Below are 57,671 nucleotides of genomic sequence, written 5' to 3' on the forward strand. Positions count from 1 at the left end.
TGACCAATGTTGAAGATGGCCAAGAAGTTTCAATCACTATCACCGATGTTGATGGTAAGTCAGAAAGTTATACCGCGATAGTTTCTGGTGGCGAGTGGAGTCTCATTGGTCAAGATTATTCATCCTTCGCTGAAGGCACGCTAACAGTAGAAGCTACGGTTACGGACATTGCGGGTAATACTGCAACTTCTAGCGATACCATCGTCAAAGATACGCTAGCGGATATCAGTGTCGATTTTGATGGTTTTGGTGATGAGTATTACAACTTAGCCGAAATTACTAATGGTGCCTTGGTTGGCACGGTTGAGGATGTTGAAGACGGTCAAACGATCACTATTACCCTTACCGATAGCCTTAATGTCTCCCAAGTTTATACGACCACAGTAGTTGGCGGAAATTGGACGCTGACAGGTCAAGACTATTCGGGGTTTGCAGAAGGAATCTTAACCGTAGAGGCTAGCGTTACGGATGTTGCGGGCAATACTGTTACTTCTAGCGATATAATCGTTAAGGATACTCTGGCAAGTATCACAGCAAAATTCGATGATGCCGACAACATACTCAACACTGAAGAGGTTCAATCTGTTCGTCTACAAGGTGTTGTTCAAAATGTAGAAAATGGACAGCCTATTACCGTCACAGTTTCGGATAGCAATAATCAGTCTATCACGTTACAAACCGTAGTTGTTGCAGGGGCTTGGAGCATCGATGATGTCGATCTGTCTGCATTTGCGGATGGCAACATTACCGTAGAAGCAGTTACCGTTGATATTGCAGGTAATGAAACAACGGGCACAGACTCGACAGGAAAAATTGATACCGTCCCACCTGTTATCGATATTGATACCTTATCTGGTTTCAACATCTTAGATTTTCGTAGTGGTGATTTAACCACCATGCAGGGTACGACCGATGTTTCCGAAGGTTTACCTGTCTACATAGAGATCAATGATGGTACGCAAACGCTGACTTTTGAAGGTGTAGTTGATGCGTCCGGTGGCTGGCTAGTTGAGAATATTGATGTCTCTAGCTTAGACCCATCTACTGAGTGGATTATAGATGCGAGAGTGGCCAATTCGATTGGCAATGAAGTCAGCGATGACATGCCAAGTATTATACTGCCAGGTTCAGTCTCATTTTCTGAAAGCACGGTCGGGATCTTCGGAGATCAAACCCAAGTTGCTGACATCAATATTCAGTTTGCTGACGAGTTTGCTTTTAGTGCAAACCAAGTCTCTGCCGAGGGAGTGACGTCTCAAGGTCAATCTATCGCTATTGCATTAGAGTCTGACGGCCAAGTGCTCAAAGCAACACGAACCGATGGAACACTGGTTTTCGAAGCTAAGATTGTTGGAGATACCGTTGAGATCACCTTTTACCAAGCGGTTGACCAACAAGCTGGTGAAGAGTTACTTCAAACGGCGATCATTATCGAAGGTCTTCAGATTGATGACGATGGAACCACTGAGCTCGTTTTAGGCGAATTACCGATCACGATTCTAGATTCCGAACCTTTGCTGTTCGGCGAGTCTTACTCGATGGTTGAAGGTGAAATATCGTCAGGCAACGTTCTTAGCAATGACATTGACCTTGATACTGCTCTAACCATTAGTAGCGTCGAAGTTGGTGGAGTCAGCAAGGACATTTCAGGTGCAACTCCTGCGGTGTTCAATACCGGGGATGGTGTATTGACCGTATTTGCCAATGGCCAGTGGACCTTTGAAGCAAATCGAAATCTAGATCATAACCAAGACCATACCGTTATCTTCAATTACGTTGCCGCTGACTCTAGTGGTGATTTTGGCTCTGCAACGGCGACCATTGATATCACTGATGGTGCGGCAGGACAGATATTGGATGATTCGAAAACGGTGACGGAAGTCGACGTTACCTCCGGTTCGCAAACCATCAATGCTCAATTTACTATATTAGGTGGTTCGGATAACCCAGACCCAGATTCTATACAATTTAGCCCTGAGACTGTCGCGCAACTAGAAGTATTAGGTATCACTTCGGGAGGCGACGCTACAGCACTTACTTATACTCTCAGCGCAGATGGTCTCATTATTACAGCTAAGCAAGGTGATGATGATGTGTTCTCGTTTTCAATGACGACAACGGTCGACGGGAACAATGTACTTGCCGATATTGTATTAGTGATTGAACGCCCACTCGATCATGTTATCACCAGCGATTTACTCACGATTCCGTTGAATATTATTGGTACAGATACTGATGGCACTGCTTTAGAAAACGGCCAAATATCATGGGTGATAGAAGACGGTAATGATCCGAGTTTAGTTCTTGATTCAAATGCTTCAGTCAACGAGTCTGATTTAAGCAATGCTCCTGTCGGTGAAGTCAGTAGCACCGGAACCTTCAGTATCGGGATTGGCAGTGATTACTTAGACAGTGTGTTCTTTGATCTAGCAGATCAACCTCAGCTCTTCAGCGGCGGTGAACAGATTTATTACACTGTTTCTGAGGATGGAACATTATTGACTGGCTACGCCGGACCAGTAGTGGGTGGCGATGTTGCCTTTACTGTGAGTTTTGCCGCGCCCGCATCCGGTGATGTAGACAGCAGTGTGGATTATGTCTTCACTCTTTATAAAGGCTTAGATCAAACCAATGGTACGGATTCTCTTCCTTTTACCGTTACTGCTCGCGATTCAGATAATGATGAAACCAAACTAGACCTTAACATCTCTATTACTGACGGTGGTGAACCGTTTATTGGAAGTGGAACTGTTGAACTATCTGAAACCCCTATCGCCAATACGACACCAGATAGTGTAAAACAAAGCGCAGTGGTAAATTTGGATATCACGGCATCGCATGATCCTATCGTTTATCTTGGTATTGATGTGACAAACGGTCAGGCGGTTTTAGATGGTGATGGGGAAGCCGTTACTCATAATGGTGAAGCTTTAACTTGGAGAGACAATGGTGACGGCAGTTTCGATGCGATATTAAGTAATGGCGATGTCATTATGCAGATTCGTCTACCTTCGGACTATTTCCTAGAAGCCAATGCCTCCGGTACAGTTGCCGTTGAGATTGATCTATATCGCTCTATTGACCATGGCACTGGGTTAAAAGATACCGAATTGAATATACCGACAACGGTTGTCGTTATTGATTCAGACGGTTCGCGATCCACTCAAGAGTCAGATATTAAAATATACGATGGTAAGGATCCTGCATTCTCGATTGTAGGCAGCATATCTGTCGATGAAGATGGACTCATTGGTGACAAGGAACAAACAGGGACTGAAGAACCAAGTCCATCGATAGCTATTATCCAAGGATCGGACGATATCGCATCCGTTTCAATCAACATCGATGCTTTTGATGCCCTCGGTTACAGCAGTGGCGGACGAGCGATATCTTTGCAAGAAGTGAATGCCGATGGCTGGTATTACGCTCAAGATACGTCGGGTAACGATATCTTCCGAATTCGTTTTAACAACGATGGCACTACAGAGTTCAATCTGTATGCGCCGCTCGATCATGCAACGGGTGATGGTGAAAACAACCTAGCTGTGAATTTTGAATTGGTCGTTACTGATGCCGATGGTGATAGCTCTGATCCTGCTATCTATTCAGTCAACGTTACGGATGCGGTTCCAACTTCACGAAGCGGTTCTATTGAAATGGTTGAGGGTGATGACCTCAATGGACAGTTCCTAACCGAAGAGTTCGCAGGTGCCGATGGAGCAACTATTGTAAGTTTCGATTATCGCGGTACTACCTACACCTTTGTGGATGCTGATACTCCAATAACCATTGATCTAATCAACGATTTTGACAGTGGTAGCGTATACGGCCAATTTACCCTTTCACCTGATGGTAGCTATCAACTAACCACGAATCCCAATGTAACGACTAATCCTGCCGATCCTAAGATCGTCGATGATATTGATTATTTGGTGCGAGATGCCGACGGCGATGAAGTGGTAAGTAACGCGGAGCTCATACTGGATGATAACGAAGGTTTTATTCGTTATGAAGATTCTGAAACCACAGAAGACAATGACGCGATTATCGTTGTAAGTGTGGCAACCGGCGATGTCGACCAAAGCGAAACCGTTACTGCTATCGAGTTCTCAGAAGCATCGCTAAACGGTGGTAGCTTGTACCTTGATGGGGTGTTGCTTCAAGTTGTAGACGGCAAGGTCACCTTGTCTGGAAGTCAATTGGCAGCGATTGATAGTCAGTTCACTGGGCCTAATGGACAGTTGACTTATCGTCCCGCGCTTCATGAATCCAATACCACCTCAACGGTTATCCTAGCGATCAACGCAATCATTAGCACTGATACGGATCCTAAAGAACTGACGGCTGATGTTGCAGTGTCTGTTTTACCGGTGGCTGATGCACCGGATTGGTCGGCTTCCGTATTCTCCTATCATTCAGTAGAAGATGACTCAGACCCAGTCAGTTTGGACATAACAGCTCAGCTGGTGGATCAAGATACGTCAGAAACATTGAGCTACCAGATTAGTGGGATTCCTGACGGCTTGAATTTGACGTTAAATGGCAACGCAGTCAAAGAAGGGAAATCTTACACACAGGCTCAGATTGATAAAATGGAAATCAGGGCTGACGACAACCTAGCGGGTCGCTTTGAGTTTGAGATTACTGCGGTTGCAACAGAGTCTGGCAATTCATTCGCTGACCCAGATGATAAAACGGCAAGTATTGTACATACCGTTACTGTCGATATTTCACCTGATGCTGATACTCCTCATGTGTCTGTTAAAGACTACAAGGGACTAGAGGATGAAGCTATTTACCTCAAAGACGTTATTGAAGGCGCTTTGGCGGACACCGATGGTTCTGAATCGTTAACTTATATTATCCAAGTTCAAGATGGCTGGTCTGTTGAAGGTGATGGTACCGCAAAGATAGGCAATAATTCCTATTCAGTCACTGCCGAAGCTATCGCCAATGGTGTTGCTTATATTCAGCCTAAAGAAGACATCAGTTCCTTTACTGAAGATCTGTCAATAGACGTAACAGCAATAGCGACTGAGTCGACGATCGATTCACTTATTCCTATCAATGGGCAAGCGTCAAGTGATACAAAAACCATCAATATCTTTTTGAAAGGTGTTGTGGATGAACCTATCGCGGTAGACGGTGGTAATGGTCATTGGCAATACGACAGTGACAGTAAAGTCATCAGCAACCAATCGGTCTTGAATGAAGATGGGTTAATACAGCTCGACTTCCTCATACAAACGACGGATGACGATGCTTCAGAAGAGATCAACATACTGCTTACTAACATTCCTGAAGGCACTTTGCTGGTGGATGCGTTGGGTGAACCAGTATCGCTGACGATTGCGTATGTTGATGATGTGACAGGGCCCGTATTCCAAGTCTCTAACGCTCAACTGGATGATCTGTATCTCAAGCCAGTTCTTGATTTTAGTGGTGAATTAGAACTCACCGTTATTGCTATCTCAACTGAGCCCGATGGTGATTCGGGCGAGTTTCCTATGACACTTAAAGTAGAGCTAGCGCCGGTCGTTGATCAAGAAGACGGTCAAGTGGTCAGTACTCAAGGCATCGAAGACAGTCAAATCGGCCTGAACCTTGAACCTTCAGTGAATCAGGATATTGATGGCAGCGAATCCTTGACGGGATATGTCATTGATAGCCTACCTGCAGATCTCACTCTTTATTTTGATGGGAGTGTTATTCAGGTCCCAGCTTCAGGCTTAGATTTGGATACTCTACTGGACTCAACAACGCCAACGCTTTCGGATCTTCTAAGCAGCGGCAGGCTTTCTGTTACAGCGACAGAAGATTTAAGCGGAACATTCTCAATTCCTATCACCTATGAAGTCACGGATACCTCTCCAACTGGTGCAACGGATATTAAAGATATTACCGGATCCATAAGCGTGACTGTTGATGCTCGTGTCGAGCTAGATACTCGATTAGAAGGCTCTACAGAGCTGTTACAGAGTACAGATGGCTCGCCTGTTGATATCTCTAACGCCGTGACGTTCGTCGACGCGGATATCGATGGGTCAGAGTACCTAGATTATATTTTGATCGAGATTCCCGACGGCTATTCGTTGATTGTTGAGCACCCTAATGGTGCTGCGCAAGATAGCTCTGGGAATTGGATCATATCGGCGGATGGGCTAACGAGTGACTCTTTCCAAGAGCTCGCAGCGTACATTTTAGATAATGCGACGATTTCCAGCCCAAGTGATACTCCGGTACTGGATATTGTGGTTCGTGCTCGTGTGATTGATGGCGAAGATTCGAAGTATATTGATACTTCATTCCAAATTCAGATCACTGGCCATGACGGCGGTGGCGGTACTTGTGACCCTGTTGGCCCACCAAGTCCCATTCAACCGGGTGGTGATATTAAGACTAATGAAGGTGAAGATATCGATTTAACGGGCTTGCTCAATACTAATGTAGCGAGTGACCCAGACAATACGATCTCTTTCTATATTCCTGCCGATTCTCTTCCTGAAGGCGTCGAGATTTCGGGTGATGGTGTTATTGCGGAATATGACGCGGCTGGCGAAGTAGTCGGTTACTCGATCACTGCCGATGGCCTCTCGAAATTGACGTTAACTGGATTGGACGAAGACTTCGCTGGGTGTATTGATTTCACGATAGAGACGATTGAAACCTCGCCGTGTAATGGTGAGACTGTAACGACAGCTCAAACTATTAGTATTCAAGTCTTGCCTGTTGTGGATGACATCACCGTTGCCACGGATTCGACAACGATTCAAGAAGACATCGCCACGGATCTTAATCTTGAGCTTGTTCTTGGAGATAGCGTTGAAGACGGTCAGTTAATCACGGGTGAAGGCAATAGTGCTACTGGCAAGGAGACAGTTAACTCTCTGACCATCACAGTATCAAATGGTGTAACACTATCGGAGAGTCCTGCTGATACTGGCTTGTTAGTTGATAATGGCAATGGTACTTGGACGGTAACGGATCCTAGCCGCTTGAGTGATGTGTTAGTTACGCCACCTGAGCATTACAGTGGTGAAATTACCCTCACTGTGACAGCAAATATTACCGATGAAGCGGATTGCGTGACAGAAACGGATACGCAAGATAAAACGACGGTCGTGACTATTACTGTTGAGCCAGTCGCTGATGCGGCGAACTTGATAACAGAGGATATTATCGGAGATGAAGATAATTACATTTCGTTGTCATCACTTAGCGCAGAGCTGATTGACCAAGATGGTTCTGAAAACATGTCGCTTTCGTTGAAGGGAGTTCCTGAAGGCGCAGTTGTCGCGATTAAAATCGGAGACAACTATGAGTTGGTTCCAAACAATGGTGCTGATGGCGGTACCTTCGATGGAAACCCTACCTATGAGTGGCAGTTAGATCCAAGTCAGTTATCTAATCTAGTCATTCTGCCACCAAGAGACTTTAGTGGTGACATTAATCTGTCTCTAGAGGCGATTACTCAAGAAATTGGTACGACGGATATCCGTTATACACAATCTGAATTTACTGTAGGTGTTAACCCTATAGGTGACAAAGTTGAGTTCTTCGATTTACCTGAACAGCTCACTGGAAGTGAAGATGATGGCATCGTGATTCCTCTTGATGCCAATAGCTTTGAAACTAACAGTGATGAGTTTTTAGCAATTACGGTAACAGTGAATGGAACTTCGGACCCATCAGGGTTAGTTGGGTTAGACCGAATTCGAATTGGATCAGAAACCAGTTCTTTCACCAGTGTTGGTGGCATCATACAGGCGACGCTCCTCGTTAAAGCAAGTTCTGTTGATGAGCTCGAATTCTTTGCAGGCGATGCGTTTGGTAACCTCGATATTACGATTACCGGCCGAACGGTTGATCAAAATACGGTACTCGGTGAGTTAGTGGTCGACACGGGTGACCCGAGCTCGCAAGACATGACGCTTATTATCACACCAGAGCCTGATGCACCGTTATTGAGCGTTGAATATTCTTCGATCGTGGCAGAAGCAAGTGGCACGATTCCTCTTGGTTTAGACCTTTCTCTTGTAAACCCTGCTGATTCAGAAGTGGGCTTCATTACAATTCATGATATTCCCGCAGGTTTGACGTTCTCACACGGCTCTATGGTCGATGGTCAATATGTGGTGGACTTGGCAGATGTGCCTAACCTAGCGATTACCGGGGGCTACAACAGTGGTGATCAATTTGACCTAACGATAGAGCCGTCTGCAGAGATAGGCAATAACCAAGCGGTCGGGTTACCCCAAACCGTATCGATTGAGTTTGTCGCTGAAGGGGATTCTACGATTACCGCGACAGATGATAACGATCTGTTGATTGGCGGTACAGGCTCTGACAATTTTGTGTTCGCATCTTCAGGCTTAGGGAGTGCAGAAGCACCAAGCTACGATGTGATTCAAGATTTTGATGCGTCTCCAGACACTGATGCAATTGACCTCTCGGGTATTTTGGGAAGCCTAGGGCTTAATACAGGGCTAGGGGCAACACAATATCTAGATTTAGAAGAATCTGGTGAAGGTGTGACCATTTCTATTAAACCTAATGGTGACGAAGACGTTCAACAAAACATCTTGCTAGCTGATGTCACGTACGACGATCTGTATCAAGGTGACAGTAGTAGTGCATTAGAAGCACAAATTTTACAAAAAATGATAGAAGACAATAATTTAACGCTGTAAGTTAGATGTACAGTCTATAAAAGGAAGTTTAGATTGGTAGAACAAAAAGACAGCTGGCTAGCTTGTGTTGAGTGGTTGTGTGAGCATTTTAATGTTCGCAGTCACCCTTCCAAAATAGTGTCTGGCCTACCTTTAAATGAAGGCAGGCTCAATGAATCCCTTTTTCCAAGAGCGATTGAGAAATCGGGGTTAACGCTGAGCCACGTTAAAAAAGAATTATTGAATCAATGTCAGTTCCCTGTTGTTGCTGTTGAGTCCGCGACAGGGAGCCCCCTTGTCGTCACTCAAGGTTCCGGTGACGACTTTCAAGTATTGGATTGCGAAACCAACTCAAACCAACAAACTTCATTAAAAGAATTGGTTGCTCAAGTCGAATCGTATGTTTGGCAAGTGGGTGCTCAAGCTCTCGATGATGCTCGCGTTCAATCCCATGAACGCAGCGAGAATAAGTCCAACACCCGTTGGTTGTGGCGTGTCGTCAAAGAAGTAAAACCTTGGTACAGAGACCTGTTTATCGCTTCATTCTTGATCAACTTGCTCGCGCTAGTCGTGCCTCTTTTTACTATGAACGTGTATGACCGCGTGGTTCCGAACCAAGCGTTTAACACGCTTTGGGTTCTGGCGGCAGGTGTTGGTATTGTTGTTATTTTTGATTGGGTATTGAGAAGCTCACGAAGCTCTGTGACTGACATGGCTGGGCGCTATATTGATAACAAGTTGTCTTCTCAACTGTTCTCTAAAGTGCTCGGTATGAAGTTAGAAAATCGACCTCAATCGGTAGGTGCATTTGCCAGACAGCTTCAAGATTTCGATAGCGTGAAAGATTTCTTCACTTCTATTTCTTTGGTCACGTTAGTCGACTTACCATTCACTTTGCTGTTCCTGTTCCTTATTGGTTGGCTCGGTGGCGCGATGATGTTTATCCCTGTTGCGATCATGTTGGTCTTGATTGTGCTGAGCATTGCGATGAAAGGTAAAGTAGAGAAAACATTCGATGAAACCGCACGTCTCTCGACACAAAGACAAGCCCAGCTGTTTGATTGCTTAACAACCCTTCCGGATATCAAGCAAAACAATGCTGAGGGTATTACCCAGAAGCGTTGGGAACAGACGATTTCGTCGCTCTCTCAATGGCAGACTCAATCTCGTCATTACTCCAATATCGTGACGCACTCTATTCAGTCCAGTCAGCAGATCGTTACCATCACTCTGATCATCTTCGGCGTGTATCAGATCTCTGAAGGCTTGCTGAGTATGGGTGGTTTGATAGCCGTTGTGATGTTGAGTGGGCGCGCTGCAAGTTCGGTGAACCAGCTTTCTCTTCTATTGCTGAGGTTCCAGCAAACACGTTCGGCCGTTGAAGGGCTGAATCAGATTATGGAGCTACCTCAGGAAGAGTCCAAACACCAAGTTATCGACAAAGGAGACTTTGATGGTGGGGTTAGGTTAGATGAAGTGACGTTTACTTATCCAGAGACTCAAAGCCCTGCATTAAAGGAGATTTCCCTAGAGATCAAACCGGGTGAGCGAGTTGGTCTTGTCGGCGCGGCAGGCGCGGGTAAAACAACTCTACTATCGATTGTTGCGCGCCAGTATTTGCCAACAACAGGACAAGCTTTCTACCAAGATATTGATGGACAATTATGGCCAACCAGTGTCTTGCGCAGTGGCATGGGTTGGGTTGGGCAAACCACAAACTTAATTTTTGGTAGTGTTTACGACAACGTCACCTTGGGCGCAACCAATGTTGACGAAGAAAAACTAAGACAAGCGCTACAACAGTCCGGCCTCAACGGTTATATGGGGCGCTTAAGCAATGGCCTTGAAACACCTGTCGGTGAGGGTGGTCGGTTACTTTCTGGTGGTCAGCGCCAAGCCGTTGCCATCGCGAGAGCTCTGTATCGTTGTCCAAAGTTATTGATCATGGATGAGCCAACCAGCGCGCTAGATAATCAGGCCGAGATTCAGTTCTTCAATGCACTTCAAAGTATGCCGAGAGAAACCTCAATGCTGATCAGCTCCCATAAATCTTCATTCTTGATGATGTGTGATCGTGTTGTTGTATTGGATAAAGGTCAAATCGTGGCAGAAGGTGAGCCTAAAGAAATTCTCTCTTTACAGAAGAAAAGTGTACCTAAAGGTACGAGCCGGTTTAAGACGGTATCTGTGGTGAAGGGAGGTCGTCATGAGTAATGATATTCAATGGACCAACAACCACTTAGCATTCCGCTCTCGAAAGCTGATTTGGTTGAGTGCTCTACTCATTGTATCAATTATCGGTTGGGCTACGTGGGCAACATTAGAAGAAGTCGTGATCGGTGAAGGTAAAGTCGTTCCAAGTCTTTCGGTGCAAACCATTCAGAGCTTAGAAGGTGGACTGGTTCAAGAGATCATGGTGCGACAAGGCCAATCTGTAGTGAAGGGGCAACCTCTAGCTAAGTTAGAAGACACACGTTTTAAGGCGGCGTTTTTAGAGTCGGCTCAACAAGCGGATACCTTGCTTGCTCAGCAATTAAGATTAAAGGCTGAGCTGTCGACGGTCGTTTTAAATAACGATGCGAAAGAGTGGTATGAGCGAGTGGTCTTGGTGCCTCAAGATATTGCGGTTGATGTATCAAGCCACCCTGCGTTAATGAATGCCAAGGCGAACTACCGAGAACGTTTAGGACAGTTGAAGTCTGAACTGGAAGAGGCGGCACTTCGTATCGAGCAACAAGACCAAGCTCGTGTCGATACGTTTAACAATATCCAGACTCTTGAAAGCAGCCTCGAGATTGTGATTCGTGAGCGCAACATGCTGAAAGACGTGGTAGCGAGCGGTGCTGTTGCGGAAGTTGAGCTACTTAAACTCAACCGTGATGTAGTCAAACTCAAAGGTGATATTGCTAGCTCAAAAGTAGCAGCGCAGAAGCAGATAGCTGCCTACTCAGAGTCGATAGCGGATCATCGAAGTATCGCTTTAGATTTTCGTACCAAAGTGCAAGGCCAGTTGAATGAAGTGGCGAGCAAGATAGCGCAGCTGAACGAAAGCCAGCAGGCGATTGCCGACCAACTCAAGCGTACTGAAATTGTCGCGCCCGTTGATGGCACAGTCAAAGAGATCTTTGTGCGTACCATTGGTGGTGTAGTTCGTCCCGGCGAGCCGATCATTGAGATCATTCCATCAAACAGTGACCTGATTGTTGAAGCGAGAATCTCTCCGCAAGATATTGCGTTTGTTCATAACGGGTTAGGTGCAACAGTCAAATTCACGGCCTACGATTTCGTCATTTATGGCGGACTTAAAGGCGAGGTGATTTACGTGAGTGCCGACGCCTTACAAACGGAAGACGGAAACGCCTATTATCGTGCCCATATTCAGTTAAACGAAGACCAGCAACAAAACTCTGCCTTTAGCATTATCCCAGGGATGCAAGTCGCGGTCGATATATTAACCGGAGAGAAAACAGTATTGAGTTATTGGTTAAAACCTATTTTACGAGCTAAGGAAAACTCACTTCGTGAACGATGAAGTGGGTTAAAGCATAAATATAAAAGGAAGTGTAATGCATTCAAAATTCTTACTCTCTTCTTGCTTGCTAATGAGTGGGCTGTCTCAAGCAGCTTCATTAGAAGAGTCCGTGGCCTTTGCCATCGACTATAGCCCAGAGATATTGGCGCAATACTCCCGATACCAATCGGTGGTCAGAGACGGAGACGCGGCGAGTGGTTTGTATATGCCGCAAGTGAACTTGTACGCGGCAGCAGGTTATGAAGAAACGCGCTACAACAGTGGTAGCAAACTTGATACCGATGATCGAGGCCTAACGAGAACGGAAATTGGCGTTAAAGTATCCCAGTTACTATTTGATGGTTTTAAAACCACATCGAATGTCGATCGACTGACGTTCGAAGCAGAAGCTGAGCGTCTAACTCTGATTTCGCGAGCTGAAAACGTATCGTTAGATGTGGTGAGAAATTACCTCGATATCCTAAAAGCAGAGACGCTACTTGAATTGTCTAAGCGTAATGTAAAAGAGCACCAAGAGATCTATCAAGATATCCAAGATAAAAAGAGCAAAGGCTTGAGTAGCAACTCGGATCTGGCTCAAATCTCCGCCCGTGTTGCGACGGCGCAATCTTCACTAATCGCTGCTCAAAACAACCTGTTTGATTTACAAACTCAGTACCTACGTTTAGTCGGCAAGCCTGCTGTGAACTTGGTTTATCCACGTTTTGATTATGCTTTGTTACCAAGTTCAGCACAGGTCGCGCTTGAACAGGCTGTCGAGAATCACCCTGAAATCCAAGCTTCTTTGCTTGATATTGATGCCGCTCGTAAAGAAATGCGCCGTGAGAAGGGGGATTACTACCCAGAGCTAAAACTTGAGCTTCATGCCAATAAGAATGACAACGTATCTAACCCGCCAGGCGGTGTCGATGAAGATGCACGTATCATGTTGACGATGGATTATGACCTGTTTAATGGCTTCTCTACCGACTCCAGGGTTGAATCGTCAGCTTGGCGAGTGGAAGAGGCAAGGGCGATCCGATTACGAACAGAGCGTGAGGTTCGAGAAGGTACACAACTGGCTTGGAACGCTTACAAAATGCTTGAGCAGCAAAAATCCTTACTTCAACAGAATGTTGATGCAGCGAAAATTGCAGAGCTTGGCTATATCCAGCAATTCAATGTTGGCAGACGAAGCCTTCTTGATGTACTGGATGCAAAAGTAGAAGTGTTTTTGGCTCGAAGAAACTTCATCAGCACTGAATATGATCAAACGTTAGCGGCTTATCGAGTGTTAAATGCGATGGGTATGTTGACGTATGCGTTGAGGATTGAACATCCAGAAGAGTGGCAAGGGGAGAATAAGTAATGAGATATTTTAAACTAGCGCTACTTAGCTCTATCTTGCTAATGGGATGTGCAGAAACGCCTGATACGACAATGACACGCCACCAAATTGATGACTTAGCGGATAATGACCGAGATGGTGTGATTAACCAGCGAGATCTATGTGCCGATACGCCAGAAGGTGTAACGGTAGACATTAAAGGGTGTGCTAATTGGAAAATTGTCGAAGATGTTGAAGTATTAAGTGTGGCATTTGATTTTGATAAGTATGACCTTAAACCTGATCATACCGCTGTATTAAATGAGTTGGTGCGTTTACTAGGAGAGCAGCCTGATGCTTCGGTTACCTTGGTCGGAGATACCAGTGCTGAAGGTACAAACGTTTATAACAAAGCATTGGCCAAGAAAAGAACTGGCGTGATTCGAGACGCATTGATTGATAGAGGCATCAATGGTGAGCGTATCTTCGAACAAGAGTTTACTCAGATAACCAGCTTAACTCAGCACCTTCACAAGCGTAAGCGCAGAACGATTGCGGTGATTAAGACAGAAAGCATGGAAGTGAATCCATCTTGGAACATCTTCACTTCAGAAATGCAGCTCGATAGTAATAGCGATGTTGAGTCTAAAACGTCGATTGATCCAGTAGGAGGCCAGTAATGAAACGTCTATCGAATAAATCGGGCTTACTGCTTGCTGCTGTACCTATGTTGTTCTCTGCATCGACGTTCGCGAATGATGCCAGTGACATTGGTTTGGTCGCGATTGAGCCGAATATGCAGGGGCTTGTAGAAGATCTGCTTAAGAGCCAAGAGATCGACTTAGAAATCTTGTTGAGTGACAGCGTCCCAGAACAGATGATCATGCAGCGCTCGCGTGTTGGTATCACTTCCAAAAAGTGGACTGACAAAGAGATGGCTAGGTTTGATATGCGTTACGGTTATAGGCCAACAGAGCTGATGTTTACCGCTGACGTGATTGCGATTCTAGCCAATGAAAATAACCCTGCGACATCAATCACCGTCGCTGAATTAATTGATGTGTTTGGTTGTTCTAACGATCCTAAACATCCAAAATGGTCAGCAAGTAGTGATATTCGTAACGGTGAAAGCCTAGATACTCATATGTTGCCCTTTGCCATTGATCACAACCTGAAAGGCCATACTACCTTTTCAAGTTGGGTCGAATGTGGAACAGAAGGAGAATATGCCCATACTCAGTTCTTAGCGGATTTACCTGATCTGATTAATAAGATTGAAGACGAAGATGCCGCCATTGGTTACACCGTTTACTCAGATCAGATCTCTGATGTGAAATGGTTGAGCGTGGTTGATAACCTAGGTGTGAACTACGACCTAAACAAAGAAACGATCCTCTCTGGTCGTTACCCGTTAGCAACGGTTTATTACATGTACTTGAATATTCCAGCGCATCGCAAAGGCTTTACGGAACAAGAGGAGTTCTTTGTTGGGCTTACCTTGTCACAAGATCATCAAGTCGTTTTGAACCAATACGGCTTCATCAGCTTGCCGCCAGAAGCTATTCAACGTAACAAAGTCAGATTGTCGCTTGAAGAGCCCGCTATTGAAGGTGGCTACAAGTAATGGGTATGCCATGTTGTAACTGTTGTGGGAGAGTGATATTCTCTCTTTCGTAATGGTTCTCAACGTGACGGATTACGTTATTCGGTGATGAAATTATCTAGCGGGCATGTATGCCCGTTTTTTTTCGCCTAAAATTTGCGACTCGAGCAGTTGTTTGTCGTTTGGTCACGTATAATGGACACTTCATATAGCGCTAAATAAGCCCAGTCGATGAAAATCTTTCAAGTTCTAATCTTGCCTCTAATGCTGTCCCTCAATGCTATTTCATTTTCAGCGCAAGCAACCGAAAGCTGGTGGTTAAGAACAGTATTTAACAGCAGCCCAAGTCTGCCGAATTCTCAAAACTATATTAATGATATCGAGTTGATGGATTGTGGTGAGATCGAAGGTACTTTGTTGTGCAGTGACTTAACCCAATATTACGACCTGGATGTGTATGTTGAACTGGAGTTGGGGGACTCAAGTGTCGAAACGGTTCGCTTAAACCTGCCATATTCGGACCTAAGTTACACAAAGCTTCAGGCATACCTTCGCCAAGATGGCTTTGCTCTCAGTTCAATTCGTATTGGTGAAGATGAATTCGATGTTACAGCTCAACTCGAACAAGCTCGAAATGAAGGTGTTGGTTTCGATAAGGTGGATAAACAGCTGGTCGAATTTATCAACGCGCCTCACGGTTCAGCAGAGCAACTGAGTGTGTGGAATGTGCCTAGCTTATCTTCTTCTAGCTCTACTTCTCCTTGGATTCAGTTACAGAGTGATGGTGACAACTTAACGGTTGAACTTAATCGTTTTTAATTGCTCAAATTTATAGATAGTTTCGTTATTTATTAGGCTAAACAAGCCTTTCAGGAGAACGGCTCGCGGGCAGACAGCAAGTTATAATTCATTTAAGTGTTCGTTTTTCTGCGGCTCTCACATTTTTAATAAGCGTTTAGCTTTGCCATTTGTTATACGTTGAGCCTTCGGTAAAACGAGCTTAGGATACGTTCAGTATTGATAAAGGAGACAACCCATGGTTGCAAGAGTAACGATAGCGCCACAAGGCCCAGAACTTTCTGAGCTGGTGCAAGGATACTGGCGTACAGCAGAGTGGGGCATGACCCCGCAACAACGCCTGACTTTCCTGAAGCAACATATTGATTTTGGCATCACAACTGTTGATCACGCGGATATTTACGGTAACTACCAATGTGAAAAGTTGTTTGGTGAGGCGTTAGCGCTTGAACCAAGCCTTCGTGATGATATTCAAATCGTCACCAAGTGCGATATCAACCTATGTGGTGACCACACTCCAGATCGTAAGATCAATCACTATGACACCAGCGCGCAGCATATTTACCAATCAGTAAATAACTCATTAGAGCGCTTAGGTGTTAACGATATCGATGTATTGTTGATTCACCGCCCAGACGTGTTAATGGATGCGGATGAAGTAGCAGAAGCGTTCGCAGAGCTACACAAAGTAGGTAAAGTTAAGCACTTCGGTGTTTCTAACTTTTCACCGCGTCAGTTCGAACTGCTTCAATCTCGACTCGGTAAGCCGTTAGTGACCAACCAAGTTGAAATCAACCCATTGAACTTCGAAGTGGCTCATGATGGCACGCTAGATCAACTGCAGATGAACCGCATTCGCCCGATGGCGTGGTCTTGTCTCGGTGGTGGTAGCATCTTCAGTGGTGATTCAGCGCAAGCGGTTCGCGTTCGTGATGAGCTAGAGGCGATTCGTCAAGAAGTGGGTGCAGACAGCATTGATCAAGTGATTTACGCTTGGGTTCGTCGTTTACCATCTAGTCCAATTGCAATTATTGGTTCTGGTAAGATTGAGCGTGTGAAGACGGCCGTTGATGCACTGAAAATCGAGCTGACGCGCGAACAGTGGTATCGCGTATGGGTGGCATCTAAAGGTCACGGTGTGCCATAGAAAGCAATTCGTATAGAAGTCAAAGCCAGCTAAGTAAGCTGGCTTTTTTGTGTTCGCCTAACATGTTTCTCCAAAACTGTGATTAAGGTGGAATAATTTTCAAAAACACTCATAATGCACTCTGTTTTTCACCAGTTGGATATTTCCATTGAGCACTTCAAAATTCTCTTCAATCGCCCTTAAACCAGAGCTTCTAAATACGTTAGATTCTCTTGGTTATACTGAAATGACGCCGATCCAAGCGTTAAGTCTTCCTACTATCCTAAATGGCAAGGACGTTATCGGTCAGGGTAAAACGGGTTCAGGTAAAACAGCTGCTTTCGGTTTAGGCGTGCTGCAGAACCTACGCGTTAAGCGTTTCCGTGTTCAGTCTTTAGTGTTATGTCCGACTCGTGAGCTTGCAGACCAAGTAGCAAAAGAGATTCGTACTCTTGCTCGTGGTATTCACAACATTAAAGTGCTGACACTATGTGGCGGTATGCCAATGGGCCCACAGATTGGTTCACTAGAGCATGGCGCACACATTCTTGTAGGCACACCTGGTCGTATTCTTGATCACCTAGAGAAAGGCCGCATTGACCTGTCTGAGCTGAACACACTTGTGTTAGATGAAGCGGATCGCATGCTAGAGATGGGTTTCCAAGACGCTTTGGATGCTGTGATTGAAGCGGCGCCAAAAGAACGCCAAACTCTGCTATTCAGTGCGACTTTCCCTAAACAGATCAAATCTGTTGCAGACCGCATTATGCGCAATCCAGAAATGGTGAAGGTTGAATCAACACACGATCACTCAAGCATCCAACAACACTTCTACAAGTTAGAAGGTTCTGAAGCTCGTGATGACGCTCTAGAGCTGCTGTTGTTGCATCACCAACCAGAGTCTGCGGTTGTGTTCTGTAACACTAAGAAAGAAGTGCAGAACGTAAACGATGAGCTAAGCCACCGCGGTTTCAGTGTTATCGAACTTCATGGTGACATGGAACAGCGTGAACGTGACCAAGCTTTGGTTCAGTTCTCAAACAAAACCATCTCGATTCTAGTGGCGACAGACGTTGCGGCTCGCGGTCTTGATGTTGATAACCTAGATGCTGTGTTCAACTTTGAATTGTCTCGCGACCCTGAAGTTCACGTACACCGTATTGGTCGTACTGGCCGTGCAGGAAGCAAAGGCGTAGCGATCAGCTTTTTTAGTGAAAAAGAGATGTACCGTGTTGCTCAAATTGATGAGTACATGGACATGCCAATCGAGCCATCTGAACTGCCAGCAAAACCAATTGCTAAGCCGTACTACTCAAACATGGTTACCATCCAAATTGATGGCGGTAAGAAAGCTAAGCTTCGTGCTGGTGATATTCTTGGCGCACTGACGGGCCAAGGCGGCATTGATGGTAAATCAGTAGGTAAGATCAATCTGTTTGCAATGCGTGCTTACGTAGCGGTAGAAAGATCTGTGGCTAAAAAAGCACTGAACAAAATCGAATCAGGTAAAATGAAGGGTCGTCAATTCCGCGCCCGAATCCTGAAGTAATTCGAGACTGAATCCCTTTGCTGCGATATGTCTAATTAACGACATTGCTAATTAATGGCATTGCAGTAAAGGGTGTTCCACAAAATGCCACTTAAGTTTCTTATCTTAGGTTTATCGACCTAGTCCTCTATACCAAAGCATTATTCATCGGGTCTTATCGAATAAAGATCGTTGATATGTTTTCCTTCGCTAAGATACCAAGTCATCGCTTCCTGTCGATTGTGAACCAATATCGTGATTGTGGTTATTGAACCATCATCAAAATAACAAAGCTCATATTCTAAATCGCTTGGATGATCAGGAATAGCGGCCATAGCTTCCCTCCCAAATATCAATCATTTTAAATACGTCAACCCAACTCATTTATAGGGCTCGTATCACGTCAAATGAGTAATAAAATCAAGTTACATCACTGCCATTAATTATTTTTAGTTTAATCATTTGCCTAAATAGCTAGATTAGCAAGTTTGGGTCTCAATTTATCTCAAAGTTTTTACGACCACTGTTTATTAAGACTACTTTTATAAGAGCTAGAATTAGCGTTATAAAAACTGGGCTAACCTTAAAGGGATGAGTTAATCGGTTTGTGGCTTTGTTGAATTTCGTGAGAGGGTAGAATGAGAAAGTGCCGGTGGTTAGTTTTAGTGATCTGTTTTCTATTTACTGGGTGCGGGACCAAGTTCGCCTATAACAATATAGGTTGGTTTGTCGTTAGCTATATAGAAGATTTTGTTTCCCTCTCAAATAGCCAAGAATCAGAGCTTGAAGAGCGATTAGATATATTACAAAAATGGCATAAAGAAACTCAGCTACCTCTGTACATCTCGCAATTAGAAGCGATTCAAAACGTAGATCGGTCGGATATGAATCCCGCTTTTATTGTGGGCCAAAGTGAACAAACGAAAGAGCATATTCGCACAATCGTCAATAAGTTCGCTCCAGATATTTACGCCTTGAGTATGCAGCTTAGCCCTAAGCAAGACAGGGAGTTTTTAAAGAACTTTCGTGAAAAGCAGCAAGACTATTATGAAGAAAGGTTGTCGTTGAACGATGCCGATTCGAGAGAGCGATACCGAAGCAGAATAGAAGAGCGTGCAGAACGGTGGTTAGGTTCAGTATCGAAAGAACAAAAACAGATTATTTTGGCTTGGTCTAAAGAGTGGGTAAATACCAATAGCAGTTGGCGACAATATCAAAACAACACCTATCAAGAGCTAACGACGCTGATGGCAAAGAAGAGCGATCTGCATATTGCTCAGCCGATTATCATGAAGTTGCTTTTAAACAATGAAGCTTATTATCCTGATGAACTTGAGTCACAACTCAACCAAAATATGGAAACATCAGCCAAGTTTTTAGTAGATATCGCCGCGACCAGCAGTAACAAGCAGTGGGCGTATTTTATGAATGAATTAGAAAGCCTCAAAGGAACGTTGAAGTCATTGCAAGAGTAGAGCGTCCCTTTTAAAGGCTAGCGGTTATTGTCGAGCTAGCCTTTCATCCCACTTTAAGGTGAATTTCGGAACCTAACCCCTGTTGCTCATCAGTAGTTTTGGAATCGAACCTTTGGCTGTCTTCGATATTTTCTGCATCAATTGGAAGCTCGGCTGTTGAATACCGTGGTCACTCTGCAGCTCATCGATCATTAATAACCACAACCTTGCTGTCATTTCTGAATCGGCTAACGCTCTGTGGAAAGTACCGTCGTTGTCGATATTTTTGAAACGCACAAGGTCGCCTAGCTTATGAGTTGGTGCGTCTTGGATTAGACGACGAGCTATCAACATTGAGCAAGCGAACTGTCCATTGTAATCGCGACCAATATTATCTAATTCCGCATCAAGAAAGCGCTTATCAAATGAGGCATTGTGAGCGACAAGTTGGCTGTCTTGAATGAAGTCTGCAAACTCATCCATCACTTCACTACAACTGGCCGCTGTGCTTAACATACGGTTACTGATTCCGGTATAACCTTCAATGAATCCACTCACACGAAATCCCGGGTTCATGAGCTGCTGGAAGGTGTCGACGACTTCGCCGTTAACGAGTTTAACCGCACCGATCTCAATCGCTCGGTCGCCCATATTTGGTGATAAGCCTGTGGTCTCGAAATCGAGAACGATAACGGAATCTGCGGAGTTTGGAGCCATCGTGTTTCCTAATTGCTGTTTGGTAGTATCGCTTTGTATGGGGCGTTTGGTGTTGCTATGGGTAAATCAGTTATTTGCTATTGCTGATAGTAAGTTCAGTGTAACCCGTCGAATCGTCATGCTCTCTGTTGAAGGTCAAGGTATCGTAGCGGTGAACAATCAATTCAGCCGTGGTCGCGATAATCGTCCCTTCAAGCAAATGCCCACCAATTACATTGCCATTCTCATCAGCAACGGAGATATGAATATGCTGGTGGTTTGGGGTTAGCGTTGCCATCACCGAGACTATTTCGAACGGAGCTTGAACTAGCTTGGTGTTGTTGGCATTAGCTAAGCGAATATTGAGTTGAGAAACACATCCGACACAAGACGCAATAGAGCCCGCGGAGATATTGTGCGCTGTCACTAGCCTCTGGATCTCTAGCTTTAGGTCTTGGCCGCGGGTTAATCTCGTTGCGATAGGAGTGATCATCTTATTGCCTCAACGTTATATGTATTTCAAAGAACAAAACGAAGCCACATAGGGCTTCGTTTTATTTTCATTTTGGCTAACGCGACTTTTCTTTTGGTTAATGCAACTTTGCATTTTCTGTCGCTGAAATTACTTAGTCTTGTTGCTGTTCTCTTTTCTTCTTAGGAACGAAGTTCAATACTGAAATGGGTACTTCTTTGCGTGGTTCGAAACCTTCAACAACGCGACGTTCAATCAAGTGACCAAGACGCTTTTCAATAATGCACAGGTTTTTGAAGTTATCTTTTGATAGGAAAGAGATCGCTTCGCCAGATGCATCAGCACGGCCTGTACGACCAATACGGTGAACATAATCATCTGCTGGGAATGGCATGTCGTAGTTCACTACGCGGCTTAGGTTGTCGATATCGATACCACGAGCAGCAACACCCGTCGCGACTAAGTATTTTAGGCGACCTTTCTTAAAGTCAGCCAAGATTTTTTCACGAATCGCTTGGCTACGTCCACTGTGGAAAGCTTCCGCTTGAATACCACGTTTCTCAAGTTGAGCAACCAACTTAGCCGCGCCGTGCTTGGTTTCGATAAAGATAAGCGCTTGGTCCCAGTTACCTTCGGTAATCATGTGGCTCAATAGTGCTGACTTACGGTCTTTATCTACCGTTACCAACCATTGCTCAATGTTCGCTTTAGACGCATCTGTCTTGGCAATCGAAATCTCTTCCGCTTCGCTGATAGCACTTTTCGCTAGCGCGCGCACTGGCGTTGAAAGCGTTGCTGAGAACAGTAGATTTTGGATGTCTTGTGGTAGACGCGCGATGATCTTGTTGATGTCTTCAATGAAACCCATGTCTAGCATGCGGTCAGCTTCATCTAGAACCAGAACTTCAACTTCATCAAAGTGAATGGCACGTTGTCCGTACATGTCGATCAAACGACCTGGTGTTGCCACAAGAATGTCGACACCTTCAATCAGGCGATCTTTCTGGTGTTGGTAAGATACGCCACCGTACATCGCTAATGATGTTAGGTTTAGGAACTTCGCGTACTTAGTAATGTTCTGTTCAACCTGAACTGCCAGCTCACGCGTTGGTGTCAGGATAACTGCGCGGATACGTTTTTTACGCTGCGTTTCACCTTTGCTTAGCATTTCTAAGATAGGGAGAACAAAGCTCGCAGTTTTACCTGTACCTGTTTGTGCTGCAGCAATAAGGTTCTTACCAGAAAGAACAATCGGAATTGCTTTTTCTTGAATAGAGGTTGGCTTTTCATAGCCTTGTTTTGCAACGGCTTTAACAATAGGTGAGCTTAATCCAAGCTTGGAAAATGGCATAAGTTTCTCGGTATGATTTGGCTAAATTGCGATGGAAAGGTTTAACAATCTTATACAAGGATAAGATTAATGGCGGCATTCTACCATGTTGCTTGCTCACCGCTAGTCACATGCACATAAAAAAATCCAGTGTCGACAAGACACTGGATTTTCAGTTTTGGGTGTTCGCTATTTAGCTTGGGTTTATCGAAAGCGTTTAAGCGATCTCAATCTTCTCTGCTTGGTTCTGTTCTACCATTGACAGTGCAAGTGCTTCCGCAACCTTAATACCATCGATACCAGCAGACAGGATGCCGCCTGCGTAGCCTGCGCCTTCACCTGCAGGGAAGAAGCCCTTAAGGTTGATGCTTTGGTAGTCTTTACCACGCTTGATACATACAGGAGAAGACGTACGAGTCTCAACACCTGTTAGTAGGCCGTCTGGTGTAGAGAAACCTTTGATTTTCTTCTCGAACGCTGGGATTGCTTCACGAATCGCTTCGATAGCAAAATCAGGCAGCGCTTTTGAAATGTCTGTTAGATGGATACCCGGTGTGAAAGACGGTTGTACTTCACCGATTGCACTTGGATCGCGACCTTTCAGGAAGTCACCGATTTTCTGTGCAGGTGCATCGTAGTTTTCGCCGCCAAGAACATAAGCACCGCTTTCTAGTTCACGTTGTAAACGGATACCAGCCAGTGCGTCACCTGGGTAATCGCGTTCTGGGTCGATACCAACTACGATCGCGCTGTTTGCGTTACGCTCTGCACGAGAGTATTGGCTCATGCCGTTTGTTACTACACGGCCTTCTTCAGACGTTGCAGCAACCACAGTACCACCTGGGCACATACAGAAGCTGTATACAGTGCGGCCATTCTTACAGTGGTGAACGAGTTTGTAGTCCGCAGCACCTAGGATTGGGTTGCCTGCGTTCTTACCGAAACGAGCTTCATCGATCATCGATTGCTTGTGTTCGATACGGAAACCAACAGAGAAAGGCTTCGCTTCCATGTAAACGCCACGATCGTACAGCATTTCAAACGTGTCACGAGCACTGTGGCCAACAGCCAATACCACGTGACGAGATTTGATCTCTTCACCGTTAGAAAGCGTTAGGCCAGTGATTTGACCATCTTCCATATGAACGTCGTCAACACGAGTGCTGAAACGGATTTCGCCACCAAGTTCAATGATAGAAGCGCGCATCTTTTCGATCATGGTAACCAGTTTAAAGGTACCGATGTGCGGCTTACTTACGTATAGAATTTCTTCTGGTGCACCCGCAGCAACGAACTCTTCAATTACTTTACGGCCGTAGTGCTTTGGATCTTTAACTTGGCTGTACAGCTTACCGTCAGAGAAAGTACCTGCGCCGCCTTCACCAAACTGTACGTTTGATTCTGTGTTCAGCGTACGCTTACGCCAGAAACCAAAGGTATCTTTCGTACGCTCACGAACTTCTTTACCACGCTCAACGATGATTGGGTTGAAACCCATTTGAGCAAGCACTAGGCCAGCGAACAAACCACAAGGGCCAAAGCCGATAACCACAGGGCGTTCAGTTTGGTTTTCAACGGCTTTAGCAACAAACTTGTACTCCATATCAGGAGTTACTTTTACGTGCGGGTCGCTAATGAATTGTTCCAACAACTCAACTTCGTTTTCAACGAGAACGTCAAGCGTGTAGATAAGTAAGATCTTTGATTTCTTACGAGCATCGTAGCCACGTTTAAAGATATTAAAAGAGAGTACCTGATCAGAGTTAATACCAAGTTTCGCTTCAATAGCGTCTTGAATAGCAGACTCTTCATGGTCTAGTGGGAGTTTAATTTCGGTTAAACGTATCATTTCGATGTCTCGTTTTTATAGGTGTCTTAGCTAGATCGTTTCTTAATACAGAGTTTGATGGAAACGCTGATGTTCAAAGAAGCGATAAGCTCACAATGGCGCGCATTTTACGAGAAATTGATTTATCTGTCATACTAATTTGGAAACATGGAGCAAATAGACACGATATTAGAGCCGTATGATGTTGAATTTTGCTTTGGGATGAGTATTATCCCCATTCTTCAATTTTGACTAACTTATAGAGCAGAGCATCATGGCATTTGTCGTAGGCGATAATTGTATTCAATGTAAATACACAGACTGTGTGGCAGTGTGCCCCGCAGATGCGTTCCATGAAGGCCCAAATTTCATGGTAATCAACCCAATCGAATGTATTGATTGTGGTTTATGTGTACCTGAATGTGATGCTCAAGCGATCTTCCAAGAAGATGAACTGCCAGAAGATCAAAAGATCTTTATTGAAGTGAATGCCGAGCTTGCCGAGATCTGGCCTGTGCAAACTGAAGTAAAAGCACCGATGGATGAAGCTGAAAAGTGGAATGGTGTGTCTGATAAGTTGGCAATGTTAGAAAAGTAGTTGTTGAAAAGAACTCAAATAAAAAGGCGTACTGATTTAATCAATACGCCTTTTTTAATACCTGAACACTGTCGATTGGCTAGTTAGCTTAGAGGTCTAGCAGTGCTGACGACGCATGTTGTCGAGAATAATGCCAGTCGCCATTGCAACGTTCAAAGACTCTGCGCCACCGAATGCTGGAATCGTAATCTTATCTGTCACGTATTTAGCGGCGTGTTCACGAATACCGTGAGACTCGCTGCCCATCAGCAAAATGCCATTTGCAGTGAAGTCAGTCTTATGAACACTTTCGCCTTCCAAAAATGCACCGTAAACCGGTAGATTCGCTTGCTCTAAGTAAGCTGGTAAGTCAGTTTGACTTACGTGTACTCGGCCAAAGCTGCCCATAGTCGCGCTGATAGTTTTAGGGTTGTATGGGTCTGCGCAATCACTGCTCGCAACGATATGCTTGATGCCATACCAGTCTGCTACGCGAATAATCGTACCTAGGTTGCCAGGGTCTGAAACGCCATCAAGTGCAATCATCAGTCCTGTCGCTTCTGGTAGTTCAAACGTTGGGATCTCAACAACCGCAATCGCTGCATTGTTACTTACCAAAGTGCTCGCTTTGGTTAGGTCATCCAGTGAGGCTTCAACACAATCAAACTCAATCAGTGATGCGTGATTTTCAGATAAGAAATCAGCGGTAGCAAAGACGTTCTTCACGACTAAGTCACTATTGAACAGCTCAAGAACGTTCTTTTCACCTTGAACTAGAAACAGGCCGTGGGCTTTACGTTGTTTCTTTTGGCCCAAAGCACGAAGGAGTTTTAATTGGTTTTTTGAAATCATGTTTTTATCCTAGATATAAGCCCGCGCATTATAGAGCAAAGGTTAGCGAACCAAAAGCGTGATGACTCAATGCGATCTACATAAAAAGCAAAAGCAACTCACTTAAAAAAGAAAAGCGCACTAAATAGCGCGCTCTTATGGGATTTACTCACCTAAGTTAAGCTGAACTGACAGCCTAATACGGAGCAGGATAGCGTTTAAATACTGTGTTGATATCAGTCAGGATCTCTTCTGATAACGGTTTACTGAAAGCGGCTACGTTCTCTTTTAGCTGCTCCATGGTCGTTGCACCAATGATAGTGGACGTCACCCCATCAACTTGATTACACCAAGCCAATGCCAGTTGGCTTGGAGTGAACCCGTGAGCATTCGCCACTTCAACATAGCCTTTAACCGCTTCATTGGCAGATTCAGTATCACGAAAAATGCCTTTACGTTGCATGTAAGTCCAACGGCTGCCTTCCGGTCTTGCGCCATCAATGTACTTTCCACTCAACATGCCTGCAGCTAAAGGTGACCATGGCAGATAAGCGACATCTTCATGCACACAGTTCTCAATCAGATATGGCCAGTCTTTTGCGTGCAGCAAGCTAAATTCATTCTGAATCGAAACCATACGTGGCAAATCGTGTTTCTCGCTCAGCTTGAGGTAAGTGTTAATGCCCCAAGTAGAATCATCTGAAAGCCCGACATGGCGAATTTTACCCGCCTTAATACAGCTTGCCAGTGCTTGTAGGATTTCCAACATCTCAGCTTCATGCTGCTTTCGGTCAATATCACTAAATCGAATGTGATTCGGGAAATGCTTACCAAAGTGAGGTGTAGTGCGATTTGGCCAGTGAAGTTGGTAAAGGTCGATATAGTCTGTTTGTAGGCGTTTTAATGATGCATCAACGGCTGCGATCACGGCTTCACCTGTTATCGGCCCACCATCTCGAACCCAAGGAAGCCCTGGCCCGGCAATTTTGCTCGCAATGATCAACTCTTGTCGACGCTGTGGGTTACGCGATAACCAGTTACCAATGATCGCTTCTGTTTTTCCGTAGGTATCTGGAGAAGGTGGAACCGCGTACATCTCTGCAGTATCGATAAAGTTAATACCTTGGCTTAATGCGTATTCGATCTGTTGGTCGGCTTGCTGCTGCGTATTTTGTAGCCCCCAAGTCATGCTGCCAAGACAGATACGGGAAACGGGAATTTGACTACTTCCTAGCTTTGAATATTCCATTGAATTCGGGGTTCCTGTGGTTAGGTTCTCTGGTACTCGCATTATAGTTTTGAAAAGAGGGCGAGTGAGGAATGAAAACGAATATGAATTATTAGCACAAAATGACACGACAAGGTATGGCATCGGGGAGTTTAGTGAGTCATTTCTCAGCGCTGCAAGCTAGTGTGTGCAATGCGTGAAAATACATTCGCGAGAAACTATGAGCCAATTGGTGATCGAGAAGTGAAGAACAACAAGCAATGAGCGAAGGTTTAATGTTCAGCTTGTTTGGGAGTGGGGGAGAGGAGAACAGATCAAAAATAAAAAAAGCTCTACCGGATAGAGCGTAGAGCTTTTTTATAGGGGTCTTAATAGTGCTAGGTATTCATTGAGTTACGAGGTCGCGTTTGTGTCTAATCCACCCTGGATCTGCGCCTGTCTTAGAGCTTCCTGCCTTTGAACTTCTTTCTCAGTTAATACTGGTCGAAGCGTTTCCTCAGAGGCTTGAGGAGAGAAAATGAAATATTTATTAATCGTCATAACTGTGTCTCCGTGTAACGTATGACAGATTCTGCATCAAGGATAAATTGTGATCATCATCCACTTTGTACTTTTGTTAGGCTGAGAGCGGAGGGCGTAGAATGCGTACAAAGCGATCTCTTATCATCCGTATGCAATGTTGAACTGACGAAACCCTCTGTTTTCAAGTATAGGAAGCGCATCTAATTTCGCACAATAATGATTTAGAGCAATTACATACATGGTCAGGGGCGTAAGATGAAAACCCTCGCTACTGACTCTGTGCTCGTATTTATTTAACGATGTATCACTTATCGACATAATAATTAAGTCAGTAAATCAATTACTTAATCCATGGTGAGATGAATTATGGAAAAGCTTGTAGAACGTTTTCTGAATTACGTTACTTTTGATACCAAATCCGATCCTTCTAATCAGCAATGCCCAAGTTCACCGGGTCAAATTACCTTTGCTGAAGCCTTAAAGTTAGAATTGGTGGCATTAGACTTAGTTGATGTGTCTTTAGATGACAATGGATACTTGATGGCGAAACTGCCGTCGAATGTCGATTACGATGTGCCTGCGATTGGCTTTGTGGCGCACATGGATACCGCTCCTGACGCATCAGGCGCCAATGTGAAACCACAAGTGATTAAAGATTACCGAGGTGGAACGATTGAATTAGGTGACAGTGGCGAGAGCTTAAACCCAAGCCAGTACCCAGATCTTGATTCTTTACATGGTCACGACCTGATTACGACTGACGGCACAACTCTGCTTGGTGCCGACAACAAAGCGGGTATCGCTGAAATCATCAGCGCGATTGCTTACCTGAAAGCGAATCCAGACATCAAACACGGCGACATCTGCATTGGTTTCACGCCGGATGAAGAGATTGGTCGCGGTGCGAACCTGTTTGACGTTGAAAAATTTGGCGCCGAGTGGGCGTACACCATCGATGGTGGCCCAGTAGGGGAGTTGGAATTTGAGAACTTCAATGCCACGAGCGCCGATGTTATCTGTCATGGCGTGAACGTTCACCCGGGCACCGCAAAAGATAAAATGGTGAACTCGATGAACATTGCAGCGCAATTCCAATTGATGATGCCTGCGCAAGAAACACCAGAGTGCACAGAAGGTTATGAAGGCTTCTACCACCTGAAATCGGCGGAAATGGGTGTGGCTCGCTCTGAACTGGGATACATCATCCGTGATTTTGAACGTGAGGGTGTAGAAGCACGTAAGGCATTCATGCAACAGAAAGTCGATGAGCTGAATGAGCGCCTTGAGAAAGGCCGTGTTGAGCTGGTGCTAACCGATAGCTACTTCAACATGAAAGAGATGGTTGAACCGCATCAACATATTATTGAATTGGCCAAGCAGGCGATGATTGAGTGCAATGTCGAGCCAATGGTTAAACCAATCCGAGGTGGTACAGACGGTGCTCGTTTATCTTTCATGGGGCTACCATGTCCGAATATCTTTACTGGTGGCTACAACTTCCACGGTATTCATGAGTTCATTACCATTCAAGGCATGGAACAGGCGGTTAAAGTGATTGTTGAACTGTCACAACGCACAGCCGTTCACTACCAAAAATAGCGGCCTTTAGCACGATATCTCTTTGTTTTTTTGAGAGTATTCAATAATACTCTCTTTAAGCATAAGGGAGTACGCGATGAAAAAGTTAGTTTTACTTTGCACCCACTTAGCCGTGGGTGCTGTTGGTTTTGGGCTTGGTGTTTACGCCTTACCTATCTTAATTGAGCCTGATTCTCCTTCCTCAAGTTCTGTTGAAGCGATCAGTGAGCAGGCTATCTACACGGGCGAGTTCACTAAAGATCGACAAGACAGTGACTTCTTGCACTGGGGAGAAGGCATCGTCTCAGTATCCGAAAGTGCGATCGCTTTTGAAGGTGAATTGGCGCCGGGACCTGATTACAAGGTTTATCTCTCGCCTAAGTTCATTGAAACCGAGCACGCTTTCAATGACAGCAAGAACGAGTTATTGAGAGTCGGAGATGTGAAAACATTCGACCGCTTTATGGTTGAGCTTCCCGAAGGTACTGATCTTAATCGATTTAATACGGTTGTGATTTGGTGTGAAACTTTTGGCCAATTTATTACTTCTGCCAAGATAAAATGATAGCCTTACCAATAGCTGATTTAGGCACGTAAAAAAGCGCTCTATTTTTGAGCGCTTTTTCATAGCGAAGTCTCCGCTAATCGTTGTAAAGCTCGTCGTTGTAATGCTAAGGAATAAGTAATGGAAAAAGTGTGGCAAGTAATTGATTTTCTACTCGCTCATAAGTTTATTTTTAGTGCGTTGATTATCACTATTATTTTAATCATTCGCCGAATCACCTTATCTCAAATAAGAGGTGATGTTGCTTTCCTTAGTGAAGACCAACGTAACTGGATGTCACGAACCAAAAACGGCACATTCGCGATTATTGTTGTGACGTTATTTGTGCTGTGGAAATCCGAAATCAGCGAGTTTGCGCTATCTGTCACGGCCATTGCTGTTGCGATAGTAGTGGCTTCAAAAGAGATCATTTTGTGTTTCACCGGTTCTATTCAGCGTGCGAGTTCTCGTTCATTTAGAATCGGCGACTGGATCGAAGTGGGTAAAATCAGCGGTGAAGTGATTGAGCACAATCTGATGGCGACCGTGATTCAAGAAATCGATTTGTATCATGGGCAATATCACTTCACTGGCAAGACAGCCACGCTGCCTAATAGCATGTTCTTCACTTATCCGGTTAAGAACCTCAACTTCATGAAGCGTTATGTTTATCATAACTTTTTTGTGACGGTGAAAGACTTTGTAAACCTATACCCTATGCTGTCGGGTCTTATTGTGAAAATTGAAGAGCATTGCGAAGAGTTTATCGATGTTGCTCGCCGTTACAACGGTGTGATCGAAAAGCACGCTGGTGTTGACCTTCCGGGTTCTGAGCCTCACATCCATATCACAAGCAGTTCGACAGGTGAGCAAGAAGTCCATTTTATGATTTTCTGTCCAACCGAGAAGGCGGTTCATCTAGAGCAAGAGATTCGTAAAGATTTCATGGAAGCATACGCTGAAGCATTTCCTGTCAGTGCTTAATCCTGCAGTCCGCTGAGCCCCAAACAAAAGAAAGCCGAGAGCGATAATATCGACTCTCGGCTTTTTTGTTCTAACTATCTGTTCGTTTAATCTAGGTCAGCCAGTGGCAACCAATCGACTTGTACACCAGCTTGTTCAAACATATCTTGGCTCACTTTGATTTTGTCTCCCCAGCGAGAAAGAAAGTCTTCACTTTGCTCTGGGCAGTGAACCGCAGAAATACCGGTTTGGATGATTTTCGCTGCGCAGTTTGGGCAAGGGAAGTGAGTCACCCAGATTTCACAGCTGTCCAAATCACGCTTGGCGAATAAGATCGCATTTTCTTCAGCGTGAAGTGTCTTGAGGTACTTCATCTCTCTGTCATCAGTATCCGCACTATCAGACACGCCATGTGGGTAGCCATTAAAACCAACAGAAACAATGCGGTTGTGCTTAGTGATTACGGCGCCGACTTGAGTTGAAGGATCTTTACTCCAAGAACCGACCAATTCCGCCATTTGATAGAAACGTTTAGCCCATTTTGAAATCATGAGAATTCCTTAACAATTAAATGTGAATGCTTATCTGTCTGACAATACATTATGTTAGACAATATCCATAGAGAACAAAAGCTGAGAGATTGATTTACTTAGGAATTGTAGCGTGTTTGTAATCACTTTATAAGCACTTGGTTTCAATTAACATATTGATACACTTTGGCCAGTTATAATTGATATTCCTCGGACATTTGAAGCAATTGTGTTACGTAACTTTTATGCTGTTCAATTTCTCATAAGTGACGGTATAACCATGCGTAAAAAGTTGATCCTTACTGCTCTTGCAAGCTCTCTTATTCTTGCTGGGTGTGGGCAAGATGCTCAAAATGCCAAGCAAGCACCTTTACCTCTCGTAGCTGTACAGGATGTTAGCGTTGTTTCTCACCAGCAAAGTAAGTCGTATATCGGTCGTATAGAAGCCGTTGAAGACACGGCTATTACAGCGCAGGTTTCTGGCTACCTACAAAGCCGTCATTTTAATGAAGGCCAAATGGTTGAAAAGGGTCAATTGCTTTATTCGATTGAACCTTCTTCGTTTGAAGCCGAAGTAGCAAGCGCAAAAGCGTCTGTTGCTCAAGCGAACGCGAACCTTAAAAAAGCTGAGCTTGATTTTAATCGTGGTAAAAACCTACTTCCGAAAGGCAGTATCTCTCAATCTGAATTCGATGCATTAACCGCAAACTTGTTAGGTTCTCAAGCACAGCTTGAAGCAAGCCAAGCACAGCTTAATGCTGCGAATGTTCAGCTTTCTCATACCAAAATCATCGCGCCTTTCTCTGGCCGTATTAGCGATACCAAAGTGAGCACGGGTGATCTGGTTTCGCCGTCTTCAGGTGTACTGACGACTTTGGTTAGCCTAGACCCAATCCACGCATCGTTCAGCATCAGTGAGCGAGAGCGTATTGAGCTGGGTATGGACCGCATCGAAGGCGATGGCAGTAGCGACTCTGCAGGTGTTGAAGTTCAGATCATGCTTGAGAACGGTGAAGCGTTCGAACATCTAGGTCAGCTTGACTTCTTGGGCAACCGTATCAACCTTAATACTGGTACGATCGCGATGCGTGCGATTGCTGATAACCCGAATCAGCAACTACTTCCAGGCCAACACGTTCGCGTTGATCTACGTGAAAAACAACCTATTGATGTTGTGACTATTCCTCGTCGTGCAGTGCAAACCGACCTCGAAGGCGACTTCGTGATGGTATTAGTTGAAGGAGAAGCCGAACCCGTTGCTGAGCGCAGAAACATCGAGATGGGTCGTCAGGTTGAAGGTGGTGTGATTGTTCATTCCGGTCTGGAGAAGAATGACACAGTGATCACTCAAGGCTTACAGCGTGTGCGTAATGGTATGTCCGTTCGCATTCAACCTGCTGCTGAAAAAGCTGAGTAAGGGGCTTATTTATGTTGAGTCGTTTCTTTATTCAAAGGCCCAAGTTTGCCCTTGTCATATCCATAATCTTAACGCTGGCGGGTGCGATTTCTCTCGCTATCTTGCCAGTGGCGGAATATCCAAAAATCAGCCCGCCTTCTGTAAGTGTTACCGCATTCTACACAGGTGCAAGTGCTGAAGTAGTAGAACAGGCGATAGCCGACCCCATAGAAACGTCGGTTAACGGCGTTGAAGATATGATCTACATGTCTTCTAAAAGCGCTAACGATGGTTCATACAACCTTAATGTGACCTTTGATGTTGGTACTGACCCAGATATGGCTCAGGTCAACGTTCAGAACCGAGTTGCTCAAATCGAATCGAAGCTTCCGCAAGAAGTTCGAATGGTGGGTGTCACCGTTAAAAAGCGTTCACCAGACCTTTTGATGGTATTGAACTTCTATTCGCCAAACGGTGAGTACGACGATCAATTCTTGATCAACTACGTTAACCTAAACATTAAAGACCAACTGGCTCGTGTGAAGGGCATCAGTGAAGTTAACGTGTTGGGTGGTGGTGAATACGCGATGCGTGTTTGGTTAGATCCTGAGAAAATGGCTAACCTCAATATCACCACTTCAGACGTGAATCGCGCGTTGGCAGAGCAGAACGTTCAAGTTGCTGCAGGCCGTATTGGTGCTGCACCTTATAACAACGCACAAGAAGTACAATTCAACTTGGTAACAAAAGGCCGATTAGAAACAGCTGATGAGTTTGAAAATGTTGTTCTTCGTGCAACTCAAGACGGTTCAACGGTTTACTTAAAAGACATTGCACGTGTTGAGCTTGGTAAAAAGTTCTACGACGGTAATGGTAAATACCGTGGTCAAGATGCGTCGATCGTAACGCTGTCACTTCAATCAGACGCTAACGCGCTGGAAAGTGGCAAAGCTGTGATGGCGATGCTGGAAAACTTAAGCAAGAACTTCCCAGAAGGCGTGGCGTATGAAGCAAGTTACGACACTACACTGTTTGTTGCTGAGTCGATCAAAGGGGTAGTAAAGACCTTAATCGAAGCCATCTTGTTGGTTATTGCGGTAACGTACCTGTTCTTGGGTAGTGCGCGTGCAACCTTGATTCCTGTAGTTGCGATTCCGGTATCTTTGATTGGTACGTTTGCCATCATGCAGATGACGGGTTTCACCATCAACACGGTAACCCTGTTTGGTTTGATACTAGCGATTGGTATCGTAGTAGATGATGCGATCTTGGTTATCGAGAACGTTGATACCACAATGGCTAAAGACCCAACCATTTCACCGCGTAAAGCCACGCTTATTGCGATGAAAGAAGTAACGGGGCCGATCATTACGTCGACCTTGGTTCTACTTGCGGTATTCATCCCTGTTGCAATGCTTCCTGGTATTACTGGCATCATGTACCGTCAGTTCGCTCTGACTATCTGTATCGCGGTTGTTATCTCTTCAATTAACGCATTAACGCTATCACCTGCATTGTGTTCACTGGTTCTTAAGCAGGGTGGTGGTAACACGGCGCGTTGGTACCAAGCATTTAACCGTGGTCTAGAGTCTGTTACTAACAAATACGGTCAAGTGGCTGGCTTCTTAGTTAAGAAAGGCGTTCTGCTGTTCACTTTCTTCTTTGTGGCTTTGGCGGCTGTGACTTATTTTGCGAAGACAACGTCTACGGCGTTTGTACCTCAAGAAGATAAAGGCATTTTGCTGGTTAACGTTCAGCTTCCTGACGCGGCATCCTTGTCTCGAACCGAAGAAGTGACTAAGCAGCTGCTTGAAATGGTTGAACAAGAGCCGGGTGTTGATGGCGTAACACTGGTTAACGGCTACGCATTTATGACGGGCGCTTCTGCGTCGAATGGTGCGTCAATGTTCATCAAGCTTCACGATTGGGACATGCGTAATGCACTGGATGGTCAACACTCTGCTCAGGCTATCTCACAGCGTATTAATGGTCGTGCTGCGACTGAACTTCCTCAAGCTGTCGTGTTTGCGATGGGGCCTCCTGCAGTTCCGGGCATGGGGGCCGCGTCTGGTTTCGAGTTTGTACTTGAAGATACGCTAGGCCGAAGCCGTACTGATCTTGCTATGGTGATGAATGACGTGATAGCTGAGGCGAGCAAACAGCCTGAGATTTCACACACATTCAGTACTTTCCGTGCGAACGTACCTCACTACTATGTCGATATTGACCGTGAGAAAGCGCAGCAATTAGGTATTCCGTTGTCGGAAATTTTCCAAACACTACAAGGTAACCTTGGTTCGTTGTACGTGAACGACTTCACCATGTTTGGTAAGAACTTCCGCGTAACCATGCAAGCTGACAGTGAACACCGTAGCAGCATGGACGACCTACAACGATTCCACGTTCGTTCGTCTAATGGCGAGATGATCCCGTTAAGCACATTGGTGACTTACGACCAGATCTTTGAACCAGATGTAGCATGGCGTTACAACATGTACCGCAGTGCCGTGATTCAAGGTCAACCTGCAGAAGGTTACTCAAGTGGTGATGCGATTGCGGCAATGGAACGCGTAGCTGCAGAAGTATTGCCTCAGGGGTATCAGTACGAATGGACAGGCATGGCTTACCAAGAAGTACTAGCAGGTAACCAAGCGATCTTTGCTTTCGCACTGGCTCTGATCTTCATCTACCTGTTTATGGTGGCTCAATACGAGAGTTGGACAATTCCGATTGCGATTATCCTCGTGGTACCTGTCGCAACCTTAGGCTCTTTCTTGGCATTGAATCTAACGGGCACTCCGCTGAACCTGTATGCACAAATAGGTTTGGTTCTCTTGATAGCCTTGGCCGCGAAGAACGCAATCTTGATTGTGGAATTCGCAAAGGTAGAGCGTGAAGAGAAAGACGCACCGATTGAAGATGCAGCGGTGAAGGGCGGTACACTGCGTTTCCGTGCTGTGAACATGACGTCTTGGTCGTTCATCTTAGGTATCTTCCCGCTTATCTTCGCTGCGGGCGCAGGTCACGTGAGTCAGAACTCTCTGGGTATTTCACTGATCGGCGGCCTGTTATGTGTATTACTGGCGGGTACGTTCCTAATCCCTGGCTTCTACGCATTCGTGCAACGTAAGCGTGAGAAAGCACACGGTGGTAATACCAAGCTGGTTCCGCTTGATGACGAATAGGGGATTGAGTGTCTTGTAAGATTCGTCTCTTACAAGACCAACCCTCGGAAAACTAATTCCTTGTAAAAACTAAGGTTTAGCATTGCGCTAAGCCTTTTTTTATTCCACTTATGAATAAAAACGCCTTTTATATAAACAAATGTTTGTCATGTGATAGAGCCAACACTCTAATTTGGGTTTTGTAATAAAATGATGTTTTATTGGTAAGTATATGTTTAATATGATTTTAACAAGGTTCAGCTAACGGTTGTATGCTCGAAAACATTTGCACAATAGTGTGAAGTGTTTCAAAATTACGAAGTTATATTGAAATTTTTTGTGCATTGAGGTTCTTATGAAAGTCATTGATTTATTTAAACACCGAGGCGATAGCATGTCTTCGCAACACTCAGAGTTTATGCAATGGATGTCTCCAGCTCTTAGAGATTACTGGGGCGACTTTCTTAATCGTACGCAAAATAGCCATTTCTTTGCGTGGGTTCGTGATCACCACAAACCTGCTGTCAATGAAGATGCACCAGAGATGCCGGTGGAACAGCCGATCGTACTTAAGCCAGAAGCACAACTTGTGTTTGATGAGCTTAATCAACAGATCGGTGAAGTCATCCATACTGGCGACTGGATCAATGTAAGTCAAGACCGTATTAACCAGTTCGGCCTTGTTACTGAAGATATGCAGTGGATTCACACTGAGCCTGAAAAAGCGGAAACAGACTCTCCGTTCAAAACAACCATCGCACATGGTTTTTTAACTTTATCTCTGCTTCCTCGATTGACTGACAGTGTTGACCCTGACAAGTCTCAATTCCCAACAGCGAAGATGGTCGTAAACATTGGTCTTAACCAAGTACGTTTCCCATACCCTGTTAAATCGGGCAGTAATGTTCGTGCTAAAAGTACGCTAACAAAAGTAACGCCAATTAAGAAAGGCCTAGAGATTGAACGCGAAATTCGCGTCGAAATCGAAGGTATTCGTCGTCCTGGCGCTGTGATCGTTTCAGTGATTCAACTTCACTTCTAAGTGGTTTGTAAAGAAGCGATTTATAAAGATTCAAAAAAAGAGAGAGCATAGTGCTCTCTCTTTTTGTTTACATTAGATAAAACTATCCCACTTATTTAATGCGAGTGTAGCCGTACTCTTCGATAAGGTCTTGCCCTTGCTTTGACTTCACGAACTTGATGAAGTCTTTGCTCTCGTCAGAAACTGAGTCTGTCTTGTGCAGCAACAAGAATGGGCGAGCCAATTCATAGCTGTGGTTAGCAATGTTCTTAGATGTTGGCTCTACGCCTTCAAATGTAATTGCTTTAATCGAACGGTCGATTGAACCAACAGAGATAAAACCAATCGCGTGTGGGTTATGGTTAACAATCGTTTTAACCATGCTGTTGCTGTTTACAACCAAGTTATTTGGGTTGATGTCAGACACTAGACGGTCATTAATGATCTTCGTTAAACCAAGCAAGCTTTCGAAGCTATAGCGTGAGCCAGAAGACGCTTCGCGAGTGACAACTGCGATAGGCTGATCTGCGCCACCCACAGCTTTCCAGTTCGTGATTTTGCCTTTGTAGATATCGAACAGCTGCTCACGTGTAACGTTGCTTACAGCGTTTGAGCGGTTAGTTACTACAGCTAGGCCGTCAAAGGCAATTGGAAATACCTTCAACTTCTCGTCTTGTTCGCGGTCGGTTAAATAACGCGAGCTCATACCGATGTCAGAGACACCTTTATTAACCATGGTAATACCTGCTGTAGAACCAATGCCCTGAACCGCAATATAGTTATCAGGGTGAGTCTTGTTGTACTCCTCAGCTAATACATCCATCACTCGTGATACTGAAGTGGAGCCCGAAATAGTGGTTTCTTGTGCTAAAGCAGCATGAGAAGACAGGGCTAAGGATAAAAGAGAGGCAAGCGCGACTCGTAACATAAACAACTCCTAGTTAATAACATTTGTCGCATATGATAGGTCGGTTATATGACACTTTTGTGAAATTCCATACTCTCGATGTATAGCTGTTCGCTTGATGAGTCGTAGCTTTCTGGGTTTCCGAAAGCAAGATTCGTTTCTGGGAGCAGGGCCGGTATTTTGATTACGCTTGTTCGCTAAAATGTTTGTTGAGTCCTAAGCTAAGTAGAGGAATTCACTACTTAGAAGTTTCTATGAAGTTTCTATGAAGTTTCTATGAAGTTACAAGGGGTGTTATGTCCGTCATTCATATCGAGCTGAATCGTCTTTTAATTGGGGCCGAGAGGCTCTGTACATCTCGAAATCGAAGTTTACCTGTCGAGCTAGGCAAATCCCTATATGAAGAGTGTGAGGGTGGTGTGCTGTTTTCTCAGGCGCATTATCTACTCGACTCATCTCACAGTGATTATACAAACGAGATCGTCTGCGTGACTTTTGATGAGTCGCTGTCTTGTTGGTTAGTGATGGTGCCGCTTGAAGGGGATGTCGAAACCGACTCTGTGAATTGGGGGCCGTATCCGTACCTTCCTAAATCGAAGGATCTTGATGCTATTTTGGCGGAAATAGAAAAAGACCCTAAATCGTACTTCTGGTCATAGTCACTCTGTTTTCACGTTTGCTGGTGGCCTGCTCGCAAAGCTGAATCAATGAGTATCAAAACTCAACCACTGAATCCCAAAGCCAAATCATCTCATCCCACACCCAAGTGGCTTAATATTGAAGCCACTTGGTTTACACCAGTTCCCAACTAAGACGTCCACATCAATCTATCGCTTTGTTTCTTTAAACTTGCGGCTTTACGCTCTGCAGTTGTGCTTGTGCCACTAGCGATCGGAAGTCTTTTGGTGTTTTTCCGTGATACGTTTTAAAGGCCGTGCTGAAGTGAGCGGCACTTTTAAAGCCTGACTCATACGCGATTTGAGTGATCGACTTATCCGATGTTCTTAGCTGAGTGGCTGCATGAGCAATACGTTTTATCTTTAATAAGTTTGAGAACGACAGATCTTCAGCCGATAAGCGACGTTTAAGCGTAGCCGGTGACATTCCCATGTAACTGGCGAGCGTATCCAAAGAGATATTGTTTTCAATGTTTTGCTCGATGTAATGAATGACTCTTTGGGTCACGGTTAACCTTGAAGCTCGAGCAATAATAGCCAATAGAGCTGGGTACTGTTCCACCATCAAAGACAGCAAACTTAAGCCTAATTGAGTGAGTGCGTAGTCATTCTGAGAAGAAGAGTTGGCCAGTGACATGATGAGATCTTTCAACTGACAGAGCTCAGTATCCGTTTGATTGAACTTAATGTACTTGTCTGGGATTCGAGCGGACTCTAAATCGCTGAACTGATTAATGAACTTTTGAAAGATAGCCAAATCAAAATCTAAGCAGGTTGCGCTGAATTCGCCATTTTCAGTGTTAACCGTGATGTCTTTAATCTGACCAGAATTGTAAAGGGTGAAATCTCCCGCTTGCAACGAGGCTTGAGTACCATTGGGCAACACAAAAGAAATGCTGCCTTTCGACACTATAAAGATACCGTTTTTAGAGGCAGGATAACGTTCTCGTCTCCTGGGAATGAAGTTTCTGAACTGAGTAACTGTGATTGATGACATAGTGAGCTTCTTTGACGTTGTAAATTGATTGCTTATTGATTGTTTTTTTTAAGTATTGTTTAAGCATGAGACATTTACAAAAAAGGCGCTAATAATTAGCGCCTTTAGAAGTGAACCTTTGAAGCTTTTGACCTTGAAAGCCGTAACCTTGAAAGCTGTAGCTGTTAAAGCCTTTAAGCTTCGGTTTCGTTTGTCGTTTCAGGCTCGCTAGGCAAGTCCGCAAATACTTGAGTAGGTTTTGCTACTAAGTTACGGTTTTCCTGATTAACTTCAGAGAGAACTACTTCTAAAACGTCTCCCAGTTTGTATACCATTTCTTTATCGATAGATACAGTACCCATATCACCGTTGCACTCTATTCTTTCTTTATTATTAAGAATGAGAGATCCAGGGATAAATGCAGCAGCACCATTTTCAAGTAAACGTACACGCATACCTGCACGGTTAATATCGAAAATCTCAGCTTGGAAACGAGTTTCTTCTGCTGGAGCATTGGCTAGAGTGCGAGCATACAACCAATCGCCAACATTACGCTCAGCCATGCCGTGGTGACGGCGGTGCAGGGCAAGTTCATCACCGATAGTTTCATCTGGTGTTTGAATTGGCGCTTTACCTAAGATGTGTGCTTTAAGCATACGGTGGTTAATCATGTCGCCATATTTACGAATTGGAGAAGTCCAAGTTGCGTAAATATCTAATCCCATCGCGTAGTGCGGTGCAGGCTCATTGCTGATCTCGCTATACGCTTGGAATTTACGAATACGGTTGTCGTAGTAGCTGTTATCTAAAGAACCTAACCAACGACGTAGAGTAGCAAAACCTTCTAGAGAAATGATTTGCTCTTCAGTGAACGGCGTTTCCGCTTGCGGGTTTACCAGTTCAAGAACGTCGGAGATTTTCTCAGCCTTGAAACCAGAATGGCAGTTAAACACACCTTGGTTGAAGCTCTCTTTTAGTACTCGGCCCGCACAGATGTTCGCGCTGATCATTGATTCTTCAACCAGCTTGTTTGCGCTACGACGCATGTCAGCGTGGATAGCGACAACATCGTTATCTTCGCTCAGTTCAAAGCGGTAGTCAGGGCGATCTGGGAACACAACAGCGTTTGCTGAGCGCCATGCTGAACGTGCTTGAGCAAATTGGTGAAGATCAGAAACAATTGCAGCAATCTCTTCTGATGGTTGCCATTTCTCTGATGCACCTGTTTCTAGCCAGTCTGATACGTTGTCGTAAGCAAGACGAGCATGAGATTTGATGTTTGCAGCGAAGAAGTTAATGTCATCACCGATAACGCCATCTTTAGATACCGTTACTGTGCAGCAAAGTGCAGGACGAACTTCGTTCTCGATCAGTGAACATAGGTTGTCAGCAAGATCACGAGGCAACATTGGGATGTTGCGACCAGGAAGGTAGATAGTGAAACCGCGCTCGCGTGCCACTTTATCCATCGCATCATCTGGAGAGATGTAAGCCGTTGGATCAGCAATTGCGATAGTCAGTTCAAAATCACCGTTCTCTTTCTTCTTCGCGTAAAGCGCGTCATCCATATCTTTTGTGCTTTCGCCATCGATAGTCACAAAAGGGACGTGCGTCATGTCTACACGTTCAAGATCGGCGTCATCGTTGATTAGCCAGTTGTCGATGCCTTCAGGCTCACTGTTTGGTAGATCGTTTTGTGCCAGCGTTACCCACCAAGGTGCAATCTTGTCGTCAGCGTCTGTGATTTTCTCAGAGATCTGAGCCAAGAATCCGTTGTCACCTTTTAATGGGTGTTGAACGATATGAGCAACAACCCAGTCATCTTCTTTAAGCGTTTCAGGGTTTAGACCCTTCATTGCTTTCGCTTTAAGTTGCAGTTTTTTGAGCTGCGGGTGATCAGGAACAACGTTCAATCGGCCTTTGAAAAGCTTAACTCGCGCAATAAAGCGAGTAAGACCTTGTTCAACCAATTCCTCAGGCTCTGCTACTTCGCGCTCTTTCTCTGTGCGAATGATGGCAATCACCTTGTCACCGTGCACACATTTCTTCATGTACGGAGGCGGGATAAAGAAGCTTGTTTTGCTATCAACTTCGAGAAAACCAAAACCTTTTTCAGTGGCTTTGATGGTACCTTCCTTTTTAGGGAGGGTTTCTTGGATTTGCTGCTTGAGCTGAGCGAGTAGAGGATTATCTTGAAACATTTTGACTTTTATCTATCGAGGACAATTGAGCACACTATAATCATTGCGAGGCTTGATTACTACTTAAAGGCGAAGTGAGCGTTAATTAATTGCCCTCTTATTTAACTAGGTCAATTTGCTAGGAGATGGGTGCTGTGACGAGATATTCATCAAGTTTTGACGATATGATAACCAGTATTGATGTAAAAGCGAAAAATATGTGATGTATTTCAATTTTTTCTGGATTTTTTTATGCATTTAGGGAATAATCCGCCTCCCTTAGACGTCCCTAATGGCTTGAAGTGTTTTATTACTGCTTCGTAACTCTGAATGGAATCAGTATCTGATTGGATCAGTATTGGAATTGATAGAGCTCCCGGGACCTTTTGTTTACTTATATATAGTGGGATCCCAATGTCCGAATCTGTAATTCAATTTAATGAATTAGCCCTAAACGATAACATTCTTTCAGCTCTTGATAGCATGGGTTTCGTTTCTCCGACTCCAATCCAAGCAGCAGCTATTCCTCTTCTTCTTGAAGGCCGTGACGCACTAGGTAAAGCACAGACTGGTACTGGTAAAACAGCAGCATTCTCTCTGCCTTTACTTAACAAAATCAACCTGAACCAACACAAACCACAAGCAATCATCATGGCTCCTACTCGTGAGCTAGCGATTCAAGTTGCTGCGGAAATCAAAAACCTTGGCCGTGATATCAAAGGTCTTAAAGTTATTGAAATCTACGGTGGTGCTTCAATTGTTGACCAAATGCGTGCTCTAAGCCGCGGTGCTCACATTGTTGTTGGTACTCCAGGTCGTGTTAAAGACTTACTAACTCGTGACCGTCTACACCTAGATGAAGCACACACATTTGTTCTTGATGAAGCAGATGAAATGCTGAAAATGGGCTTCGTAGATGACGTTACTTGGATCCTAGAGCAAGCTCCAGAATCTGCACAACGTGTACTTTTCTCTGCAACTATGCCTCCAATGGTTAAGACTATTGTTGACCGTTACCTACGTAACCCGGCTAAAGTTGACGTTGCTGGTACTAACCACACAGTTGATAAAGTAGCGCAGAACTTCTGGGTTGTTAAAGGCGTAGAAAAAGACGAAGCAATGTCTCGTCTTCTAGAAACCGAAGAAACTGACGCGTCAATCGTATTCGTACGTACTCGTCAAGACACTGAGCGTCTAGCTGATTGGCTATCTGCACGTGGCTTCAAAGCTGCTGCACTGCACGGTGATATTCCTCAGTCTCTACGTGAGCGTACTGTTGATCACATCAAACAAGGTGTTATCGACATCCTAGTTGCAACTGACGTTGTAGCTCGTGGTCTTGATGTTCCACGTATCACTCACGTATTCAACTACGACATCCCATTCGATGTTGAATCTTACATCCACCGTATTGGTCGTACTGGCCGTGCTGGACGTAAAGGTAAAGCGATCCTACTAGTTCGCACTAACCAAATTCGCATGCTTCGCACAATCGAGCGTGTAACTAAGTCTCAAATGGAAGAAATCCAACTTCCTCTACGTGACCAAGTTGCTGCTGCACGTGTTGCTAAGCTTGGCGCTGAACTTGAAACTGAGAAAGAAAGCAAAGCACTAGAAAACTTTGCAGGTCTTATCTCTACTCTTCAAGAGTCTCTAGAAGTTGATGCTGCTACTCTAGCTGCAATGCTTCTTAAGCGTCAGCAAGGTAAGAGCCCACTATTCTACGTTGGCGAAGACCCAATGATCGCTGCTATTGAGCGTGATAAGAACCGTCGCAAAGAGCGTCGTGAAGATCGTGACAACGGCCGTGACGGTGGTGGTCGCAACTTCAATACTCAAGATTGGGATACTTACCAACTACAAGTTGGCCGTGAGCAAGGCGTTCAGGTTAAAGACATCGTTGGCGCACTAGCAAACGAACTTGGCCTAACTAAAGGTTCTATCGGTGCTATCAAGCTAGACCAAGGTTCTACTTACGTTCAACTGCCAAAAGCAATGAACTCTGAAACTGCTGGTAAGCTAAGCAAACTTCGCATTCGTCAAAAAGAAGCTGGCGCTGTAGTTGTTGATTTCAATGACTTCCGTGAGCCTCGTCGTGGCGGCGGCGGTCGTGATGGCAACCGTGGTGGCAACCGTGGCGGTCGTGATGGTGGCGGCTACCGTGGTAACCGTGAAGGCGGCAACCGCGAAGGTGGTAACCGTGAAGGCGGTCGTGGTGGATACCGTGGCAACCGTGATGGTGCTCGCGATGGTAACTCTGCTGGCGGACGTGATGGCGAACGTCGTTTCGACCGTAACCGTGGTGGCGATCACCGTGGTAACTTCCGTGGCGAACGTGGCCATGGTAACGGCAATGGCGGTGGTAACCGTGGTCGTCGTCCAGAGCGCAACGAAGGTTAATCAACCTGTCGCTTAGACGCTTTAGGTCTAGACGCTGAACTTAAAAGCCGAGCATAATGCTCGGCTTTTTTGTGCCTGCTATTTGAACTTAAGCTTTGGTTGGCTCGATATTCGTAGCTAACTTACTTTAATCAAGCTTCGTTCCTGTAACTATGCTTCGTCCATGAAACTAAGCATCGCGCCTAGAACGAATGTTAGTGCCAAAACTTAGCTGTATCGCGTTCTAAGCCTATACTAAAAGAACGTGCTACAAGATGCTGAAACAAAGAGTGAAGGCTATCTAAGCGTCGTTACAGTGCATCTATTCGTAGAGTTGTGCTCGAAGGCAATCAAAATAAGATCAGATCACTATTCTCAACTTCAGTGAGCTTTTTGATGCAAACACTGAGCAATTGAGAAATCGAGCAAAAAGTTATCGGTAATGATAAGCAGACGAAAGGGAAGGGTGGTTGTTTTTCAAGCGGATCACCTGCATTTGTTCGAGTCGCTTTAATTAACTGAATCAAGTTAAAAATAACGTGAGCACTCGTTTGCGTCACCTGTTCATTAATTTTCTTATTCAACTATTTTTTAATTCCGCTCTCGAAATAAATAATTTAATGACCAAGATCAACTTAATTGTGTTCATTTAGTGATTTTTTCAAAACAAAAGTTGAAAGATTCAAAAATTATTGAATAATGGGCTTAACTAAAATTGAAGTAAACACTTCATCCAATTCGTACTGAAACAGGATCCATATCCAATGTCTAATTCGTTTGTTCTGGTTATTAACTCGGGTAGTTCATCCCTAAAATTTGCTGTAATCGATTCTGTTTCTGGTGAAGCAGTATTAAGTGGCCTAGGGGAGTGTTTTGGTCTTGAAGATGCTCGTATGAGCTGGAAATTCCAAGGCGAGAAAACTGAAATTGCCATTCAAGGTGAAGATAACCACCACAAAATTGCCATTGGCAAATTGGTTGGCCTGATGGAAGACCTAGGCTTCACGGCTGATATCGTGGCTATCGGTCACCGTATCGTTCACGGCGGTGAGAAGTTCACTCAAACGGTTCGCATTACTGAAGAAGTAACGAACGAAATTGAAAGCCTATCTGACCTAGCTCCACTTCATAACCCAGCAGGTGCTATCGGTATCCGTGCTGCAATTGAAGCTTTCCCTTCTCTACCTCAGTTCGCTGTATTTGATACTGCTTTCCACCAAACAATGCCTCAACGTGCATTCACTGGTGCAATCGCAAAAGAGCTATACACAGACTTCGGCGTACGTCGCTACGGTTTCCACGGCACTAGCCACTACTTCGTTAGCCGTGAAGCTGCGAAGATGGTTAACAAGCCAATCGAAAAATCGAGCTTCATCTCTGTTCACCTAGGTAACGGCGCATCTGTATGTGCTATTAAAGATGGTAACAGTGTTGATACTTCTATGGGCTTCACACCACTTTCAGGCCTAATGATGGGCACACGTTGTGGTGACCTAGACCCAGGCATCATCGAATACCTACTTAAGAAAGGCTGGTCACAAGAGCAAGTATTTAACTCTCTAAACAAGGAGTCTGGCTTCCTTGGCGTGTCTGGTCTTACGAGCGATGCTCGTGGCATCTTAGAAGCAATGGAAGAGGGCCACGAAGGCGCTAAGCTTGCGTTTGAGGTGTTTACTTACCGCGTAGCGAAATACGTTGCTTCTTACCTAGCAACGCTAGATTCTTTAGACGGTATCATCTTCACTGGTGGTATCGGTGAGAACTCTCTACCAATTCGTCGTGAGATCTTAAACAACCTTAAGATTCTAGGTTTCGTTGAAGATGTAGCAGGTAACGAATCTGCTCGCTTTGGTGCTGAAGGGATCATCGCTAAGTCTGAAATGTTAGACGCAGTAGCAATGGTTATCCCAACCAACGAAGAATTCGTGATCGCCCAGCAGTCGGTTGAACTGCTGTAATTTTTTCAAAAACAGATAGTTAAAAGCGAGCTTAGTGCTCGCTTTTTTGATCTTATATGTTGGATAGACCATCGCTAAGTGGCCTTATAGCGAGATAGTCAAAACTCATTCTATTGATTTCGGCAAATCATTTTGTAGCTTCAAACTAGTGATGTTAGGGCTGGCTTGTGATGCCCCAAAAACGCCTAGAATTGAACTTGCAAGGTGTCAGATACAAAAAGTAATAGATGCGACGATCTAGCCCCATCGCCCTCAATGAAATTAAGACTATTGCTTGAATGTAGTGCGCCACTGAATCGGCGATACATGAAAAGCCGATTTAAAGTGCTTTCTGAATACACTGTCAGAGCCAAAACCCGCTTGCTCTGCAACTTGAGGTATCGATAGTTTCGTGGTTTCTAATAGACGTTGGCTAAGCACCAAACGTCGGTTTTGCAGCCATTCACCAAATGTACAGCCATAGGTGGATTTAAACTGGCGTGTGAAGGTACGTTTACTCATCGCACAGCGCTCAGCGACTTCATCTAGTGAGTGACACTGATTAAGGCTCTGCTCCACCAGCTCAATCACAAGGCTAATACTTGTCTCTGTAAGAGGTTTTATGTTGACTGGTGCTGGTATGTATTGCTGCTGTCCACCAGTACGAGATGGCGCAGTCACCATCTTACGTGCGAGATCATTCGCAAGCTCACTACCACACAAACGGCGCACTATATGTAGACAACAATCGAGTGAAGCAGCTACTCCAGCAGAGGTAATGATAGTCTCATGTTCAACAAATAGAGGGTTTGGGTCAAAATCCACCTTAGGAAATTGCTGCTGAAATTGTTCGGAAAACGCCCAATGGCTTGTGGCACGTTTTCCATCGAGAACGCCAGCACATGCAAGTACATAAGACCCGAGGCAGAGTCCTACTAGTAGCTTACCTTTCTCATGATGCTCTATTAGCGCCTGTATAAGTCGCTCACTTGGCTCTGGCAGGTCATTTGGCCAGCTTGGAACAATCACAATATCCGCCTCTTTAATAGCGCTCAAATCTCTATCGATCACCACACCAAATCCAGAGCTTGTTTCAAACTGCAAGCTGTTTTCGCAACAGATCCTCAAGTCAAACCGAACCGGCTGACCGAAAAAGATATCTTGAAACACCAGACAAGGCACAGAGAGATGAAAAGCGCTGATGCCTTCAAAGGCTACCATAGTAATTTTAATTAGCTCGGTTGATTTGTTCACAAGTGTCTCGATTTGCGCGAATGTTGACTTTCAAGACAGTATCACAAGAAACTAGAAAGAAGCATACTAAATCTCATAGAGAACATGGCTTGTTAGTGAGTTTAGAGAGGCATTATGAAGATCCACCACCTACGTAGCGCAACATTTATTATTGAATCTGGCGAAAAATTTATCCTTATTGATCCTATGTTGGGGAAAAAAGGCTCTATGCCTCCGTTTTCAGTCATTAAGGCTAAGGCCGCGAAAAATCCAACCGTTGAGATGCCAAGTAATGCCGATGAGCTACTAAACAAGGTTACTCATACCTTAATTACTCACAGTCAAACACTTGGTATCAAGGCATTACAACATGGAGATCACCTAGATCCGGCAGGTGAGACGTTTTTAACAAGTCGTAATATCCCAGTTGCGACACCAGCCAAAGATAAGGCTTACCTAGAAAAATATGACTTAACGGTAAATTGGGGAATTGAAGACTGGCAAACTATCGACTTTCTAGACGGAAAGCTCACCGCGGTTCCGGCTTTGCACGGCCATGGATGGATTCACAAGGTAATGGCTAATGGTGTTGGATTTTTCTTGGAGCTCCCCAATGAGCCTTCTATTTACATTAGCGGTGATACAGTTCTAACCGATGATGTAAAACGAGCGTTGACTGAGTTGAAACCTGATATCACAGTAGTCGCGGCAGGTCGTGCTCGTATGGACGTTGGTCAACCGTTATTGATGTCTATTGATGAGGTCATGGAGTTTATTCGCCTTTCCCCTAATAAGGTGGTTGCGAACCATATGGAGGCACTCAATCACTGTGCAGTGACTCGACCAATTCTTAAAGAAGCAATTGATAAAAACGGTTTGTCAGATAAAGTCCTTATTCCTGCTGATGGTGAGACCTTGGAGTTTTAGATACCTGAACTAATCCGGTGACTCCCGATTTAAGTAAATAGTCTAAATGATTTCTGTCCAGAGACGTGTTATGCCGCCATGCTTTGGGACAAGAACGCCTCAGTGCTATGACTCTAAAACGCGTGTGCCTCAAAATCCGGCAGAGTTAAACCCATACATATCCTGTTCCAGTTTTTCACCAGATTATTTAGTCGTGAAGATCTCGATACGATTGAAATTAATGTGAGGCGGATGATATAAATGTAATCTTTAAATGCAAGAATTAATAAATTTAGATATGGTACAAATGGATAACTTTCCCACCGTAGGACTTAAAACCTCGTTACCCATAAGCATATTGGCACTTGCCTTATATTACTTATGGGGCGACATGGGTTTTAATGATCTTCGAGGCCTTTTTTGGGTGGTGGCGTTTGTGATGATGCTTACTTTAAAGAAGAGTGAAAATAGCCTCTTTTCAGTAACTCCACAAGTTTCCTCTTTTACTCATCATGTATTCCCAATTACTGTGCTAGCGATTGGCGTGGCTTGTATCACGTTGTTCTATATGGAATTTATCCGGCAATATGTCACGGGACAAGAAGTCGACTATATCGTAGGATTTCTCGTTAGTGGTGAACTGGAAGTAAGCGAGAAACTAAATTATCTTTTCGAAACCGTTATATTAGCTCCGTTATCAGAGGAGTTTTTCTTCAGGTTTATCTTGCTAAGTAGCATATGCTTACTTTTGAGAAACAAGTTTGTAGGCGTAATTTTATCGTCACTCTTATTCGCCTACGGCCATGAAGACCCTGTCGTTGCTTTTTCTCTAGGTATCACTGCATCAATAGTTCTACTGAAATACATGAGTATATATAGCGCTATAATTTTTCATACGATTTATAATTTGTGGATATATACAGTGGAAGTTTTTATCGTACCCGCATTTTTCTTTAATGATTGGGACTTTGCACCAAGTGGGAACATCGGAACAATCGTTTCTATAATGGCATTAGCTGTATCTTTTTTGGCACTATTGATTATTAAACGCAAGGAAAAATCAATACAATAAGGTTTTAGCAACCGCTTCATCACTATATGGACTGAGGCAATAATCAATGAAATCAACACACTTATCAACACCTCGATAGTAAAGTTGCTGACACACTTTTGTCCAAACCCGTGTTAATAGGTGCGATTATAATAGCTTGCCAACCAACGAAGAATTCGTGATTGCTCAACAGTCGGTAGAACTTCTGTAATCTGAACTGAAGTCTAAGCAAGAAAAAGACAATCAAAAGCGAGCCCAAGTGGCTCGCTTTTTGTGTCTAGTAAAGATGCGTCTGAATGTTTTAACAGGGGGATAGCCTACAAGGCGATCGTGAAACAGTTTTAGAACAGAGCTTAAATTGCGACTCATCGGGTGCTCTGGAAGCGCTAAGGTTATTTAGTCCCTGAGCGGTAGTTTGGATCTGTCCAGCATCGAGGTAACTCTTCCCCTGACATAAACATCAGTTCGGACTTTTTAAACATCTCAGGGTCTTGCTGTTCTTCGCCTGCTTGAAACCGACCTTCGATACTGTCTTGAAATAAGTTGGTTAATTTGGTCATTTCAGTTACATCAACGAGGTCACCGGTTTTTTCTCTTTTAGAAACATTTTTTTGCCCTCAATCTAATCGGTCACCCCTAATTATAATTGCTATTTGGAAAATGAGAGTCTTTTCAATTCCGGCACTTCTTGACTAAGCAGACCCCAGAGCTACGCTTATGATCATCGACAACCCAATCGATGAACAAGCTTATCCTCAACAAATAAATGGAGTCGCGATGTCATCTGCCCATATTGCAAACAATCTCAGTGAACTGATTGGCGATACCGATCTTGTTAGAATCAACAGTCTTTCAGATATATCAGGTTGTGAAATTCTTATTAAGTGCGAACACCAGAACCCGGGTGGTTCGATTAAAGATAGAGCGGCACTTCAGTTGGTTATGGATGCAATAGAAGCCGGTAAGCTTAAGCCGGGAATGACAATCGTTGAAGGTACTGCTGGTAATACGGGAATAGGACTTGCTCTGGTCGCTAAATCCCTTGGTTACAAAATGTTGGTGGTGATGCCAAAAGGGCAGGCACAAGAGAAAGAGCGCATGATCTCGCTTTATAATGCTGAACTGTTATTGGTCGACCCTTGTCCTTTTGCAAACCCTGAACATTTTTACCACACGGCTAAGCGGATTGGTGTCGAAAATGAGAGTTATTGGTGGGCAGATCAGTTTGAAAATCTCAGTAATTATCGAGCGCACTATTTAAATACTGGACCTGAGATCTGGCAGCAAACACAGGGGAATATTGATGCTCTAGTTTCAGTGGTGGGGACGGGTGGAACCATTGCCGGAAACTCACACTATCTATCTGAGCAGCAACCCAATCTCGAAACTTGGTTAGTTGACCCAAATGGGTCCGGCATTTATTCGTTTCTACGTAATGGACACTATCAATCAACGGGAAGTTCGTTCACGGAAGGCATAGGGATCATGCGAACGGTTGAAAATTTCAGGCAGGCAAAAATCAATCGTGCAATCACGCTTCCCGATCAGGATTTGGTGACGATATCCCGCCTTGTTGCGGAACATGACGGTATTCTTCTAGGAAGCAGTTCGTCGTTGAACGTAGCAGGTGCGCTATACGCTGCGGCTAGAATGGGGAAAGGGAAAACCATCGTTACATTTAGCTGTGACCTTGCTGAGCGCTCGTATTCGAAGCTGCACAACGAAACGTTTCTGAAAGAAAAAGAGATACAGCTTAATAAAGAAAACCTCTCTCAACTATGGGCTCGTTATCAAGCCGAAGATGGCAGCATGGTCGTCAACGTATAGTCGCTTTAAGTTAGTAACAGCCAGTGGTCTGCCAGCTCTTTCGTTAGCGCTGAACATCCGGTTAGAGCTAAACATCCGTTAGCACCAAATCCGGCACTATTGCTTGTTATTAGGGTAGTGAATCACATTATGAAATACGGCGTTTCCTTCACCGATATTTTTGTAGGCATGGGTCTGGTTGGCATTGAAGCGAACGGCTTGTCCTGCGCGTAACGTATGCCACTCATCATCAAACATCACGGCCATCTCTCCTGAAATGCATAAGATGTGCTCAGTGACGCCTGCGTTATGTGGGGCGGATTCATGCTGGTAATCGGGTGCTAGGGTGAGTTCGAATATTTCAAATCCTAGTGCTTCCTCAAAAGGAAACAACAAACTGACGAAAAAGCCAATGTTGTATTCCTCATGTCTTAGTTCGTTTGCATCTCTGAATAAACTCGTCAGTTCACTGTTTGGGCTAGCCGCGATAAAGCTCGAAAGTGACACCTCAAATCCAGAAGCTATCTGCCAGAGCTTAGCGACTGTCGGGCTGGATTCTCCACGTTCAATTTGTCCTAACATTGCTTTACTCACGCCTGTTGCTTTCGCTGTTTTGTCTAAGCTCCAGCCTTTTTCTTGGCGAAGGCGTTTCAAGTTAACGCCGACTTTAATTTCTGTTTGCATATTTTCTCTACAAGTTTTTCAAAAATTAGTTGTGCGTTATAGCGCACGGGTGCTAAGTTCAGTCTATGGACGTTATAACGCACACAGGAATAAATTAACATGACTAAGCTAAAATTTTCTCACGTCAGTACCGGCTTTATCGCTGTTTTCATTGGTTATGCGAGCGCCGCGGCGATTATTTTCCAAGCGGCAATGAGTGCTGGAGCAACCGAAGAACAAGTGGCGTCATGGTTTTGGGCGTTGGGGGTTGGCATGGGCGTAACCACAATACTGCTCTCGTTTCATTACAAGAAGCCTGTGGTTACAGCGTGGTCGACGCCTGGAGCGGCGTTGTTAATCACATCTCTTGAAGGGCTGACAATGAATCAGGCAGTAGCCGTGTTTTTGTTCAGTTCGATGTTGATCACGTTGGTTGGATTGGTGGGGATATTTGAGAAAGTCCTAAAACAGATCCCAACATCGATTGCCTCAGCGATGCTCGCGGGGATTCTATTGCAATTCGGTTTGGGTTTGTTCACGTCGCTAATGGAAGAGGCACAAGTCGTAGCGGTCATGCTCGCTGTATTTATTCTGGCGAAAGCGCGGTTAGGAAATTTACTGATCCCAAGCATTTTCATCATCGCATTGGTCATGTGTGTGGGTTTTGGCAAACTCGATGTTAGTCAGGTGACTATGGGATTAACGACCCCAGTGTTCATTTCGCCCGATTTTGAGTTCTTTTCGTTGTTTAGTGTTGGTATCCCATTGTTTATAGTGACGATGGCTTCACAGAACTTACCGGGATTTGCGGTTCTAAAAGCGAATGGATACCAAGTTGATTCATCGAAGATCATTACCACCACCGGGGTAACAGGTTTGATCTTCGCACCGTTTGGTGGCTTTGCGTATAACCTTGCAGCGATTACGGGCGCTATTTGTATGGGCCCGAATGCGGATAGTAACCCCAAGACACGTTATATGGCTGGGATCTGTATGGGCGGGTTTTACTTGTTAGCTGGTGTGATGGGGATGTCATTTGTGTCGCTGTTTAGCGCCGTACCCTCCGAGATTGTCATTGCGGTTGCTGGCTTAGCGGTGATGCCCACCTTGATGAATTGCCTTGCGGTATCAATGGCAGACAGTCACTACAGAGAACCCGCACTGCTTACTTTCTTATTCACCGCTTCTGGCACCAATTTACTGGGAATCGGTAGCGCATTTTGGGGTTTGTGCATCGGGTTGTTTTGTTGCTGGTTACATAATTACAAAGCTAAGTCGCGTGGAGCAAACAAGACTTCGCAAACTTCGTCGTAATCAAGCTACCCAAGATTAGGATCAGGTTCGCTGTAAATTAGAAACATCAGCAAGTTGTTTGAGTAGTAAGCCCAGTCATACTCGTGACTGGGCTTGCTTACAAAGGAATAAAGCTACTTAACTTCGTATCTCAGTAGCACTTCATTATCGAGAACGACATTTGTCGACCAGATAAAGCTTGCGCCAGCACCACTGAATTTTTCGATAAAGTTCATGTACGCTTTTTTATTGTTCACGCCAATATCGTCTTCTGAATATACCGATGCTAGAGGCCAAGATGTTGAATCGAACTCTTGGTTCATCCAGTTGGTTGGTGTTTCCCAATGAGCGGCGTAGGCATCTTGACCGTGGTCAGTTCCTTCCGTGGTGCAGCTTTCAGAAAGACGCTTCCCGTCCACTTCACTCAAACAAGTCAGGTCATAAATCGGTGAGGTATAAAAGGTTTGTGCTTGCCAGTCTGGACCTGTCACGGTTCCGTCACTAAAGCTCGCGATAAAGCCACCATCACCAGCGTGGTATGCCTTTCCGCGGTTATCTTCGCTGCCAAGACCTAGGTTTTCTTCCCAATCAATCACTTTCACCGCAATCGTGTAAGGCTTCTTCACCTTAAATTTGACGATGTTTGAGTTAAACGGTGTGAAAGGAACGGTGTCTACCGCGATTAACTTGCCGTTGATATAAAGTTCGAAATAGTTATCGGCAAAAATATAACCTGTTATTTCCTCACCGTCTTGATCCACAACAGCTACCGGTACAGAGCTTTGATCGACTTCGGCTAGGCTGCTTGGCGTGGTGTTTGAGCACTCTTCATAAAGATCAAAGGCTTTCGGCCCTGTCGCAAAGTTGTTCTTGGCTGGAACCGTCCAAACCTTTCCTTCTGAGTCCATAATTTCCCCGACGCCCGCCACTCGGCTACGTCCGTTTGCACACTCAAAGAGATTCGATTCAACAGTGGTCGCCACACCTTGAGTAATACTCGCTGAGCCTTGGTAATCACTGATGTTGCTGACCGAAGGCGTATCTGATGATGGTGAGCAGCCTGTAGCGAGCAAAGCAACCGATGAAAGGGCAAGGGCTTGATATTTTTTGATGATCATTGATTGGGTATCCTAAATGGGTGATTTAAATAAGCGTGGTTCAAAATAAGCCAAGTGCAAGTAAGTTAATTGAAAACAAAGCTATTTCAAACAAATCCGAGCTAAGTAGCTAAGTAGCTAAGTAGCTAAGTAGTTAAGTAAGCCGTGAACTCATAGCTGATAGCTGGAACGACGAAACTAAGCAAGAGCCAAAGCAATTGTGAGGTACCACGCTTATTATTTGATGAGGCATATATTACCCGTACAAATGTAAACAAGCGTAAAGCTGAGTAAGCATGCGCAAAACAGCGCTTTTATAGGATGATCACATCAGCTTGCGCGGAGCTTGAAAAAATACTTAGAACGAAGCGGTTTCAGGTTGTGATTGAGATAGTATTTTGCTACAAAACGCGCATAATCTCGCTATACAACATTTAAAGAAGAATTTACCTATGACTACCTTTCAATACTACTTTCACCAACTGCCTTGCTTCGACTGTAAAAAAACGACAGTAAGTACTGATCTTGGTTGGTTAACGCCTGCGATGAAAGACGATGCTATCGCACAAGTGACAGCAACACTTGCCCAAGGCGAGGTCACTCCTGATCTTTCAGCGGACGTGGTTTGTACGAAAGATGAAGCGCGTGAGTATTTACTACTGAACTTCTTCGGTTATTCAGAAGAAGAGCTAGCAAGCGGAATCGAAGCGGATGATGAAAAAGAAGTGGTAGACGAAATCGCAGAGCTAGTAGAAGAAGGTAAAGACACCATCACCTTCGAACATGAGATTGCTCTTCAGTGCTGTGCAGACTGCGATGTTGAAGACGAGTCAAACTAAGCTCTTGTATTAAGAGTATTAAACTAAGTACTCTTATTAAGGTTCATCATGAAGCTATGATGTTCTAATGATGAAAGGCGTTAGCGAATTGAGTTCGCTAACGCCTTTTTTGTCTCTCTGTTTCTTATCTTTAAGCGGCATTCAATCTTAAGATGTTGTGCTTTCTATGATGCCTTGTTTGCTCAGTTGCGAAAGGATCTCAGCGGTCTTCTCTCTGAATAAATCTCTCAGTAGACGCACAGTCGGGGTGATGGATTGACGACTTGGACACACTAACCACAGCTCGGTAGGGGTCGGCTTAAACTCAGGCATGACTTTAACCACTTCGCCTGAAAGCAGATGACGTGACATGTCTAGACAAGATTTTATTGCCACTCCTCTACCCGCGATACACCAACGTCTTACAAGGTCAGCGTCGTTCGAAGCTCGGTTCCCTTTTAGTTTCACTTTATGATCTTGAGTGCCATCGTTGAATATCCACTCGTCTTGCAATATGTCATGAAGTTGGTAGAGCAAACCATTGTGTTGAGTTAAGTCACTCGGGTGTTTTGGTGTTCCCATTTCAGCCAAGTATTCAGGGGCCGCACACAATATTCTGGGTACATCGCAGATTTTAAAGCCATACATGTTGGCATCAGTCGGGGAGCCATAACGCAGCGCCATATCGACGGAATCTCGGTAGAAGTCGATATTGCTATCGCTGATGCTAGTACGAAGCGTCGCCTTTGGGTATTCAAGCAAGAACTCATCTAACCAAGGTGTGATTAGGTTTCGTCCTAGATCAGAAGAAAGCGCGATGCGAATTTCACCGTCAACAATACCAAGCTCTTCTCTCATGTTGAGTTTCGCTTGCTCCAACATTTTTAAGGCTTGTTCACAATCAGGTAAATAGCGTTCGCCTGCTGAAGAGAGCCTTAGGTGGCGCGTGGTTCTTACAAACAATTCCGCCCCCAGAGCCGCTTCAACACGTTTGACGGCAGCGCTTGCGGTAGCCGTACGCATGTCTAGGTTGGTGGCTGCTGCGGTGATACTACGAAACTCCGCCACTTTGAAAATGACCTGTAAGTCTTCAAGAAGCATATTATCTACCTGTATTGAATTATGTTCTAACATGGTGTTGGGATATTTCCCCATCACAATCTGCAGATGGGTTATCTCTGCTTATCGCTTCTAAGTTAGCTTCAAACACTTAATTGTCAAAATTAATTTGATAATAATTCAAATGTGAGGCTGTTTTTCATTAGTAATTTTCTCACTATCATTTCCCATATCGACAACGTAGCGCAGTACACATCGTATGGACGAAGCCTACGATCTAGGGGATAAGATGACTAAGAAAATCATAATGGGTGTAACGGATTTGTCGTTCCACCGTACGACCGCATCATTGGTTGCCAATGTATTGAAAGCCATGGGCTTTGAGGTAGAGCGCATTTTCTCTCCACATCAGGAGAACTTTGAAAAGCTGAAAACAGGCCAAGTGGATATGCTTTCTTCTGCGTGGTTGCCATCAAGTCACGGTATCTACAAAGTGGGCGTTGAAGAAGTTGAGCCGCTTATCGAGCTTGGGCTTCATTATGAACCTTATGCCTTGTGGGGCGTACCAGACTATGTGCCTGAAGCGGCGGTTTCTGAAGTCTCTGATTTATTAAAAGCCGAAGTGGTCGAGAAAATGAACTCGACCATCCAAGGCATCAACCCCGGCGCTGGCATCACACGCTTCTCTATCCAGATGATGAAAGACTATGGCCTGAGCGATGCCGGCTACCAGTTCTTTCCTGGCAGTGAAGACGATTGTTTCAGTGCCTTTGAAAGTGCAGTGGTAAACAAAGAGTGGGTGGTAGTGCCACTGTGGAAACCTCAGTTTTTGCACTATCGTTACGATATTCGTGAGCTCAAAGAGCCAAAAGGCTTACTCGGAATTGTTGATAGAGCGGTACTTCTTTTAAGAGATGACAAGAAGCATCTGTTCAGCGAGCAACAGATTCAGAAGTTGGATTCCCTACGTTTCTCGAACGACATCATCGCAGAGCTGGATTACAAAGTTTGCCGTGAAGGTAAACCACAAGATCAAGTAACACATGATTGGTTGATTGAGAAAGGCCTTATTTAACCTCTAAGCCGTTGGCAATGCAGTTAGATGTCTGCATTACCCAGATAGCGGTAACACCATTATCAAAAAATATTTGAGAATCATTCAAATATTAGGCGGTTTATCTAGAGTGAGAATTGACTAAGATTAACTCGTCTAATTCAAGGAGAAAGCACAATGTCAGTACCATCAAAAATGAAAGCTATCGGATTTACTCAATCACTTGCGATTACAGAGCAACACAGTTTATTTGAGTTTGAAACGAGTCTGCCAGAACTAAAAAATAATGACTTGCTGGTAAAAGTGAGCGCGACTTCTATCAATCCTGCTGACGCTAAAATTCGTATTCGTAATGCCAAAGACAAAACTCTTGAGCAGCCAAAAGTGCTGGGCTATGACGCAGTCGGTGAAGTTGTTGGCAAAGGTGCTGACGTTGAAGGCTTCAAAGTCGGTGACCGTGTGTACTATGCAGGTGACGTAACTCGTATGGGCGCTAATGCCGAATACCAAGCTGTGGACTACCGTATTACCGCTAAAGCGCCGAAGAGCCTTTCTGATGAAGCTGCAGCCGTTATGCCACTAGCAACGCTTACGGCTTGGGAAGCATTGTTTGACCGCTTGCGTGTTCGTCCTGAAGAGAAAAAGTCTATCCTGATCATTGGTGGAGCAGGCGGTGTTGGTTCAATTACGATTCAACTGGCTAAGCAACTGACCAACCTAAATGTTATCGCAACAGCTTCAAGACCCGAAACTGAACAGTGGGTAAGGGATATGGGGGCGGATTATGTGGTGAACCACCGTAACCTTGTCGAGTCTGTGCGAGAGCAAGGCATTCAACATGTCGACTACATTTTCAATGTTGCAGACACAAAAGGGCACTGGGATGCGATGGTTGAATTGATCGCACCGCAAGGCATGATCAGTTCGATTGTTGAATTT

44 protein-coding genes (1 of these 44 running past the window's edge) are annotated in these 57,671 nt (G+C 44.6%); 27 read left to right on the forward strand and 17 right to left on the reverse strand.

Annotation, left to right across the window (positions count from 1 at the left end):
* The 9 genes from AB6E54_RS14385 to dbpA all read left to right on the forward strand — a co-directional run.
* The coding region (locus tag AB6E54_RS14385; RefSeq protein WP_372127221.1) for an RTX toxin at positions 1-8,690 on the forward strand (8,690 nt) is incomplete at its 5' end.
* A gap of 33 nt (positions 8,691-8,723) precedes the next feature.
* Entirely contained in the window at positions 8,724-10,883 is a 2,160-nt protein-coding gene (locus tag AB6E54_RS14390; RefSeq protein ID WP_108150883.1) for a type I secretion system permease/ATPase, read from the forward strand.
* On the forward strand, positions 10,876-12,201 hold the full coding sequence (locus AB6E54_RS14395) for an HlyD family type I secretion periplasmic adaptor subunit (RefSeq protein WP_017059471.1): 1,326 nt from the start codon (positions 10,876-10,878) through the stop codon (positions 12,199-12,201). Before AB6E54_RS14390 ends, AB6E54_RS14395 begins: the two co-directional genes overlap by 8 nt.
* A 34-nt stretch (positions 12,202-12,235) precedes the next feature.
* Positions 12,236-13,549 carry a TolC family outer membrane protein gene (locus tag AB6E54_RS14400; protein ID WP_102333941.1) on the forward strand — a complete coding sequence of 438 codons (1,314 nt, stop codon included), beginning with the start codon at positions 12,236-12,238 and terminating at the stop codon, positions 13,547-13,549.
* On the forward strand, positions 13,549-14,187 hold the full coding sequence (locus AB6E54_RS14405) for an OmpA family protein (RefSeq protein WP_017059473.1): 639 nt from the start codon (positions 13,549-13,551) through the stop codon (positions 14,185-14,187). The genes AB6E54_RS14400 and AB6E54_RS14405 overlap by 1 nt, the downstream gene beginning before the upstream one ends.
* Entirely contained in the window at positions 14,187-15,131 is a 945-nt protein-coding gene (locus AB6E54_RS14410) for a PstS family phosphate ABC transporter substrate-binding protein (RefSeq protein WP_102333940.1), read from the forward strand. The genes AB6E54_RS14405 and AB6E54_RS14410 overlap by 1 nt, the downstream gene beginning before the upstream one ends.
* A gap of 210 nt (positions 15,132-15,341) precedes the next feature.
* Positions 15,342-15,929 (forward strand): hypothetical protein, encoded by a 588-nt coding sequence (locus tag AB6E54_RS14415; RefSeq protein WP_017071598.1) that lies wholly within the window; start codon positions 15,342-15,344, stop codon positions 15,927-15,929.
* Between the two features lie 217 nt (positions 15,930-16,146).
* Entirely contained in the window at positions 16,147-17,055 is a 909-nt protein-coding gene (locus AB6E54_RS14420) for an aldo/keto reductase family oxidoreductase (RefSeq protein ID WP_102333939.1), read from the forward strand.
* A 148-nt stretch (positions 17,056-17,203) separates the two neighbouring features.
* Positions 17,204-18,583, forward strand: coding sequence for an ATP-dependent RNA helicase DbpA (gene dbpA / locus AB6E54_RS14425; protein ID WP_017064348.1), 1,380 nt, complete (start codon positions 17,204-17,206; stop codon positions 18,581-18,583).
* A gap of 140 nt (positions 18,584-18,723) precedes the next feature.
* Here dbpA and AB6E54_RS14430 read toward each other — a convergent pair whose 3' ends face one another.
* On the reverse strand, positions 18,724-18,897 hold the full coding sequence (locus AB6E54_RS14430; protein ID WP_017064349.1) for a hypothetical protein: 174 nt from the start codon (positions 18,895-18,897) through the stop codon (positions 18,724-18,726).
* Between the two features lie 303 nt (positions 18,898-19,200).
* Between AB6E54_RS14430 and AB6E54_RS14435 the strand changes: the two genes are divergently transcribed.
* On the forward strand, positions 19,201-20,037 hold the full coding sequence (locus AB6E54_RS14435; RefSeq protein WP_017059479.1) for a DUF6279 family lipoprotein: 837 nt from the start codon (positions 19,201-19,203) through the stop codon (positions 20,035-20,037).
* 72 nt (positions 20,038-20,109) lie between these two features.
* On the opposite strand, the gene AB6E54_RS14440 is transcribed toward AB6E54_RS14435, so the two are convergent.
* The 4 genes from AB6E54_RS14440 to AB6E54_RS14455 all read right to left on the reverse strand — a co-directional run bounded on the left by AB6E54_RS14440 (position 20,110) and on the right by AB6E54_RS14455 (position 24,363).
* Entirely contained in the window at positions 20,110-20,733 is a 624-nt protein-coding gene (locus AB6E54_RS14440) for a PolC-type DNA polymerase III (protein WP_017059480.1), read from the reverse strand.
* Between the two features lie 70 nt (positions 20,734-20,803).
* Positions 20,804-21,205 (reverse strand): PPC domain-containing DNA-binding protein, encoded by a 402-nt coding sequence (locus tag AB6E54_RS14445; protein ID WP_017059481.1) that lies wholly within the window; start codon positions 21,203-21,205, stop codon positions 20,804-20,806.
* Between the two features lie 133 nt (positions 21,206-21,338).
* Positions 21,339-22,535 (reverse strand): DEAD/DEAH box helicase, encoded by a 1,197-nt coding sequence (locus AB6E54_RS14450; RefSeq protein ID WP_102393310.1) that lies wholly within the window; start codon positions 22,533-22,535, stop codon positions 21,339-21,341.
* A gap of 196 nt (positions 22,536-22,731) precedes the next feature.
* Positions 22,732-24,363: an NAD(P)/FAD-dependent oxidoreductase gene (locus AB6E54_RS14455; RefSeq protein WP_372106313.1), complete on the reverse strand. Its 1,632-nt coding sequence runs from the start codon at positions 24,361-24,363 to the stop codon at positions 22,732-22,734.
* Positions 24,364-24,616: 253 nt separating this feature from the next.
* Between AB6E54_RS14455 and fdxA the strand changes: the two genes are divergently transcribed.
* A complete protein-coding gene (gene fdxA, locus AB6E54_RS14460; RefSeq protein WP_004731764.1) occupies positions 24,617-24,940 on the forward strand; it encodes a ferredoxin FdxA in 324 nt (107 codons plus the stop codon).
* Between the two features lie 96 nt (positions 24,941-25,036).
* Here fdxA and AB6E54_RS14465 read toward each other — a convergent pair whose 3' ends face one another.
* From AB6E54_RS14465 to AB6E54_RS14475, 3 genes are all read right to left on the reverse strand, one after another.
* Positions 25,037-25,771, reverse strand: a complete 735-nt coding sequence (locus AB6E54_RS14465; RefSeq protein WP_372106315.1) for an RNA methyltransferase — start codon at positions 25,769-25,771, stop codon at positions 25,037-25,039.
* A 175-nt stretch (positions 25,772-25,946) separates the two neighbouring features.
* Complete coding sequence (locus AB6E54_RS14470; protein ID WP_032545660.1) at positions 25,947-26,999, reverse strand: aldo/keto reductase; 1,053 nt, start codon at positions 26,997-26,999, stop codon at positions 25,947-25,949.
* A 372-nt stretch (positions 27,000-27,371) separates the two neighbouring features.
* Positions 27,372-27,518: a hypothetical protein gene (locus tag AB6E54_RS14475; RefSeq protein WP_017059486.1), complete on the reverse strand. Its 147-nt coding sequence runs from the start codon at positions 27,516-27,518 to the stop codon at positions 27,372-27,374.
* 348 nt (positions 27,519-27,866) lie between these two features.
* On the opposite strand from AB6E54_RS14475, the gene pepT reads away from it, so the two are divergent.
* The 3 genes from pepT (at position 27,867) to AB6E54_RS14490 (ending at position 30,606) form a co-directional block, all read left to right on the forward strand.
* Complete coding sequence (gene pepT, locus AB6E54_RS14480; RefSeq protein WP_136979236.1) at positions 27,867-29,099, forward strand: peptidase T; 1,233 nt, start codon at positions 27,867-27,869, stop codon at positions 29,097-29,099.
* 76 nt (positions 29,100-29,175) lie between these two features.
* A complete protein-coding gene (locus tag AB6E54_RS14485) occupies positions 29,176-29,643 on the forward strand; it encodes a DM13 domain-containing protein (RefSeq protein WP_017064357.1) in 468 nt (155 codons plus the stop codon).
* Between the two features lie 120 nt (positions 29,644-29,763).
* Positions 29,764-30,606 carry a mechanosensitive ion channel family protein gene (locus AB6E54_RS14490; protein ID WP_017064358.1) on the forward strand — a complete coding sequence of 281 codons (843 nt, stop codon included), beginning with the start codon at positions 29,764-29,766 and terminating at the stop codon, positions 30,604-30,606.
* Between the two features lie 86 nt (positions 30,607-30,692).
* On the opposite strand, the gene AB6E54_RS14495 is transcribed toward AB6E54_RS14490, so the two are convergent.
* Complete coding sequence (locus AB6E54_RS14495) at positions 30,693-31,136, reverse strand: dCMP deaminase family protein (RefSeq protein WP_004737813.1); 444 nt, start codon at positions 31,134-31,136, stop codon at positions 30,693-30,695.
* 259 nt (positions 31,137-31,395) lie between these two features.
* On the opposite strand from AB6E54_RS14495, the gene AB6E54_RS14500 reads away from it, so the two are divergent.
* From AB6E54_RS14500 to AB6E54_RS14510, 3 genes are all read left to right on the forward strand, one after another.
* Positions 31,396-32,532 (forward strand): efflux RND transporter periplasmic adaptor subunit, encoded by a 1,137-nt coding sequence (locus AB6E54_RS14500; RefSeq protein WP_136973992.1) that lies wholly within the window; start codon positions 31,396-31,398, stop codon positions 32,530-32,532.
* Between the two features lie 11 nt (positions 32,533-32,543).
* On the forward strand, positions 32,544-35,696 hold the full coding sequence (locus tag AB6E54_RS14505) for an efflux RND transporter permease subunit (protein ID WP_372106317.1): 3,153 nt from the start codon (positions 32,544-32,546) through the stop codon (positions 35,694-35,696).
* 334 nt (positions 35,697-36,030) lie between these two features.
* Positions 36,031-36,717, forward strand: a complete 687-nt coding sequence (locus tag AB6E54_RS14510) for a MaoC family dehydratase (RefSeq protein WP_017059493.1) — start codon at positions 36,031-36,033, stop codon at positions 36,715-36,717.
* 91 nt (positions 36,718-36,808) lie between these two features.
* On the opposite strand, the gene AB6E54_RS14515 is transcribed toward AB6E54_RS14510, so the two are convergent.
* Positions 36,809-37,624, reverse strand: coding sequence for a phosphate ABC transporter substrate-binding protein (locus AB6E54_RS14515; RefSeq protein ID WP_017064361.1), 816 nt, complete (start codon positions 37,622-37,624; stop codon positions 36,809-36,811).
* 275 nt (positions 37,625-37,899) lie between these two features.
* Here AB6E54_RS14515 and AB6E54_RS14520 point away from each other — a divergent pair, with 275 nt between their 5' ends.
* Positions 37,900-38,262 (forward strand): DUF3024 domain-containing protein, encoded by a 363-nt coding sequence (locus tag AB6E54_RS14520; RefSeq protein ID WP_017059495.1) that lies wholly within the window; start codon positions 37,900-37,902, stop codon positions 38,260-38,262.
* A 184-nt stretch (positions 38,263-38,446) separates the two neighbouring features.
* Here AB6E54_RS14520 and AB6E54_RS14525 read toward each other — a convergent pair whose 3' ends face one another.
* Positions 38,447-39,277, reverse strand: a complete 831-nt coding sequence (locus AB6E54_RS14525) for an AraC family transcriptional regulator (protein WP_017064362.1) — start codon at positions 39,275-39,277, stop codon at positions 38,447-38,449.
* Between the two features lie 173 nt (positions 39,278-39,450).
* A complete protein-coding gene (rnb, locus tag AB6E54_RS14530; RefSeq protein WP_372106319.1) occupies positions 39,451-41,457 on the reverse strand; it encodes an exoribonuclease II in 2,007 nt (668 codons plus the stop codon).
* A gap of 309 nt (positions 41,458-41,766) precedes the next feature.
* On the opposite strand from rnb, the gene AB6E54_RS14535 reads away from it, so the two are divergent.
* Positions 41,767-43,836: a DEAD/DEAH box helicase gene (locus AB6E54_RS14535; RefSeq protein ID WP_080582207.1), complete on the forward strand. Its 2,070-nt coding sequence runs from the start codon at positions 41,767-41,769 to the stop codon at positions 43,834-43,836.
* A gap of 743 nt (positions 43,837-44,579) precedes the next feature.
* The gene (locus AB6E54_RS14540; RefSeq protein ID WP_017064366.1) at positions 44,580-45,773 is read left to right on the forward strand and encodes an acetate/propionate family kinase; all 1,194 of its coding nucleotides are present in this window, start codon (positions 44,580-44,582) and stop codon (positions 45,771-45,773) included.
* A gap of 267 nt (positions 45,774-46,040) precedes the next feature.
* Here AB6E54_RS14540 and AB6E54_RS14545 read toward each other — a convergent pair whose 3' ends face one another.
* Complete coding sequence (locus tag AB6E54_RS14545; protein ID WP_372106320.1) at positions 46,041-47,006, reverse strand: GlxA family transcriptional regulator; 966 nt, start codon at positions 47,004-47,006, stop codon at positions 46,041-46,043.
* Positions 47,007-47,120: 114 nt separating this feature from the next.
* Here AB6E54_RS14545 and AB6E54_RS14550 point away from each other — a divergent pair, with 114 nt between their 5' ends.
* Entirely contained in the window at positions 47,121-47,912 is a 792-nt protein-coding gene (locus AB6E54_RS14550; protein WP_017068423.1) for an MBL fold metallo-hydrolase, read from the forward strand.
* 253 nt (positions 47,913-48,165) lie between these two features.
* Positions 48,166-48,963, forward strand: a complete 798-nt coding sequence (locus AB6E54_RS14555; RefSeq protein ID WP_017064369.1) for a CPBP family intramembrane glutamic endopeptidase — start codon at positions 48,166-48,168, stop codon at positions 48,961-48,963.
* Between the two features lie 371 nt (positions 48,964-49,334).
* On the opposite strand, the gene AB6E54_RS14560 is transcribed toward AB6E54_RS14555, so the two are convergent.
* Complete coding sequence (locus AB6E54_RS14560; protein ID WP_017062447.1) at positions 49,335-49,502, reverse strand: hypothetical protein; 168 nt, start codon at positions 49,500-49,502, stop codon at positions 49,335-49,337.
* Positions 49,503-49,719: 217 nt separating this feature from the next.
* On the opposite strand from AB6E54_RS14560, the gene AB6E54_RS14565 reads away from it, so the two are divergent.
* Positions 49,720-50,769: a cysteine synthase A gene (locus AB6E54_RS14565; RefSeq protein ID WP_372100347.1), complete on the forward strand. Its 1,050-nt coding sequence runs from the start codon at positions 49,720-49,722 to the stop codon at positions 50,767-50,769.
* Positions 50,770-50,865: 96 nt separating this feature from the next.
* Here the strand turns inward: AB6E54_RS14565 and AB6E54_RS14570 are convergent, their stop codons facing one another.
* Positions 50,866-51,432, reverse strand: a complete 567-nt coding sequence (locus AB6E54_RS14570) for a helix-turn-helix domain-containing protein (RefSeq protein ID WP_017070515.1) — start codon at positions 51,430-51,432, stop codon at positions 50,866-50,868.
* A gap of 99 nt (positions 51,433-51,531) precedes the next feature.
* Here AB6E54_RS14570 and AB6E54_RS14575 point away from each other — a divergent pair, with 99 nt between their 5' ends.
* Positions 51,532-52,725, forward strand: a complete 1,194-nt coding sequence (locus AB6E54_RS14575; protein ID WP_102333938.1) for a benzoate/H(+) symporter BenE family transporter — start codon at positions 51,532-51,534, stop codon at positions 52,723-52,725.
* Between the two features lie 113 nt (positions 52,726-52,838).
* Here the strand turns inward: AB6E54_RS14575 and AB6E54_RS14580 are convergent, their stop codons facing one another.
* Entirely contained in the window at positions 52,839-53,822 is a 984-nt protein-coding gene (locus tag AB6E54_RS14580) for a hypothetical protein (protein ID WP_102333937.1), read from the reverse strand.
* A gap of 431 nt (positions 53,823-54,253) precedes the next feature.
* Here AB6E54_RS14580 and AB6E54_RS14585 point away from each other — a divergent pair, with 431 nt between their 5' ends.
* The gene (locus AB6E54_RS14585; RefSeq protein ID WP_102333936.1) at positions 54,254-54,640 is read left to right on the forward strand and encodes a hypothetical protein; all 387 of its coding nucleotides are present in this window, start codon (positions 54,254-54,256) and stop codon (positions 54,638-54,640) included.
* A gap of 147 nt (positions 54,641-54,787) precedes the next feature.
* Here AB6E54_RS14585 and AB6E54_RS14590 read toward each other — a convergent pair whose 3' ends face one another.
* Positions 54,788-55,720 (reverse strand): LysR family transcriptional regulator, encoded by a 933-nt coding sequence (locus tag AB6E54_RS14590; RefSeq protein ID WP_372106322.1) that lies wholly within the window; start codon positions 55,718-55,720, stop codon positions 54,788-54,790.
* A 265-nt stretch (positions 55,721-55,985) separates the two neighbouring features.
* Here AB6E54_RS14590 and AB6E54_RS14595 point away from each other — a divergent pair, with 265 nt between their 5' ends.
* Together AB6E54_RS14595 and AB6E54_RS14600 are read left to right on the forward strand one after the other, a co-directional pair.
* Positions 55,986-56,753 (forward strand): glycine betaine ABC transporter substrate-binding protein, encoded by a 768-nt coding sequence (locus tag AB6E54_RS14595; protein WP_102333934.1) that lies wholly within the window; start codon positions 55,986-55,988, stop codon positions 56,751-56,753.
* A 156-nt stretch (positions 56,754-56,909) separates the two neighbouring features.
* On the forward strand, positions 56,910-57,671 hold the 5' portion of the coding sequence (locus AB6E54_RS14600) for a zinc-binding alcohol dehydrogenase family protein (protein WP_102333933.1). Its footprint extends 264 nt past the window's final position; the window shows 762 of its 1,026 coding nt (coding positions 1-762); it begins with the start codon at positions 56,910-56,912; its stop codon lies off the right edge, out of view.

Origin of the sequence: Vibrio sp. 10N.247.311.49, assembly GCF_041467655.1 — a bacterium.
In the GTDB taxonomy this organism is placed as follows: domain Bacteria; phylum Pseudomonadota; class Gammaproteobacteria; order Enterobacterales; family Vibrionaceae; genus Vibrio; species Vibrio crassostreae_C.

What these genes read in the sequence shown, in the direction of transcription:
- AB6E54_RS14575 (WP_102333938.1), top strand. Translation starts at nt 51,532, where the DNA reads ATGACTAAGCTAAAATTTTCTCACGTCAGTACCGGCTTTATCGCTGTT.
- AB6E54_RS14550 (WP_017068423.1), top strand. Translation starts at nt 47,121, where the DNA reads ATGAAGATCCACCACCTACGTAGCGCAACATTTATTATTGAATCTGGC.
- AB6E54_RS14440 (WP_017059480.1), bottom strand. Translation starts at nt 20,733, where the DNA reads ATGGCTCCAAACTCCGCAGATTCCGTTATCGTTCTCGATTTCGAGACC.
- AB6E54_RS14540 (WP_017064366.1), top strand. Translation starts at nt 44,580, where the DNA reads ATGTCTAATTCGTTTGTTCTGGTTATTAACTCGGGTAGTTCATCCCTA.
- AB6E54_RS14590 (WP_372106322.1), bottom strand. Translation starts at nt 55,720, where the DNA reads ATGCTTCTTGAAGACTTACAGGTCATTTTCAAAGTGGCGGAGTTTCGT.
- fdxA (WP_004731764.1), top strand. Translation starts at nt 24,617, where the DNA reads ATGGCATTTGTCGTAGGCGATAATTGTATTCAATGTAAATACACAGAC.
- AB6E54_RS14470 (WP_032545660.1), bottom strand. Translation starts at nt 26,999, where the DNA reads ATGGAATATTCAAAGCTAGGAAGTAGTCAAATTCCCGTTTCCCGTATC.
- AB6E54_RS14565 (WP_372100347.1), top strand. Translation starts at nt 49,720, where the DNA reads ATGTCATCTGCCCATATTGCAAACAATCTCAGTGAACTGATTGGCGAT.
- AB6E54_RS14555 (WP_017064369.1), top strand. Translation starts at nt 48,166, where the DNA reads ATGCAAGAATTAATAAATTTAGATATGGTACAAATGGATAACTTTCCC.
- AB6E54_RS14415 (WP_017071598.1), top strand. Translation starts at nt 15,342, where the DNA reads ATGAAAATCTTTCAAGTTCTAATCTTGCCTCTAATGCTGTCCCTCAAT.
- AB6E54_RS14455 (WP_372106313.1), bottom strand. Translation starts at nt 24,363, where the DNA reads ATGATACGTTTAACCGAAATTAAACTCCCACTAGACCATGAAGAGTCT.
- AB6E54_RS14465 (WP_372106315.1), bottom strand. Translation starts at nt 25,771, where the DNA reads ATGATTTCAAAAAACCAATTAAAACTCCTTCGTGCTTTGGGCCAAAAG.
- AB6E54_RS14525 (WP_017064362.1), bottom strand. Translation starts at nt 39,277, where the DNA reads ATGTCATCAATCACAGTTACTCAGTTCAGAAACTTCATTCCCAGGAGA.
- rnb (WP_372106319.1), bottom strand. Translation starts at nt 41,457, where the DNA reads ATGTTTCAAGATAATCCTCTACTCGCTCAGCTCAAGCAGCAAATCCAA.
- AB6E54_RS14475 (WP_017059486.1), bottom strand. Translation starts at nt 27,518, where the DNA reads ATGACGATTAATAAATATTTCATTTTCTCTCCTCAAGCCTCTGAGGAA.
- AB6E54_RS14510 (WP_017059493.1), top strand. Translation starts at nt 36,031, where the DNA reads ATGAAAGTCATTGATTTATTTAAACACCGAGGCGATAGCATGTCTTCG.
- AB6E54_RS14595 (WP_102333934.1), top strand. Translation starts at nt 55,986, where the DNA reads ATGGGTGTAACGGATTTGTCGTTCCACCGTACGACCGCATCATTGGTT.
- AB6E54_RS14515 (WP_017064361.1), bottom strand. Translation starts at nt 37,624, where the DNA reads ATGTTACGAGTCGCGCTTGCCTCTCTTTTATCCTTAGCCCTGTCTTCT.
- AB6E54_RS14560 (WP_017062447.1), bottom strand. Translation starts at nt 49,502, where the DNA reads ATGACCAAATTAACCAACTTATTTCAAGACAGTATCGAAGGTCGGTTT.
- AB6E54_RS14430 (WP_017064349.1), bottom strand. Translation starts at nt 18,897, where the DNA reads ATGGCCGCTATTCCTGATCATCCAAGCGATTTAGAATATGAGCTTTGT.
- AB6E54_RS14505 (WP_372106317.1), top strand. Translation starts at nt 32,544, where the DNA reads ATGTTGAGTCGTTTCTTTATTCAAAGGCCCAAGTTTGCCCTTGTCATA.
- AB6E54_RS14585 (WP_102333936.1), top strand. Translation starts at nt 54,254, where the DNA reads ATGACTACCTTTCAATACTACTTTCACCAACTGCCTTGCTTCGACTGT.
- AB6E54_RS14500 (WP_136973992.1), top strand. Translation starts at nt 31,396, where the DNA reads ATGCGTAAAAAGTTGATCCTTACTGCTCTTGCAAGCTCTCTTATTCTT.
- AB6E54_RS14520 (WP_017059495.1), top strand. Translation starts at nt 37,900, where the DNA reads ATGTCCGTCATTCATATCGAGCTGAATCGTCTTTTAATTGGGGCCGAG.
- AB6E54_RS14580 (WP_102333937.1), bottom strand. Translation starts at nt 53,822, where the DNA reads ATGATCATCAAAAAATATCAAGCCCTTGCCCTTTCATCGGTTGCTTTG.
- pepT (WP_136979236.1), top strand. Translation starts at nt 27,867, where the DNA reads ATGGAAAAGCTTGTAGAACGTTTTCTGAATTACGTTACTTTTGATACC.
- AB6E54_RS14490 (WP_017064358.1), top strand. Translation starts at nt 29,764, where the DNA reads ATGGAAAAAGTGTGGCAAGTAATTGATTTTCTACTCGCTCATAAGTTT.
- AB6E54_RS14395 (WP_017059471.1), top strand. Translation starts at nt 10,876, where the DNA reads ATGAGTAATGATATTCAATGGACCAACAACCACTTAGCATTCCGCTCT.
- AB6E54_RS14495 (WP_004737813.1), bottom strand. Translation starts at nt 31,136, where the DNA reads ATGATTTCAAAATGGGCTAAACGTTTCTATCAAATGGCGGAATTGGTC.
- AB6E54_RS14400 (WP_102333941.1), top strand. Translation starts at nt 12,236, where the DNA reads ATGCATTCAAAATTCTTACTCTCTTCTTGCTTGCTAATGAGTGGGCTG.
- AB6E54_RS14535 (WP_080582207.1), top strand. Translation starts at nt 41,767, where the DNA reads ATGGAATCAGTATCTGATTGGATCAGTATTGGAATTGATAGAGCTCCC.
- AB6E54_RS14570 (WP_017070515.1), bottom strand. Translation starts at nt 51,432, where the DNA reads ATGCAAACAGAAATTAAAGTCGGCGTTAACTTGAAACGCCTTCGCCAA.
- AB6E54_RS14410 (WP_102333940.1), top strand. Translation starts at nt 14,187, where the DNA reads ATGAAACGTCTATCGAATAAATCGGGCTTACTGCTTGCTGCTGTACCT.
- AB6E54_RS14420 (WP_102333939.1), top strand. Translation starts at nt 16,147, where the DNA reads ATGGTTGCAAGAGTAACGATAGCGCCACAAGGCCCAGAACTTTCTGAG.
- AB6E54_RS14435 (WP_017059479.1), top strand. Translation starts at nt 19,201, where the DNA reads ATGAGAAAGTGCCGGTGGTTAGTTTTAGTGATCTGTTTTCTATTTACT.
- AB6E54_RS14445 (WP_017059481.1), bottom strand. Translation starts at nt 21,205, where the DNA reads ATGATCACTCCTATCGCAACGAGATTAACCCGCGGCCAAGACCTAAAG.
- AB6E54_RS14485 (WP_017064357.1), top strand. Translation starts at nt 29,176, where the DNA reads ATGAAAAAGTTAGTTTTACTTTGCACCCACTTAGCCGTGGGTGCTGTT.
- AB6E54_RS14405 (WP_017059473.1), top strand. Translation starts at nt 13,549, where the DNA reads ATGAGATATTTTAAACTAGCGCTACTTAGCTCTATCTTGCTAATGGGA.
- AB6E54_RS14450 (WP_102393310.1), bottom strand. Translation starts at nt 22,535, where the DNA reads ATGCCATTTTCCAAGCTTGGATTAAGCTCACCTATTGTTAAAGCCGTT.